The 57,671-nt window shown below is 59.6% G+C and carries 21 protein-coding genes, 2 tRNA genes and 6 rRNA genes (2 of these 29 cut by a window edge); 22 read left to right on the top strand and 7 right to left on the bottom strand.

Translation table 11 applies throughout. From position 1 onward, the window contains the following. The 8 genes from KW568_RS00600 to rrf (KW568_RS00635) all read left to right on the top strand — a co-directional run. Window positions 1-1,460, top strand: a 23S ribosomal RNA gene (locus tag KW568_RS00600); it begins 1,433 nt to the left of the window's first position. 130 nt (window positions 1,461-1,590) lie between these two features. Continuing rightward, window positions 1,591-1,706, top strand: a 5S ribosomal RNA gene (gene rrf, locus KW568_RS00605). 446 nt (window positions 1,707-2,152) lie between these two features. Next, a 16S ribosomal RNA gene (locus KW568_RS00610) occupies window positions 2,153-3,689 on the top strand. Window positions 3,690-3,774: 85 nt separating this feature from the next. Further along, window positions 3,775-3,851 (top strand) — tRNA-Ile (locus tag KW568_RS00615). A 24-nt stretch (window positions 3,852-3,875) separates the two neighbouring features. After that, window positions 3,876-3,951, top strand: a tRNA-Ala gene (locus KW568_RS00620). A 243-nt stretch (window positions 3,952-4,194) separates the two neighbouring features. Beyond that, window positions 4,195-7,087 (top strand): 23S ribosomal RNA (locus KW568_RS00625). Between the two features lie 131 nt (window positions 7,088-7,218). Next, window positions 7,219-7,334, top strand: a 5S ribosomal RNA gene (gene rrf / locus KW568_RS00630). 109 nt (window positions 7,335-7,443) lie between these two features. Continuing rightward, window positions 7,444-7,559: ribosomal RNA gene (gene rrf, locus KW568_RS00635) — 5S ribosomal RNA — on the top strand. The 16S, 23S and 5S rRNA genes sit together here with 2 tRNA genes alongside, the layout of an rRNA operon. Before the next feature lie 66 nt (window positions 7,560-7,625). Here the strand turns inward: rrf (KW568_RS00635) and KW568_RS00640 are convergent. The 4 genes from KW568_RS00640 to KW568_RS00655 all read right to left on the bottom strand — a co-directional run bounded on the left by KW568_RS00640 (window position 7,626) and on the right by KW568_RS00655 (window position 12,466). Further along, the gene (locus tag KW568_RS00640) at window positions 7,626-10,040 is read right to left on the bottom strand and encodes a TonB-dependent siderophore receptor (RefSeq protein WP_004577157.1); all 2,415 of its coding nucleotides are present in this window, start codon (window positions 10,038-10,040) and stop codon (window positions 7,626-7,628) included. A gap of 165 nt (window positions 10,041-10,205) precedes the next feature. Then, a complete protein-coding gene (locus KW568_RS00645; RefSeq protein WP_080635000.1) occupies window positions 10,206-11,162 on the bottom strand; it encodes a FecR family protein in 957 nt (318 codons plus the stop codon). Between the two features lie 4 nt (window positions 11,163-11,166). After that, complete coding sequence (locus KW568_RS00650; protein WP_003256011.1) at window positions 11,167-11,670, bottom strand: sigma-70 family RNA polymerase sigma factor; 504 nt, start codon at window positions 11,668-11,670, stop codon at window positions 11,167-11,169. A gap of 106 nt (window positions 11,671-11,776) precedes the next feature. Further along, entirely contained in the window at window positions 11,777-12,466 is a 690-nt protein-coding gene (locus tag KW568_RS00655) for a GntR family transcriptional regulator (protein ID WP_003256010.1), read from the bottom strand. A gap of 203 nt (window positions 12,467-12,669) precedes the next feature. Here KW568_RS00655 and lapG point away from each other — a divergent pair, with 203 nt between their 5' ends. Together lapG and lapD are read left to right on the top strand one after the other, a co-directional pair. Next, on the top strand, window positions 12,670-13,431 hold the full coding sequence (lapG, locus tag KW568_RS00660) for a cysteine protease LapG (protein ID WP_011953175.1): 762 nt from the start codon (window positions 12,670-12,672) through the stop codon (window positions 13,429-13,431). Between the two features lie 10 nt (window positions 13,432-13,441). Continuing rightward, window positions 13,442-15,388, top strand: coding sequence for a cyclic di-GMP receptor LapD (gene lapD, locus KW568_RS00665; protein WP_003256007.1), 1,947 nt, complete (start codon window positions 13,442-13,444; stop codon window positions 15,386-15,388). Window positions 15,389-15,543: 155 nt separating this feature from the next. Here lapD and KW568_RS00670 read toward each other — a convergent pair whose 3' ends face one another. Then, window positions 15,544-16,902, bottom strand: coding sequence for an HlyD family type I secretion periplasmic adaptor subunit (locus KW568_RS00670; protein ID WP_014859068.1), 1,359 nt, complete (start codon window positions 16,900-16,902; stop codon window positions 15,544-15,546). Window positions 16,903-16,909: 7 nt separating this feature from the next. Further along, a complete protein-coding gene (locus KW568_RS00675; protein WP_003256004.1) occupies window positions 16,910-19,066 on the bottom strand; it encodes a type I secretion system permease/ATPase in 2,157 nt (718 codons plus the stop codon). 996 nt (window positions 19,067-20,062) lie between these two features. Here KW568_RS00675 and KW568_RS00680 point away from each other — a divergent pair. From KW568_RS00680 to KW568_RS00705, 6 genes are all read left to right on the top strand, one after another. Then, entirely contained in the window at window positions 20,063-46,684 is a 26,622-nt protein-coding gene (locus KW568_RS00680; RefSeq protein WP_259537392.1) for an immunoglobulin-like domain-containing protein, read from the top strand. A 145-nt stretch (window positions 46,685-46,829) separates the two neighbouring features. Next, complete coding sequence (locus KW568_RS00685) at window positions 46,830-47,171, top strand: hypothetical protein (protein ID WP_003255921.1); 342 nt, start codon at window positions 46,830-46,832, stop codon at window positions 47,169-47,171. Window positions 47,172-47,369: 198 nt separating this feature from the next. Next, a complete protein-coding gene (locus KW568_RS00690; protein WP_003255919.1) occupies window positions 47,370-48,269 on the top strand; it encodes a TauD/TfdA family dioxygenase in 900 nt (299 codons plus the stop codon). A gap of 17 nt (window positions 48,270-48,286) precedes the next feature. After that, window positions 48,287-49,306: an ABC transporter substrate-binding protein gene (locus KW568_RS00695; RefSeq protein WP_004576406.1), complete on the top strand. Its 1,020-nt coding sequence runs from the start codon at window positions 48,287-48,289 to the stop codon at window positions 49,304-49,306. A gap of 6 nt (window positions 49,307-49,312) precedes the next feature. Next, complete coding sequence (locus KW568_RS00700) at window positions 49,313-50,176, top strand: ABC transporter ATP-binding protein (protein WP_003255915.1); 864 nt, start codon at window positions 49,313-49,315, stop codon at window positions 50,174-50,176. 14 nt (window positions 50,177-50,190) lie between these two features. Further along, on the top strand, window positions 50,191-51,054 hold the full coding sequence (locus tag KW568_RS00705) for an ABC transporter permease (RefSeq protein ID WP_003255914.1): 864 nt from the start codon (window positions 50,191-50,193) through the stop codon (window positions 51,052-51,054). A 117-nt stretch (window positions 51,055-51,171) separates the two neighbouring features. Here the strand turns inward: KW568_RS00705 and KW568_RS00710 are convergent, their stop codons facing one another. Then, complete coding sequence (locus KW568_RS00710; protein ID WP_003255912.1) at window positions 51,172-51,732, bottom strand: WYL domain-containing protein; 561 nt, start codon at window positions 51,730-51,732, stop codon at window positions 51,172-51,174. 207 nt (window positions 51,733-51,939) lie between these two features. Here KW568_RS00710 and KW568_RS00715 point away from each other — a divergent pair, with 207 nt between their 5' ends. The 6 genes from KW568_RS00715 to KW568_RS00740 form a co-directional block, all read left to right on the top strand. Further along, window positions 51,940-52,734, top strand: coding sequence for a tetratricopeptide repeat protein (locus tag KW568_RS00715; RefSeq protein WP_003255910.1), 795 nt, complete (start codon window positions 51,940-51,942; stop codon window positions 52,732-52,734). Window positions 52,735-52,941: 207 nt separating this feature from the next. Next, on the top strand, window positions 52,942-53,394 hold the full coding sequence (locus KW568_RS00720) for a MarR family winged helix-turn-helix transcriptional regulator (RefSeq protein ID WP_004576405.1): 453 nt from the start codon (window positions 52,942-52,944) through the stop codon (window positions 53,392-53,394). After that, window positions 53,391-55,478 (top strand): FUSC family protein, encoded by a 2,088-nt coding sequence (locus tag KW568_RS00725; RefSeq protein ID WP_004576404.1) that lies wholly within the window; start codon window positions 53,391-53,393, stop codon window positions 55,476-55,478. Before KW568_RS00720 ends, KW568_RS00725 begins: the two co-directional genes overlap by 4 nt. Further along, on the top strand, window positions 55,475-55,687 hold the full coding sequence (locus KW568_RS00730) for a DUF1656 domain-containing protein (protein ID WP_003255905.1): 213 nt from the start codon (window positions 55,475-55,477) through the stop codon (window positions 55,685-55,687). Before KW568_RS00725 ends, KW568_RS00730 begins: the two co-directional genes overlap by 4 nt. Then, complete coding sequence (locus KW568_RS00735; protein WP_003255903.1) at window positions 55,684-56,559, top strand: HlyD family secretion protein; 876 nt, start codon at window positions 55,684-55,686, stop codon at window positions 56,557-56,559. Before KW568_RS00730 ends, KW568_RS00735 begins: the two co-directional genes overlap by 4 nt. Next, window positions 56,556-57,671 carry the 5' portion of an efflux transporter outer membrane subunit gene (locus tag KW568_RS00740; RefSeq protein WP_004576403.1) on the top strand. Its footprint extends 303 nt past the window's final position, so only the first 1,116 of its 1,419 coding nucleotides appear in the window; it begins with the start codon at window positions 56,556-56,558; its stop codon lies off the right edge, out of view. The genes KW568_RS00735 and KW568_RS00740 overlap by 4 nt, the downstream gene beginning before the upstream one ends.

The raw sequence follows: 57,671 nt of genomic DNA on the forward strand, positions 1-57,671 counted from the left end.
AGCCTGGCGTTGGTTGTCCAGGTTTAAGGTGGTAGGCTGAAATCTTAGGCAAATCCGGGATTTCAAGGCCGAGAGCTGATGACGAGTTGCCTTTAGGCGACGAAGTGGTTGATACCATGCTTCCAAGAAAAGCTCCTAAGCTTCAGATAACTGGGAACCGTACCCCAAACCGACACAGGTGGTTAGGTAGAGAATACCAAGGCGCTTGAGAGAACTCGGGTGAAGGAACTAGGCAAAATGGCACCGTAACTTCGGGAGAAGGTGCGCCGGCGAGGGTGAAGGACTTGCTCCGTAAGCCCATGCCGGTCGAAGATACCAGGCCGCTGCGACTGTTTATTAAAAACACAGCACTCTGCAAACACGAAAGTGGACGTATAGGGTGTGACGCCTGCCCGGTGCCGGAAGGTTAATTGATGGGGTTAGCGCAAGCGAAGCTCTTGATCGAAGCCCCGGTAAACGGCGGCCGTAACTATAACGGTCCTAAGGTAGCGAAATTCCTTGTCGGGTAAGTTCCGACCTGCACGAATGGCGTAACGATGGCGGCGCTGTCTCCACCCGAGACTCAGTGAAATTGAAATCGCTGTGAAGATGCAGTGTATCCGCGGCTAGACGGAAAGACCCCGTGAACCTTTACTATAGCTTTGCACTGGACTTTGAATTTGCTTGTGTAGGATAGGTGGGAGGCTTTGAAGTGGGGACGCCAGTTCTCATGGAGCCATCCTTGAAATACCACCCTGGCAACTTTGAGGTTCTAACTCAGGTCCGTTATCCGGATCGAGGACAGTGTATGGTGGGTAGTTTGACTGGGGCGGTCTCCTCCCAAAGAGTAACGGAGGAGTACGAAGGTGCGCTCAGACCGGTCGGAAATCGGTCGTAGAGTATAAAGGCAAAAGCGCGCTTGACTGCGAGACAAACACGTCGAGCAGGTACGAAAGTAGGTCTTAGTGATCCGGTGGTTCTGTATGGAAGGGCCATCGCTCAACGGATAAAAGGTACTCCGGGGATAACAGGCTGATACCGCCCAAGAGTTCATATCGACGGCGGTGTTTGGCACCTCGATGTCGGCTCATCACATCCTGGGGCTGAAGCCGGTCCCAAGGGTATGGCTGTTCGCCATTTAAAGTGGTACGCGAGCTGGGTTTAGAACGTCGTGAGACAGTTCGGTCCCTATCTGCCGTGGACGTTTGAGATTTGAGAGGGGCTGCTCCTAGTACGAGAGGACCGGAGTGGACGAACCTCTGGTGTTCCGGTTGTCACGCCAGTGGCATTGCCGGGTAGCTATGTTCGGAAGAGATAACCGCTGAAAGCATCTAAGCGGGAAACTTGCCTCAAGATGAGATCTCACTGGGATCTTGAATCCCCTAAAGGGCCGTCGAAGACTACGACGTTGATAGGTTGGGTGTGTAAGCGCTGTGAGGCGTTGAGCTAACCAATACTAATTGCCCGTGAGGCTTGACCATATAACACCCAAGCAATCTGCTACGCAGATTGTGGTGGTGAAGACGAAAGACCCGAAAATTCGTAAGACCACAAATATCGCATATCCGAATTCGCTGGGCTGTCCATCTGGACATTCTGGCAACAGAATTTCTTGACGACCATAGAGCATTGGAACCACCTGATCCCATCCCGAACTCAGCAGTGAAACGATGCATCGCCGATGGTAGTGTGGGGTTTCCCCATGTGAGAGTAGGTCATCGTCAAGATTCATTTCGCAAAACCCCTATCTGCGCATGCAGGTAGGGGTTTTGTCTTTAAGTAGAAGCTATCGCTTCTCCTGGTAGGCTGAACAGCCAGCTGGTGGTGGTAAAAAGGTGGTTGACAGCGTTTTTGGATGCTGTATTATTCACCTCCCGCGACGAGAGATCGAAGCGAGCCAAGTGTCTGAAGTTAAACGAGTTTCTCGAAAAACTTCAAAATAAACACTTGACAGACTCTGAGGAAAGCGTAGAATGCGCGCCTCGGTTGAGACGAAAAGCTCTTAACCAAACGCTCTTTAACAAATTGAATCAAGCAATTCGTGTGGGTGCTTGTGAGTACGGACTGATAGTCAAAAAGATTATCAGCATCACAAGTGACCATGCGAGAAATCACATAGTCATTTGAGATTGCTGAGCCAAGTTTAGGGTTTCTTAAAAACCCAAGCAGTATTGAACTGAAGAGTTTGATCATGGCTCAGATTGAACGCTGGCGGCAGGCCTAACACATGCAAGTCGAGCGGATGACGGGAGCTTGCTCCTTGATTCAGCGGCGGACGGGTGAGTAATGCCTAGGAATCTGCCTGGTAGTGGGGGACAACGTTTCGAAAGGAACGCTAATACCGCATACGTCCTACGGGAGAAAGCAGGGGACCTTCGGGCCTTGCGCTATCAGATGAGCCTAGGTCGGATTAGCTAGTTGGTGGGGTAATGGCTCACCAAGGCGACGATCCGTAACTGGTCTGAGAGGATGATCAGTCACACTGGAACTGAGACACGGTCCAGACTCCTACGGGAGGCAGCAGTGGGGAATATTGGACAATGGGCGAAAGCCTGATCCAGCCATGCCGCGTGTGTGAAGAAGGTCTTCGGATTGTAAAGCACTTTAAGTTGGGAGGAAGGGCAGTAAGTTAATACCTTGCTGTTTTGACGTTACCGACAGAATAAGCACCGGCTAACTCTGTGCCAGCAGCCGCGGTAATACAGAGGGTGCAAGCGTTAATCGGAATTACTGGGCGTAAAGCGCGCGTAGGTGGTTTGTTAAGTTGGATGTGAAAGCCCCGGGCTCAACCTGGGAACTGCATCCAAAACTGGCAAGCTAGAGTACGGTAGAGGGTGGTGGAATTTCCTGTGTAGCGGTGAAATGCGTAGATATAGGAAGGAACACCAGTGGCGAAGGCGACCACCTGGACTGATACTGACACTGAGGTGCGAAAGCGTGGGGAGCAAACAGGATTAGATACCCTGGTAGTCCACGCCGTAAACGATGTCAACTAGCCGTTGGAATCCTTGAGATTTTAGTGGCGCAGCTAACGCATTAAGTTGACCGCCTGGGGAGTACGGCCGCAAGGTTAAAACTCAAATGAATTGACGGGGGCCCGCACAAGCGGTGGAGCATGTGGTTTAATTCGAAGCAACGCGAAGAACCTTACCAGGCCTTGACATGCAGAGAACTTTCCAGAGATGGATTGGTGCCTTCGGGAACTCTGACACAGGTGCTGCATGGCTGTCGTCAGCTCGTGTCGTGAGATGTTGGGTTAAGTCCCGTAACGAGCGCAACCCTTGTCCTTAGTTACCAGCACGTTATGGTGGGCACTCTAAGGAGACTGCCGGTGACAAACCGGAGGAAGGTGGGGATGACGTCAAGTCATCATGGCCCTTACGGCCTGGGCTACACACGTGCTACAATGGTCGGTACAGAGGGTTGCCAAGCCGCGAGGTGGAGCTAATCTCACAAAACCGATCGTAGTCCGGATCGCAGTCTGCAACTCGACTGCGTGAAGTCGGAATCGCTAGTAATCGCGAATCAGAATGTCGCGGTGAATACGTTCCCGGGCCTTGTACACACCGCCCGTCACACCATGGGAGTGGGTTGCACCAGAAGTAGCTAGTCTAACCTTCGGGGGGACGGTTACCACGGTGTGATTCATGACTGGGGTGAAGTCGTAACAAGGTAGCCGTAGGGGAACCTGCGGCTGGATCACCTCCTTAATCGACGACATCAGCCTGCTGATGAGCTCCCACACGAATTGCTTGATTCATTGTAAAAGACGATGCTGTAACGCGACCCTGTTATAGGTCTGTAGCTCAGTTGGTTAGAGCGCACCCCTGATAAGGGTGAGGTCGGCAGTTCAAATCTGCCCAGACCTACCATTACATGGTTCAGCCGTAGAATACGGGGCCATAGCTCAGCTGGGAGAGCGCCTGCCTTGCACGCAGGAGGTCAGCGGTTCGATCCCGCTTGGCTCCACCACTTTCGCCGTACACAGTAACTTGTCAGAACTTAGAAATGAACATTCATATTGAATGTTGATTTCTGACTTTTGTCAGATCGTTCTTTAAAAATTCGGATATGTGATAGATATAGACTGAACACCAGTTTCACTGCTGGTGGATCAGGCTAAGGTAAAATTTGTGAGTTCTGCTCGAAAGAGCAACGTACGAATTTTCGGCGAATGTCGTCTTCACAGTATAACCAGATTGCTTGGGGTTATATGGTCAAGTGAAGAAGCGCATACGGTGGATGCCTTGGCAGTCAGAGGCGATGAAAGACGTGGTAGCCTGCGATAAGCTTTGGGGAGTCGGCAAACAGACTGTGATCCAGAGATCTCTGAATGGGGGAACCCAGCCAGCATAAGCTGGTTATCTTGTACTGAATACATAGGTGCAAGAGGCGAACCAGGGGAACTGAAACATCTAAGTACCCTGAGGAAAAGAAATCAACCGAGATTCCCTTAGTAGTGGCGAGCGAACGGGGACCAGCCCTTAAGTTGGTTTGAGATTAGTGGAACGCTCTGGAAAGTGCGGCCATAGTGGGTGATAGCCCCGTACACGAAAATCTCTTGTCAATGAAATCGAGTAGGACGGAGCACGAGAAACTTTGTCTGAATATGGGGGGACCATCCTCCAAGGCTAAATACTACTGACTGACCGATAGTGAACCAGTACCGTGAGGGAAAGGCGAAAAGAACCCCGGAGAGGGGAGTGAAATAGAACCTGAAACCGTATGCGTACAAGCAGTGGGAGCCTACTTTGTTAGGTGACTGCGTACCTTTTGTATAATGGGTCAGCGACTTATATTCAGTGGCGAGCTTAACCGAATAGGGGAGGCGTAGCGAAAGCGAGTCTTAATAGGGCGTTTAGTCGCTGGGTATAGACCCGAAACCGGGCGATCTATCCATGGGCAGGTTGAAGGTTAGGTAACACTGACTGGAGGACCGAACCGACTACCGTTGAAAAGTTAGCGGATGACCTGTGGATCGGAGTGAAAGGCTAATCAAGCTCGGAGATAGCTGGTTCTCCTCGAAAGCTATTTAGGTAGCGCCTCATGTATCACTGTAGGGGGTAGAGCACTGTTTCGGCTAGGGGGTCATCCCGACTTACCAAACCGATGCAAACTCCGAATACCTACAAGTGCCGAGCATGGGAGACACACGGCGGGTGCTAACGTCCGTCGTGAAAAGGGAAACAACCCAGACCGTCAGCTAAGGTCCCAAAGTCATGGTTAAGTGGGAAACGATGTGGGAAGGCTTAGACAGCTAGGAGGTTGGCTTAGAAGCAGCCACCCTTTAAAGAAAGCGTAATAGCTCACTAGTCGAGTCGGCCTGCGCGGAAGATGTAACGGGGCTCAAACCATGCACCGAAGCTACGGGTATCATCTTACGATGATGCGGTAGAGGAGCGTTCTGTAAGCCTGTGAAGGTGAGTTGAGAAGCTTGCTGGAGGTATCAGAAGTGCGAATGCTGACATGAGTAACGACAATGCGAGTGAAAAACTCGCACGCCGAAAGACCAAGGTTTCCTGCGCAACGTTAATCGACGCAGGGTTAGTCGGTCCCTAAGGCGAGGCTGAAAAGCGTAGTCGATGGAAAACAGGTTAATATTCCTGTACTTCCAGTTATTGCGATGGAGGGACGGAGAAGGTTAGGCCAGCCTGGCGTTGGTTGTCCAGGTTTAAGGTGGTAGGCTGAAATCTTAGGCAAATCCGGGATTTCAAGGCCGAGAGCTGATGACGAGTTGCCTTTAGGCGACGAAGTGGTTGATACCATGCTTCCAAGAAAAGCTCCTAAGCTTCAGATAACTGGGAACCGTACCCCAAACCGACACAGGTGGTTAGGTAGAGAATACCAAGGCGCTTGAGAGAACTCGGGTGAAGGAACTAGGCAAAATGGCACCGTAACTTCGGGAGAAGGTGCGCCGGCGAGGGTGAAGGACTTGCTCCGTAAGCCCATGCCGGTCGAAGATACCAGGCCGCTGCGACTGTTTATTAAAAACACAGCACTCTGCAAACACGAAAGTGGACGTATAGGGTGTGACGCCTGCCCGGTGCCGGAAGGTTAATTGATGGGGTTAGCGCAAGCGAAGCTCTTGATCGAAGCCCCGGTAAACGGCGGCCGTAACTATAACGGTCCTAAGGTAGCGAAATTCCTTGTCGGGTAAGTTCCGACCTGCACGAATGGCGTAACGATGGCGGCGCTGTCTCCACCCGAGACTCAGTGAAATTGAAATCGCTGTGAAGATGCAGTGTATCCGCGGCTAGACGGAAAGACCCCGTGAACCTTTACTATAGCTTTGCACTGGACTTTGAATTTGCTTGTGTAGGATAGGTGGGAGGCTTTGAAGTGGGGACGCCAGTTCTCATGGAGCCATCCTTGAAATACCACCCTGGCAACTTTGAGGTTCTAACTCAGGTCCGTTATCCGGATCGAGGACAGTGTATGGTGGGTAGTTTGACTGGGGCGGTCTCCTCCCAAAGAGTAACGGAGGAGTACGAAGGTGCGCTCAGACCGGTCGGAAATCGGTCGTAGAGTATAAAGGCAAAAGCGCGCTTGACTGCGAGACAAACACGTCGAGCAGGTACGAAAGTAGGTCTTAGTGATCCGGTGGTTCTGTATGGAAGGGCCATCGCTCAACGGATAAAAGGTACTCCGGGGATAACAGGCTGATACCGCCCAAGAGTTCATATCGACGGCGGTGTTTGGCACCTCGATGTCGGCTCATCACATCCTGGGGCTGAAGCCGGTCCCAAGGGTATGGCTGTTCGCCATTTAAAGTGGTACGCGAGCTGGGTTTAGAACGTCGTGAGACAGTTCGGTCCCTATCTGCCGTGGACGTTTGAGATTTGAGAGGGGCTGCTCCTAGTACGAGAGGACCGGAGTGGACGAACCTCTGGTGTTCCGGTTGTCACGCCAGTGGCATTGCCGGGTAGCTATGTTCGGAAGAGATAACCGCTGAAAGCATCTAAGCGGGAAACTTGCCTCAAGATGAGATCTCACTGGGATCTTGAATCCCCTAAAGGGCCGTCGAAGACTACGACGTTGATAGGTTGGGTGTGTAAGCGCTGTGAGGCGTTGAGCTAACCAATACTAATTGCCCGTGAGGCTTGACCATATAACACCCAAGCAATTTGCTGACGCAGGTTGCGGTGGTGAAGACGAAAGACCCGAAAATTCGTAAGACCACAAATATCGCATATCCGAATTCGCTGGGCTGTCCATCTGGACATTCTGGCAACAGAATTTCTTGACGACCATAGAGCATTGGAACCACCTGATCCCATCCCGAACTCAGTAGTGAAACGATGCATCGCCGATGGTAGTGTGGGGTTTCCCCATGTGAGAGTAGGTCATCGTCAAGATTCATTTCGCAAAACCCCTATCTGCACATGCAGGTAGGGGTTTTGTCTTTAAGTAGGAACTACAGAGATTCGCAGGCACGTCCTAAGGACGGGCCAGCACACAGAATTTCTTGACGACCATAGAGCATTGGAACCACCTGATCCCATCCCGAACTCAGCAGTGAAACGATGCATCGCCGATGGTAGTGTGGGGTTTCCCCATGTGAGAGTAGGTCATCGTCAAGATTCAAACCCAAAGCCCCTGTCTGCGATGCAGACAGGGGCTTTGTCTTTTTCGGGTTTCAATATCGGTTAGAACTGATAGCTGACTGTGGCGCTCACATTGCGCTCTTCACCCATGTAGCAGTAGTTCAGGCTGGCACATGAGGTGATGTAGCTTTCATTGGTAAGGTTGTTGGCGTTCAAGCGCACATCCACACCCGTCAGGCCGACCTTGCCCAGGTCATAGCCGATAGAGGCGTCGAACAGGGTGTAGGAAGGCACCTTCATGCTGTTTTCCGCATCGACCCAGCTGTACCCCACATATCGCACCCCACCGCCCAGCCGCAGGCCATCCAGTGCCCCCTGGCGGAAGATATAGTCGGCCCACAGCGAGAGCATCTGTTTCGGCGCCTGAGTCGGCGAATTACCCTTGTTGTCCACGTTGCCTGAGACAAGGCTCGGCATTGACTTCGAATACTCGATATCGGTGAAGGTATAGCCACTCAGCAGTTTGAGGCTGTCGGTCAGCTGTACATGGGCCTCAAGCTCCAGCCCTTGCGAGCGGACTTCACCGACAGGGCGATAGAAGTCTTCGTCAGGCTGTTTAGACGCCAAATTCTCCTGCTCGATGCGGAACACCGATGCGGTGAACAGGTTGTCGCTCCCTGGTGGCTGATATTTGATGCCGGCTTCCCACTGAGTGCCCTCCGTCGGTGCCAGCGGCCGGCCTTGCTGGTCGGACACGGTGTTCGGGTTGAACGACTCCGAGTAGCTGATGTAGGGCGCAATGCCGTTCTCGAACAGGTAGAGCACCCCTGCCCGGGAGGTGAACCTGGAGCGTTGATCACTGACCTTGCTGTCGCTGTCACGGTTCTCTTCGGACACCTTCACCCAGTCCTGGCGCAGCCCCAATGAAAAGCGCCACTGGTCCAGCTCCACCAGATCCTGCAGGTACACACCCGTTTGTTGCAAGCGCCGCTGGTAGCGGTTCTCGCCCAGTACCTGAAGATTGCCATTGCCGTACTGTGGATTGCCGGCATCCAGTGGGCCGACGGTGCCATAGCGCCATGCCACGTCGGCTTTGCGCCGCTGGTAGTCAGCCCCCAGTAGCAAGGTGTGTTTGGCCGCCCCGGTAAAGAATTCTGCCTGCAGCATGTTATCAATGATGTACGAATGCAGACGCTCGTCGCCGCCGGTATAGGCGCGATTTAACATGTTGCTGTCAACATCTGCCCAGCCGGCGGAGTACACCTGGTCCATCGACACGTCGGAATCCTGATAACGGAAGTTCTGCCGCGCTGTGAACACATCATTGAAGCGATGCTCAAACTGGTAGCTGAAGGATTGCTGCGTGCGCTCGTAGTTGTCGATGCTCGGCTCGCCTTCGAAGAAATGGTCTGACAGGCGCAAACCGTTGCGCTTGTGCAGCATGCCATCAGCAGGGTTACCGCCGTGGTACCCACCGTCAGGGTCGTGCTGCAAATAGGCCTGCAGCGTGAGTGAGGTGTCTTCGGTGAAGTCGACACTGATAGCAGGGGCGATGGCGTAACGTTCTTCCTTGTTGTGGTCGAACTGAGTGTCGGAAGCATCCGCCAAACCCGTCAGGCGATACGCAATGCGTTTGTCGTCATCCACAGGACCACTGAAGTCGAAGCCCACGCCACGCTGGCCCTGAGTACCTACCGTGGCCTGAACCTGATGGTAAGGGGCAAAGAGTGGCTTCTTGGTGGTCAGGGCTACCAGGCCACCCGGCGAGCTTCGCCCGTACAGTACCGAAGACGGTCCCTTGAGAATGTCGATGCGCTCAAGAAAGTATGGGTCTACCTGCATCGTGCTGTAGGTGCCGTTGTCGCCCATTGACTTGAGCCCATCGACGTAGATGTTGTCCACCGAACCGTCGTTGAAGCCGCGCATGGCTACATAGTCATAGCGATGAGTGGCACCGTACGGGTTGGTCAGTACTCCAGGCGTGTAGCGCATGGCCTGGGCAACGGTCTGAGAGCCCTGATCGTCCATTTGTTGGCGAGTGACTACCGAGACCGATTGGGATGTCTCCACCAAGGGCATGCTGGTCTTGGTCGCCACCTGGCTGTGCGTGGCGTTGTAACCCTCCATGCTGCCCAGTGCGTTGCCGAGGGAGAAACTACGGATGTCGGTGTCTGGCAATGCCAGGGCGGCGTTCTGACGCTGTGCCTGCAGCACATAGTTACGTCCCCCCTGGCTGACGGCTTCCAGTCCGCTGCCATTTAGCAACTGGCGCAGCGCTTGATCGGTAGTGTACTGCCCCTGCAGTCCGTTGGAATGCAGGCCATCGGTCAGCTGAGGCGTGCTCGATAGGGTGATGCCGGCCTGACGAGCGATCTTGTTGAGCACATCGGTCAGTTGGCCAGCCGGTATTGCATAGTCATGGCTCACTTCGGCTGTGTCGGCCGCTACGGAAAGTTGCGGAGCAGTTGCCAGGCCCAGGGCGGTACCAAACAGAACAGCCCGGATGGCGTGGCGCAAGTGAGCTGATTGCAGGACTGGACGAATATCATTCGGGCTGAAAGTGTGGGTTAACACCGGGTTGGTAGGCATGAAGGGTCCGTTAAAGTGTCGAGGGCAGAAAGTGTTGCTTACTGTCCTAGCCGGACCTGGATTCAAAACCCGCCAGAAATCGATAACGCCTTATCAGGTCATGCTCTCTACATGCACCCACCAGCGTGTACGTCGACGAAGTCGTACGGGCAACGTCTGCGGTAGCAGCCGAAGCAGTTGTTCCGGGTCTTCGAGGCGGAACACCCCCGACAGGCGCAGGTCGGCAATCTCATTGCTGCAGCCCAGGTAACCATGGCGATAGCGGCTGACCTGCGCGAGGAAGTTGGAGAGGCGCATGTCCTGAGTGACGATCAACCCTTCAGTCCAGGCCATCGCATCCATCTCCATGTGCGCGAGCCGGTGCGCACCTTGAGCATCCAGGCGCCAGTTCTGGCCACCTTCGATCCACTGAAGTTGGCCAGTACCAGGCCGGTGTATCGCCACTTTGCCGTGGCTGACGCTGACACGTGTGCAGTCGCTATCCTGATAGGCCACAAAGCGTCCTTCGAAGCCTTCCAGCAGCGCGTCGCGGGTTTGTACCAGCAGGGGATGCCGGGGGTTGCAGTTGATCATCAATTCCCCATGCTTCAAGCGGACCAGACGCTGTTGATCATGGAAGGCCAGGTCCACGGCACTGCAGGTATTGAGTTGCATCAGTGAGCCATCGGGCAGGGTGAAGACGCGTCGCTCGCCCGTGGCGGTGGCATAGTCTGACGTCCAGGCACTCACAGTATCGAGGTCTTTGGCCAGCCAGCTCGCAGATCCTGCCATGACAACGCCGCCAAGCAGCTTCAGCGCCTGTCGGCGGCGCAGGCGCTGCTGGCTGGTTTCCAGTGTCTGCAATGCCAGCCCGGCACCGGGAATAGCGCGCAGGTCAAGGTCCTGATGAAGGTGAACCACACGCTGCCAGGCCTGTTCGTTTTCGTGGTGGCTGCTGCGCCAATGCGCGCACTGTTGTTGCAGAGCTGGATCGTGCCCGCTTTCACGCAGCCGCAGCATCCACTGAATGGCCTGCCTGACCGTTTTTGTATCAGGGCGTGCGACGGTCATGGATTCAGCAGTCGTCTTCATAGCGCAGCACGTAGCAGTGATAGAGCGCATCGGCGATGTAGCGCTCAACGGTGCGCACGGAGATCCCCATCTGTTCGGCGATGGCCTGATGCTTCAGCCCCTCGCATTGAGCCAGCAGGAATGCGCGACGGACCTTGGGTTTGAGGCCGTCGAGCATGCGTGCAATACGCTCAAGCAATTCCAGCAGCAGCTCGCGGGTCTCGACTGAGGGGGCCAGGGCTTCCGGCACATGGGCCAAAGCCTCCAGGTAGGCCCTGTGCAGTTCCTCGCGGCGCCAATGATCGATCACCAACCCACGCGCTACCGTGCGCAGGAAGGCCCTGGGAGCATTCAGCTGCAATTGCTCACGACGCTGTAGCAAGCGGACGAAGGTATCCTGGGCGAGGTCAGCCGCATCGGCTGCGTTGCCGAGCTTGCTACGCAGCCAGGTATGCAACCAGCCGTGGTGGTCACTGTAGAGCGTTTGCACGGAATCGTTGCTGGGCATGGAGGAGGGCGCCGGCATCAATGGACGTTAATGATAATTAGTCTCATTGTTGGCGGAGCAAGATTAATTTGCAACCCATCAATTACCGCGTAAAGCCGGTAATGGGCTAACGCCCCAATTGCGTATCCAGGTAATTGCGGATCACCCGCGCCCCGCCATTGAGGTGCCGTTCCAGCACCGCTACCGCTTCGTCCACCAGCTTGTCGCTGGCTGCGTCTACCAGTGCGTTGTGATCGTCCTGAGTGAGCTTGCCCAGGCCCATGGACGAAAGATGGAAACGCAGGAAGCGTTCTTCCTCGTTCAGTTCGTTCTCGATAAGGCGCAGTAGTTTCTTGTTCGGCGCCTTGCTGTACAGCGCCATGTGGAGCAGGCGGTTGAGGCGGCCAATTTCGGTGTGGCTGGTCTCGTTCTCCAGTTGCTGGATATACCCGCGGGCGCTGGCGATGTCGCTGGCATCAAGCAGCGGGATAGACTGGCGCAGCGCCTCGCTCTCGAGCAATACGCGAAGGGCATAGGTGTCCACTGCATCCTCGCCGATCAGCGGTGCAACGACGGCGCCCTTATGCATCTCCACCTTCAGCAGGGACTGCGCTTCGAGCTGGCGCAGGGCTTCGCGCACGGGCATGCGGCTAACGCCGTACAAGGTGGCGAGCTCTTGTTGGCGAACCGCAGTACCAGGGGGCAAGCGCCCATCGAGAATGGCGCTGCGCAGGCGTTCTTCGATCACGGCACGGGCCTGATGCGGCAACAACTGCTCGCTGGCCAGCACATTGCTCAATTTGATTTTCTTGGCCACGCGACGCCTGCCTCAACGATGACTATATTGGATCCAATGACACTAGTAACAGCTTGTGAGGGTGTCAAACCTGCACCCACACTGGTACGGGCGCCCCAAAAGCGCGGCTATGGTGGAGGAAGTCGCACGTCAAAGGAAGCTGCCTATAGAAAGATGTAAGCAGAAAGTATAGGCGGGCTGACAGCCGGGTGCGTGATTGCAGGGTGCCATTGTCTTTTGCGGTGGCAAGCCCCACCATCGCTGCTTTCGACTGGTCTGAACAGGGCTTCGCAGTGGCGATATCCTGGTTGCTCAAAACCGTAGTGCGATATGTCGGCTTTGCCGCGCTGCTGGGCAGTCTTCTGCTGGGCGGCTTGCACGCGGATTGGGATTTCTCCCAGATCAGCCGCAAGTCGCAGGCTCTGTACGGCCCACTAGGTGCCGGGCAGGGGCGCATCGATGCCTGGCAGAGCCTGATGGCCACGCAGAAGCAGGGTACCGAGCTTGAACGGTTGCAAGTGGTCAACCGCTTCTTCAACCAGCAATTGCGTTATGTCGAGGATATCGATCTGTGGCATGAGGTCGACTACTGGGCCACACCTGTGCAGGCACTGATCAAAGGTGCAGGGGACTGCGAGGATTACGCCATCGCCAAATATTTCAGTCTACGGCGCATGGGAATCCCCAGCGAAAAACTGCGCATCACCTACGTCAAGGCGCTGCGGCAGAACCGGGCACACATGGTCCTGACCTATTATTCAAGCCCACAGGCCCAGCCTTTGGTGCTGGACAGTCTGATGGATGCCATCAAGCCGGCAAGCCAGCGTACCGACCTGCTGCCGGTGTACGCCTTCAATGGCGAGGGGTTGTGGCTGACGGGCGCCGCAGGGAACAAGAAGGTTGGTGATACCAAGCGGCTGTCACGCTGGCAGGATTTGTTGAAGAAAATGCAGGCCGAAGGGTTCCCGGCCGAGCCGGTTTACTGAAGGAGCACAGATGTCACTGTTCAAACAATTGCTGTTGGCCATTTGCCTGTTCCTGGTGGTCGCCTTCAGTGGCAGTTTCATGGTCAGCCTGGAAAGCTCGCGCAGCCAATACGTCAACCAGCTGCGCTCGCACGCCCAGGATGCGGCCACCGCGCTGGCGCTTTCGCTGACGCCGAATATCGACGACCCAGCGATGGTCGAGCTGATGGTCAGCTCGATTTTCGACAGTGGTTACTATGCAAGCATCAAGGTCGTCGACCTGGGTTCCAATGCCGTGCTGGTGGAGCGACACGCCGAGCCAGACCCTGGCGGTGTGCCGCTTTGGTTCGTGCGCCTGATCGGCCTTGAGGCCGCCGGCGGCGATGCAATCGTCAGTCGTGGCTGGCAGCAGGCCGCGCGCGTTGAAGTGATCAGCCACCCGATGTTCGCCATTGCCAAGCTTTGGCAAAGTGCCTTGGGCAGCCTGGGTTGGTTGCTGTTGTGCGGTGCGGCCAGTGCCGTGCTCGGTGCTTTGCTGTTGCGCCGCCAGTTGAGGCCGCTGGACTACATGGTCGAGCAATCCCACGCTATTGCTCGCCGCGAATTCCTCAGCCTGCCAGAGTTGCCACGCACGCCGGAGCTACGCCGCGTAGTGCAAGCGATGAACCAGATGGTCGAGAAACTCAAAGCCCTGTTCACCGAGCAGGCCGAGCGCAGTGAGCGGCTGCGTGCGGAGTCCTACCAGGACAGCCTGACCGGGCTGTCGAACCGCCGCTATTTTGAAATGCAGCTGAACAATCGGGTAAGCAACCTGGAAGACGCGCGCGCCGGCTACCTGCTGTTGCTGCGGGTTCAGGGCCTGGCTGGCCTGAACGCCCGCCTTGGCGGCCAGCGTACCGACCAGTTGCTGCAAGCGGTAGGTGAACAGCTGCGTCGTACTTGTGCCAGCTACCCGGAAACCAACGACCTCATTTCCCGCAGCCGCGGCGGTGAATTTGCAGTGCTGGCACCGGGCATGGTGCATGAGGAGGCCGTACACCTTGCCCAGGCCCTGGAGGCAACGTTGCAGAGCCTGCACGAAACGGGGGCCAGTGATATAGACCCGGTGGCTTGTATAGGCCTGGCACCATTCAGCCCTGGTGATTCACCACAGGCATTGCTGAAGCTCGCCGACGAGGCTCTGGCCCGCGCTGAGAACCAGCCAACGCCGGGCTGGGTATGCCTTGAGCAAGGTGTTGCTGCGGTTGCCGCAGATAGCCAGCATGCCTGGCACGAACGGCTCGACCAGGCGTTTATCAATGGGCATTTCGAGTTGTTCTTCCAGCCAGTGATGGAGTGCGCTTCCTCGCAACGGGTACTGCACCACAAAGTTATTTCGCGTTTGCGCGATGGCCAGGGCGAGGCCTTGCCGGCGGGCCGCTTCCTGCCTTGGCTGGAGCGCTTCGGCTGGATGCCGCGGCTGGATGTGCTGGTGCTGGAGAAAGTGTTGGCGCACCTGCGAGGGCATGACCAGGTGCTGGCGTTGAACCTGTCCGCCGCCACCCTGGCCGACCCCAAGGCCCTTCAACGCATTTTCGAGCTGCTGGGCCAGAATGCGGCGCTCGGCCCGCGGCTGGTTTTTGAAATTGGCGAGGAGCAGTTGCCTGAGCAGGCAGCATTGGAGCAACTCACCCGGCGCCTGCATGGGCTAGGTTTCGGGTTGGCTTTGCAACGCTTCGGTGGGCGCTTCAGCATGATTGGCAACCTGGCGCACTTGGGCCTGGCGTACCTGAAGATTGACGGCAGTTACATCCGCAACATCGATCATGAGCAGCACAAGCGGCTGTTCATCGAAGCGATCCAGCGTGCGGCGCATAGCATCGACCTGCCGCTGATTGCTGAGCGAGTCGAGACGGAAGGGGAGCGGTTGGTGTTGCTGGAGATGGGAGTAGGCGGGATTCAGGGGCAACTGGTGGGTGAGCCTGCGCCTTGGCGCTGAATGGCCTCTCTCGCGCCGCTGTAGGAACAGCCTAGAGCCGCAAAAGGGCCGCATAGCGGCCCCAGGTTCACGTAGCGATGTGCAGGGCTGCTTGTACAGCCCTGTCGCGACACGAGGCCGCTCCTACAGCAATGGCGAAACCAGCAGGTCGGCTATCACCGCTCGCGCAGCGCTTCCGAGCGCGCCTTCATGATCGGCTTGAGCAGGTAGCTCATGATGGTTTTCTTGCCTGTCATGATGTCCACCGTCGCCACCATCCCCGGAATGATCAGCAGTGGCTTCTCATCAGTCCCCAGGTGGCTGCGATCAGTGCGCAGCTTGATCAGGTAATACGTAGTCTTCTTGTCTTCATCGGTAATGGTGTCGGCGCCAATCTGCTCTAGCTTGGCCTTGAGCCCACCGTAGATGGTGTAGTCATACGCGGTGAACTTGACCGTCGCTTCCTGGCCAGGGTGCAGGAAGGCGATGTCTTTGGGCAGGATCTTTGCCTCGATGACCAGCGTGTCGTCCAGTGGCACGACTTCGATGATATCGCTGCCTGGCTGGATTACCCCGCCAATGGTGTTCACCAGCAGTTGCTTGACGATACCGCGTACTGGCGAAGTGACAAGTGTGCGGTGCACCCGGTCGTCCAGCGCCTTGCTGGTGGCGGTAGCCTTGTTCAGTTCGGTGCGTGCCTCGTTCAGCTGGGTCAGCGCTTCACTTCGGAACTTGCCACGCGTCTCTTCGATCTTGCTTTGCACCTCGCGGATGGCCGCCTCTGCGCGCGGGATCGCCAGCGCAGTGGAGTCCAGCTGACCGCGATTTTCCACTTCAGCACGGCGCAGGCGCAGCACTTCAACCTGGGAAATCGCGCCGGTTGCCACCAGCGGTTCGGACATACTGATTTCCTTGCGCAGCAGCTCAAGGCTGTTGGCGTACTGGGTGCGCTTGGAGCTGTATTCGCGCAGTTCCTGCTGGCGTTGGACCAACTGCTGTTGCAGGCCGCCAATTTCGTCCTGCAGTTGCTGGCGCCGGCTCTGGTACAGCGACTCCTCACTGGCCGCCTGGTTTGGCGCGGCTTTACGCAGCTTTTCGTCGATTATCAGCGGGCTGTCCTGTACCTCGGCACTCAAACGTTCGACCCGCAGGGCCATGGCCAGGCGGTCAGCCTCGGTTTCACCAACGTTGGAGGCGAAGCGGGTTTCATCCAGGCGCAGCAATGGCTGGCCCACTTCGACGATCTGCCCCTCCTTGGCGAAGATTTCGGCGACGATGCCGCCCTCCAGGTTCTGGATCTTCTGTACCTTGGAAGAGGGAATGGCCTTGCCTTCACCCCGCGTAACTTCGTCGATGGGCGCAACGCTGGCCCATACAATCAAGAACACGAAGAACAGGATCACGCCCCAGATGGTCAGCCGCACCACCCGCGGTGCATCTTCGATCAGGGCTTTGTTTACCTCGGGCAGCGGCTGGCCGCCAAGCGAGTCGCTGCCTTTGAAATAGCGCCGCAGGCCGTCCTTGAACTGCCCCATATCCAGCTTATGCAACACTGATCTGCCCCTTCTTCAGTGCATCCATGACCGCGGCTTTCGGGCCGTCGGCGACAATCTGCCCGCGATCGATCACGATCAGCCGGTCTACCAGCGACAGCAACGAGGCACGGTGCGTGACCAGCAGTACCGTCTTGCCCTCCACCACCGCTTGCAGGCGCTGCTTGAGGCGTTCTTCACCGGTGTTGTCCATGGCGCTGGTCGGCTCGTCCAGCAGCAGGATCTGCGGGTTGAGCAGCAGCGCACGGCCCAAGGCGACGTTCTGCCGCTGGCCGCCGGACAGGTTCTGCCCGCGTTCACCCACTTGCAGCTCGTAGCCGTCGGGGTGCAGCCGGGCGAATTCATGTACGCCCGCCAGTTCAGCGGCCTGCAGGATCAATTCGTCCTCGATGTAGCGGGCGCCGCTGACCAGGTTGTCACGCAAGGTGCCGGCCAACAGCTGGATGTCCTGTGGGACGTAGCCGATGTTGTGGCGCAGTTCGCTGACATCGATCTGGCGAATGTCGACGCCATCGACCAGCAGCGAGCCACCATCGGCCTCGTACAGGCCGACAATGAGCTTGGCCAGCGAGCTCTTGCCCGAGCCGCTGCGACCGATGATGCCGACCTTCTCGCCAGGGCGGATGGTCAGGTTGATATTCTTCAGGGCCAGGTTCTGCTGGTTCGGATAAGTGAAGTCGACACCGCGGAACTCGACGCTGCCCTGTAGCACCTTGCGGCTCAGCGGGCGCTCTTCGAAGTTGCGCTCTTGGGGTAGATCCATCATGTGGTCGGTGGAGACCATGGTCACCTTGGCTTGCTGGTAGCGGGCGAGCAGGCCGTTGAGTTGGCCCAACGGGCCGAGGGCGCGGCCGCTGAGCATGTAGCAAGCCACCAGCCCGCCCATGCTCAGGTTGCCGTCGATGATCAGGTACACGCCGACGCAGATCATTGCCACGCCTGCCAGTTGCTGGATCAGCAGGGTGATGTTCATCGCCAGGCTCGACAGCACTTTCACGCGCAGTTCCAGCCGGCTCAGGGTGCCGAGGGTTTGCTCCCACATATACTGGCGTTCGCTTTCGGCGTTGTTGACCTTTACCGCATCCAGACCCGCCAGGGTTTCGATCAGGCTGGACTGGCGCTCTGATGCCAAAGCCATGGTCCGCTCCATGGTCGCCATCAGTGGCCGCTGCAGGGCGTAGCCGATGCCCAGAGCCAGCGGGAAAGCGATGATCGGTATCCACACCAGGTGCCCGCCAATGATGGCGATGACGATCAAAATCAGGATGGTAAAGGGCAGGTCGATCAGGCTGGTCAGGGTCAGCGAGGCGAGGAAGTCGCGCAGGCCCTGGAACTCGTGAATGTTCTGGGCAAAGCTGCCGACCCGCGCCGGCCGGTACTTCATCGACATGCCGACGATACGTTCAAACAGCGTTGCCGAGATGATCAGGTCGGTCTTCTTGCCTGCCAGGTCCAGGCACAGGCCGCGAAGGCCTTTGAGGATCAGGTCGAAGATGTACGCGCCGGCGATACCGATGGCCAGTACCCAGAGCGTCGAGGTGGCCTGGTTTGGCACCACCCGGTCATACACGTTCATCACGAACAGCGGCGCGGCCAAGGCGATCAGGTTGATCACCAGGCTGGCGGCGATAGCGTCGATATACAACCACTTGCTGCGCAGCAGGGTGTCGCGGAACCACGACTTCGCGCGTGGGATGAGGTTGCCGTGGTTGACATCGAACTTGTGCTGCGGCTGCGCGAAGAACACGCGGCCGCTGTAGTCGCTTAGCAGTGCTTCGCGGCTGACGTGCACCTCGCCACCGTCGCTCTCGCTGAGTAGCAGGCGCGCGGTGTCATCGTTCTCCCAGCCGAGCAGGACGGCGCTGCGGCCCTCCTTGAGCAGCAGCATGGCCGGCATGGCGATACTTGGGATCTGCTCCAGCTTTCGCTGAAGCAGGCGCCCCTGCAGGCCTGCCCGGGCTGCAGCGCGGGGCAGCAGTTCAGGGCTCAGGCGCTGGGCGGGTAGCGGTAGGCCTGTTGTCAGCATGACCCGGCTGGCGGGCTTCTGGTGCAGGACACACAGGCTCAGCAGACTATCCAGCAGGGGATCGTCATGCTGACTGCGTGGATCGTGGCTGAGTTGGACTCGACTGACTTCGGATTCCACGCGGCGCTCTCTTCATCCTTGTGGTGGGTGGGGTGGGTGTGCCGTCGTTAAGGTCGGGTCGGCTCACCCTGGCTCTCTATTGGTACGGCAAAGCTGTGCTGATTAGGGTTATCACGCCCCGGTGCTTGAGCAGCTGGCCAATGTTCGCCTTGAATCGGTGTTGAGTAAACAATTCTACGTGCTTCATTTTCACCAGACTTAGCGGGGCAATGATTGTTTCATTTTTGATCCAGCCATCATCCGGCTTGTTGCAGGATAGCCTGCCACTCAGCCAAGGGAAGCAAGGGCTGTGGGTTCCAGCTTAGTCATTGTCAGTAAACAGGCGCTGGTTTGTTGGCGCATATCCGTGGCTTGTTAGTCAAAATTCATCTATAGAAAGCAGATCCTTTGCTTTCTTGCATTCAATATTCGCAAGCGATTTCCCATGATAGGGAGGCCAGTATTTGCGCACTCGTACGCCATGTCTTTGATTTGCGACAAATCGCTGCTTGTGCTTGCGCAGCGTTGAAAGCCTGGTGTGCCTCGAGCGAGCAAGCGCTCCCGGGTCATGCTGGTTATCGACCTCTGCCTGGCCGCATTCCGGCAAGGTTTGTGCTTATTCGGCAATCAGTGTCCGGGCATTTGACAGTGATCTGGATATTGACGCCAGTAATGCTGACATTGCCGAAGGAGGACAGTCTCGCCGCATGATTTACGGGTGTTGAGGTGTATGAAAAAGTGCTGGAGCTGACGGCTTAACACCCTTTAGATGATGTAAGACATTTGTCCTAAGGAAACGCTTGGCTAAGGTACAAATATCAATGTGACATTACATTGCCGATTGTTTAGGATGGCATGTATAAGGTCAATAGTTTGGCAGTTAGGCAATTCCAAAAAGTTATAGACGGAATATTGACGTCAAAAATCGTCAAGAGATCATCGACATAGTTCCGCCTGAAGTGGCTAGCAAGCGCCGCTCTGGCAGGGAAGTACCCATCGGGTCACACGGAGAGTCCAATGAGCAGCGTTGTAGCCATCGTCAAAAGCATTGTCGGCCAGGTTATTGCGGTATCCCCAGAGGGCATCCGGCGTGTACTTATCGAAGGTGACCGCCTGTTGACCGGTGAGGAAGTGCTCACCGGTCCTGGTGGCGCAGTTACTCTGGAGCTGGCTGATGGCCGTACGCTCGATCTGGGCCGTGACAGCCAATGGAGCGCCGATGCGCCTGACAGCAGCACCGACCTGAGCCAGGCGGCAGCCCAGGCCGCGCCTTCGGTGGAAGAGCTGCAGCAGGCTATTGCTGCTGGTGTTGACCCGACTACTGAGCTTGAAGCTACCGCCGCTGGCCCGTCATCAGCGGGTGGTGGTGCGCTGGGCGGTGGCCACAGCTTCGTGATGCTCGAAGAAACGGCTGGCCGTGTTGACCCGACGGTTGGTTTCCCGACTGACGGGCTGGGCTTTGCGGGCGTACTCGATAACGAAGAAGTGGGCCTGCTGGACACTAACGGCAACAACCTGGTGACCACACCTACGGATACCAACGTTGCTACTGAGCTGACGCTTGGCGCAACCCCTTCTATCAGTGAAGCGGGTGGCGTAATCGTTTATACCGCCACCGTTGGTCAGGCGCCGACCACCAACCTGGTAATTACGCTGTCCAACGGTGCCGTGATCGTTATTCCGGCTGGGCAGACCAGTGGTAGTGTCAACGTCGTAGTTCCGGCAAACGACACGCCCTACATCGACGGGGGCCAGATTTCGGCGACCGTGACCGGCAGTTCCGGGGGTGGCGGGCTGACGGTGACATTGCCGCAAACGCCATCGGTTACCCAAGTGACCGATACAATCGACACCACCACTGCAACCCTGACGGCGAGCCCGTCGGTCACCGAAGGCGGCGTGATCACCTACACCGTGACCCTGAGCAACCCTGCCCAGACGCCGGTGACCGTGACCCTGTCTAACGGCCAAACCATTACCGTTGAAGCCGGCAAAACCCAGGGCAGCGTCGATTTCCAGACCCCGGCCAATGACGTCTATAACAACGGCTCGACCGTCAGCGTCACCATCGAGAACGCCACGGGCGGCAACTTCGAGCAACTGACCCCGAACCCGACGCCGGCTCAGACCACGATCAACGACTCGGTCGATACCACCACTGCAACCCTGACCGCCTCGCCAAGCGTGACCGAAGGCGGCGTGATCACCTACACCGTGACCCTGAGCAACCCTGCTCAGACGCCGGTAACCGTGACCCTGTCCAACGGTCAGACCATTACCGTTGAAGCCGGTAAAACCCAGGGCAGCATTGATTTCCAGACCCCGGCGAATGACGTCTACAACAACGGTTCGACCGTCAGCGTCACCATCGAGAACGCCACGGGCGGCAACTTCGAACAGCTGACCCCGAACCCGACGCCGGCTCAGACCACGATCAACGACTCAGTCGACACCACCACCGCGACCCTGACGGCGAGCCCGTCGGTCACCGAAGGCGGCGTGATCACCTACACCGTGACCCTGAGCAACCCTGCCCAGACGCCGGTAACCGTGACCCTGTCCAACGGCCAGGTCATCACCGTTGAAGCCGGCAAAACCCAGGGCAGCGTCGATTTCCAGACCCCGGCGAATGACGTCTACAACAACGGTTCGACCGTCAGCGTCACCATCGAGAACGCCACGGGCGGCAACTTCGAGCAGCTGACCCCGAACCCGACGCCAGCTCAGACCACGATCAACGACTCGGTCGATACCACCACTGCAACCCTGACCGCCTCGCCAAGCGTGACCGAAGGCGGCGTGATCACCTACACCGTGACCCTGAGCAACCCTGCCCAGACGCCGGTGACCGTGACCCTGTCCAACGGTCAGACCATTACCGTTGAAGCCGGTAAAACCCAGGGCAGCATTGATTTCCAGACCCCGGCGAATGACGTCTACAACAACGGTTCGACCGTCAGCGTCACCATCGAGAACGCCACGGGCGGCAACTTCGAGCAGCTGACCCCGAACCCGACGCCGGCTCAGACCACGATCAACGACTCGGTCGATACCACCACTGCAACCCTGACCGCCTCGCCAAGCGTGACCGAAGGCGGCGTGATCACCTACACCGTGACCCTGAGCAATCCTGCCCAGACGCCGGTGACCGTGACCCTGTCCAACGGCCAAACCATTACCGTTGAAGCCGGCAAAACCCAGGGCAGCGTCGATTTCCAGACCCCGGCCAATGACGTCTACAACAACGGTTCGACCGTCAGCGTCACCATCGAGAACGCCACGGGCGGCAACTTCGAGCAACTGACCCCGAACCCGACGCCGGCTCAGACCACGATCAACGACTCAGTCGACACCACCACCGCGACCCTGACGGCGAGCCCGTCGGTCACCGAAGGCGGCGTGATCACCTACACCGTGACCCTGAGCAACCCTGCCCAGACGCCGGTAACCGTGACCCTGTCCAACGGCCAGGTCATCACCGTTGAAGCCGGCAAAACCCAGGGCAGCGTCGATTTCCAGACCCCGGCGAATGACGTCTACAACAACGGTTCGACCGTCAGCGTCACCATCGAGAACGCCACGGGCGGCAACTTCGAGCAGCTGACCCCGAACCCGACGCCAGCTCAGACCACGATCAACGACTCGGTCGATACCACCACTGCAACCCTGACCGCCTCGCCAAGCGTGACCGAAGGCGGCGTGATCACCTACACCGTGACCCTGAGCAATCCTGCCCAGACGCCGGTGACCGTGACCCTGTCCAACGGTCAAACCATTACCGTTGAAGCCGGCAAAACCCAGGGCAGCGTCGATTTCCAGACTCCGGCCAATGACGTCTACAACAACGGTTCGACCGTCAGCGTCACCATCGAGAACGCCACGGGCGGCAACTTCGAGCAACTGACCCCGAACCCGACGCCGGCTCAGACCACGATCAACGACTCGGTCGATACCACCACTGCAACCCTGACCGCCTCGCCAAGCGTGACCGAAGGCGGCGTGATCACCTACACCGTGACCCTGAGCAATCCTGCCCAGACGCCGGTGACCGTGACCCTGTCCAACGGCCAAACCATTACCGTTGAAGCCGGCAAAACCCAGGGCAGCGTCGATTTCCAGACCCCGGCCAATGACGTCTATAACAACGGCTCGACCGTCAGCGTCACCATCGAGAACGCCACGGGCGGCAACTTCGAACAGCTGACCCCGAACCCGACGCCAGCTCAGACCACGATCAACGACTCGGTCGACACCACCACTGCAACCCTGACCGCCTCGCCAAGCGTGACCGAAGGCGGCGTGATCACTTACACCGTGACCCTGAGCAACCCTGCTCAGACGCCGGTAACCGTGACCCTGTCCAACGGTCAGACCATTACCGTTGAAGCCGGCAAAACCCAGGGCAGCGTTGATTTCCAGACCCCGGCCAATGACGTCTACAACAACGGTTCGACCGTCAGCGTCACCATCGAGAACGCCACGGGCGGTAATTTCGAGCAACTGACCCCGAACCCGACGCCAGCTCAGACCACGATCAACGACTCGGTCGACACCACCACCGCGACCCTGACGGCGAGCCCGTCGGTCACCGAAGGCGGCGTGATCACCTACACCGTGACCCTGAGCAACCCTGCCCAGACGCCGGTAACCGTGACCCTGTCTAACGGCCAAACCATTACCGTTGAAGCCGGCAAAACCCAGGGCAGCGTCGATTTCCAGACCCCGGCCAATGACGTCTACAACAACGGTTCGACCGTCAGCGTCACCATCGAGAACGCCACGGGCGGTAATTTCGAGCAACTGACCCCGAACCCGACGCCAGCTCAGACCACGATCAACGACTCGGTCGATACCACCACTGCAACCCTGACCGCCTCGCCAAGCGTGACCGAAGGCGGCGTGATCACCTACACCGTGACCCTGAGCAATCCTGCCCAGACGCCGGTGACCGTGACCCTGTCCAACGGCCAAACCATTACCGTTGAAGCCGGCAAAACCCAGGGCAGCGTCGATTTCCAGACCCCGGCCAATGACGTCTACAACAACGGTTCGACCGTCAGCGTCACCATCGAGAACGCCACGGGCGGCAACTTCGAGCAACTGACCCCGAACCCGACGCCAGCTCAGACCACGATCAACGACTCGGTCGACACCACCACTGCAACCCTGACCGCCTCGCCAAGCGTGACCGAAGGCGGCGTGATCACTTACACCGTGACCCTGAGCAACCCTGCTCAGACGCCGGTAACCGTGACCCTGTCCAACGGTCAGACCATTACCGTTGAAGCCGGCAAAACCCAGGGCAGTATTGATTTCCAGACCCCGGCGAATGACGTCTACAACAACGGTTCGACCGTCAGCGTCACCATCGAGAACGCCACGGGCGGCAACTTCGAGCAACTGACCCCGAACCCGACGCCGGCTCAGACCACGATCAACGACTCGGTCGATACCACCACTGCAACCCTGACCGCCTCGCCAAGCGTGACCGAAGGCGGCGTGATCACCTACACCGTGACCCTGAGCAATCCTGCCCAGACGCCGGTGACCGTGACCCTGTCCAACGGCCAAACCATTACCGTTGAAGCCGGCAAAACCCAGGGCAGCGTCGATTTCCAGACCCCGGCCAATGACGTCTACAACAACGGTTCGACCGTCAGCGTCACCATCGAGAACGCCACGGGCGGCAACTTCGAGCAACTGACCCCGAACCCGACCCCCGCCTCGACGGTCATCAATGACAGCATCGATACCGTCACCGTAAGCATTGTCAGCAATGGAAATGTGACCGAAGACCAGCAGCCTTCCTTTACTGTGAAAGTTAGCCAGGCGCTGGACCGTCCGTTGACCGTAACCCTGTCGAACGGCGACACCGTGACGATCGAAGCCGGTAAGACCGAAGTCGAGTACAAGACCTCGGTTCAGGGCGATGACGTCTATCTTGATGCAGGCTCCATCACGCTCAGTGTTACCGACGCTACAGTTCCGGGTGCCACCTTCGAGAAGCTGGCCTTGGGTGGCCCGGCTACCGTTGAGATCTCGGACACTATCAGTGAAGTAGTGGCCAAGCTGACCGCCACCCCGTCGGTCACCGAAGGCGGCGAGATCACCTACACCATCACGCTGACCAACAAAGACGGTCTGCCGATCAACAATCACTCGGAGCTGTACTTCAAGCTGACCGACGGCACCACTGTCGTTGTGGCAGCGAACAGCACTACGGGCTCGGCTACTGCAACCGCCCCGGACAACGTCTATGTCGGCACTAACGCGCCGGTGGTCAATGCCATCGACGCGGTCAGCGGTGCAGATGCGTGGAAGTTCGAAAACCTGAACCTGGACAAGACCCCGGTCAGCACCCAGGTCACCGACGAGCCAGGTACCCCAGGCAGCGAAGGCGACATCGTCAAGGTCACCATCACGGCCGACCAGACTTCGGTAGCCGAGAACGTCAAACCGACCTTCACCGTACATATCAACACCGCCTTGGCCCACGACCTGGTCGTGACCCTGAGCAACAATGCCCAGGTCACCATCAAGGCTGGCGAAACCAGCGCGCCGTACACCCACGCTGCGCAGGGCGATGACGTCTACAACGACGCTGGCCAGATCAGCCTGGGCATCAATTCTGCGGTAGACGCTACTGGTGCGACCTTCGAGAACCTCGAGCTGGGCGGTGCGGCTTCGGTCCAAGTGACCGACACCCTCGACGAAGTGGTGGCCAAGCTGACCGCCACCCCGTCGGTCACCGAAGGCGGTGAGATCACCTACACCATCACGCTGACCAACAAAGACGGTCTGCCGATCAACAACCACTCGGAGCTGTACTTCAAGCTGACCGACGGCACCACTGTCGTCGTGGCAGCCAACAGCACCACCGGTTCGGCCACTGCAACCGCCCCGGACAACGTCTATGTGGGCACTAACCAGCCGGTGGTCAATGCCATCGACGCGGTCAGCGGTGCAGATGCGTGGAAGTTCGAAAACCTGAACCTGGACAAGACCCCGGTCAGCACCCAGGTCACCGACGAGCCAGGTACCCCAGGCAACGAAGGCGACATCGTCAAGGTCACCATCACGGCCGACCAGACTTCGGTAGCCGAGAACGTCAAACCGACCTTCACCGTGCACGTCAACCAGCCGCTGGCTCACGACCTGGTCGTGACCCTGAGCAACAACGCCCAGGTCACCATCAAGGCCGGCGAAACCAGCGCGCCGTACACTCACGACGCGCAAGGCGATGACGTCTACCAGGACGCTGGCCAGATCAGCCTGGGCATCAACTCGGCGGTGGACGCCACTGGTGCTGCGTTCGAGAACCTGGAACTGGGCGGCAACGCTTCGGTTCAAGTGACTGACACCCTCGACGAAGTCGTGGCCAAGTTGACCGCCACCCCGTCGGTCACCGAAGGCGGCGAGATCACCTACACCATCACGCTGACCAACAAAGACGGTCTGCCGATCAACAACCACTCGGAGCTGTACTTCAAGCTGACCGACGGCACCACTGTCGTCGTGGCAGCCAACAGCACCACTGGTTCGGCTACTGCAACCGCCCCGGACAACGTCTATGTCGGCACTAACGCGCCGGTGGTCAATGCCATCGACGCGGTCAGCGGTGCAGATGCGTGGAAGTTCGAAAACCTGAACCTGGACAAGACCCCGGTCAGCACCCAGGTCACCGACGAGCCAGGTACCCCAGGCAGCGAAGGCGACATCGTCAAGGTCACCATCACGGCCGACCAGACTTCGGTGGCCGAGAACGTCAAGCCGACCTTCACCGTACACATCAACACCGCCTTGGCTCACGACCTGGTCGTGACCCTGAGCAACAATGCCCAGGTCACCATCAAGGCCGGCGAAACCAGCGCGCCGTACACTCACGACGCGCAAGGCGATGACGTCTACCAGGACGCTGGCCAGATCAGCCTGGGCATCAACTCGGCGGTGGACGCCACTGGTGCTGCGTTCGAGAACCTGGAACTGGGCGGCAACGCTTCGGTTCAAGTGACTGACACCCTCGACGAAGTCGTGGCCAAGCTGACCGCCACCCCGTCGGTCACCGAAGGCGGTGAGATCACCTACACCATCACGCTGACCAACAAAGACGGTCTGCCGATCAACAACCACTCGGAGCTGTACTTCAAGCTGACCGACGGCACCACTGTCGTTGTGGCAGCGAACAGCACTACGGGCTCGGCTACTGCAACCGCCCCGGACAACGTCTATGTCGGCACTAACGCGCCGGTGGTCAATGCCATCGACGCGGTCAGCGGTGCAGATGCGTGGAAGTTCGAAAACCTGAACCTGGACAAGACCCCGGTCAGCACCCAGGTCACCGACGAGCCAGGTACCCCAGGCAGCGAAGGCGACATCGTCAAGGTCACCATCACGGCCGACCAGACTTCGGTGGCCGAGAACGTCAAGCCGACCTTCACCGTACACATCAACACCGCCTTGGCTCACGACCTGGTCGTGACCCTGAGCAACAATGCCCAGGTCACCATCAAGGCCGGCGAAACCAGCGCGCCGTACACTCACGACGCGCAAGGCGATGACGTCTACCAGGACGCTGGCCAGATCAGCCTGGGCATCAACTCGGCGGTAGACGCCACTGGTGCGACCTTCGAGAACCTCGAGCTGGGCGGTGCGGCTTCGGTCCAAGTGACCGACACCCTCGACGAAGTGGTGGCCAAGCTGACCGCCACCCCGTCGGTCACCGAAGGCGGTGAGATCACCTACACCATCACGCTGACCAACAAAGACGGTCTGCCGATCAACAACCACTCGGAGCTGTACTTCAAGCTGACCGACGGCACCACTGTCGTTGTGGCAGCGAACAGCACTACGGGCTCGGCTACTGCAACCGCCCCGGACAACGTCTATGTCGGCACTAACGCGCCGGTGGTCAATGCCATCGACGCGGTCAGCGGTGCAGATGCGTGGAAGTTCGAAAACCTGAACCTGGACAAGACCCCGGTCAGCACCCAGGTCACCGACGAGCCAGGTACCCCAGGCAGCGAAGGCGACATCGTCAAGGTCACCATCACGGCCGACCAGACTTCGGTGGCCGAGAACGTCAAGCCGACCTTCACCGTACACATCAACACCGCCTTGGCTCACGACCTGGTCGTGACCCTGAGCAACAATGCCCAGGTCACCATCAAGGCCGGCGAAACCAGCGCGCCGTACACTCACGACGCGCAAGGCGATGACGTCTACCAGGACGCTGGCCAGATCAGCCTGGGCATCAACTCGGCGGTAGACGCCACTGGTGCGACCTTCGAGAACCTCGAGCTGGGCGGTGCGGCTTCGGTCCAAGTGACCGACACCCTCGACGAAGTGGTGGCCAAGCTGACCGCCACCCCGTCGGTCACCGAAGGCGGTGAGATCACCTACACCATCACGCTGACCAACAAAGACGGTCTGCCGATCAACAACCACTCGGAGCTGTACTTCAAGCTGACCGACGGCACCACTGTCGTTGTGGCAGCGAACAGCACTACGGGCTCGGCTACTGCAACCGCCCCGGACAACGTCTATGTCGGCACTAACGCGCCGGTGGTCAATGCCATCGACGCGGTCAGCGGCGCAGATGCGTGGAAGTTCGAAAACCTGAATCTGGACAAAACCCCGGTCAGCACGTCGGTCACCGACGAGCCAGGTACCCCAGGCAGCGAAGGCGACCTGGTCAAGGTCACCATCACGGCCGACCAGACTTCGGTAGCCGAGAACGTCAAGCCGACCTTCACCGTACACATCAACACCGCCCTGGCCCACGACCTGGTCGTGACCCTGAGCAACAACGCCCAGGTCACCATCAAGGCCGGTGAAACCAGCGCGCCGTACACCCACGACGCGCAAGGCGATGACGTCTACAACGACGCTGGCCAGATCAGCCTGGGCATCACGTCTGCTGTGGATGTAGACGGTCGCACCTTCGAGAACCTGCAACTGGGCGGCAACGCTTCGGTTCAAGTGACTGACACCACCGACGAAGTCGTGGCCAAGCTGACCGCGACCCCTTCGGTGACCGAAGGCGGCGAGATCACTTACACCATCACCCTGACCAACAAAGACGGCTTGCCGATCAACAACCACAGTGCATTGACCTTCACGCTGAGCGACGGCAAAACCGTCATCACCGTGCCGGCCAACGGCACCGTGGGTACTGCTACCGTGACTGCCCCGGACAACGTCTACGTCGGCACCAACGACCCTGTGATCAAATCGATCGCAACCGTTGAAGGTGCGGATGTCGGCAAGTTCGAGCAACTGACCCTCGACAAAACCCCGGTCAGCACGTCGGTTACCGACGAGCCAGGTACGCCGGGCAACGAAGGCGACCTGGTCAAGGTCACTATTACTGCTGACCAGACCTCGGTGGCTGAGAACGTCAAACCGACCTTCACCGTGCACGTCAACCAGCCGCTGGCCCACGACCTGGTCGTGACCCTGAGCAACAATGCCCAGGTCACCATCAAGGCCGGCGAGACCAGCGCGCCGTACACCCACGCTGCGCAGGGTGATGACGTCTACAACGATGCTGGCCAGATCAGCCTGGGTATCACGTCCGCTGTGGATGTAGACGGTCGCACCTTCGAAAACCTGGAGCTGGGCGGTGCCGCGAAGGTGGATGTCACCGACACCACCGACGAAGTGGTGGCCAAGCTGACCGCCACCCCTTCGGTCACCGAAGGCGGCGAGATCACCTACACCATCACCCTGACCAACAAAGACGGCCTGCCGATCAACAACCACAGTGCATTGACCTTCACGCTGAGCGACGGCAAAACCGTCATCACCGTGCCGGCCAACGGTACCGTGGGTACTGCTACCGTGACTGCCCCGGACAACGTCTACGTTGGCACCAACGACCCTGTCGTGAAGTCGATCGCAACCGTTGAAGGTGCGGATGTCGGCAAGTTCGAGCAACTGACCCTCGACAAAACCCCGGTCAGCACGTCGGTTACCGACGAGCCAGGTACCCCAGGCAGCGAAGGCGACCTGGTCAAGGTCACTATTACTGCTGACCAGACCTCGGTGGCTGAGAACGTCAAACCGACCTTCACCGTACACATCAACACCGCCCTGGCTCACGACCTGGTCGTGACCCTGAGCAACAATGCCCAGGTCACCATCAAGGCCGGCGAAACTAGCGCGCCATACACCCACGCTGCGCAAGGCGATGACGTCTACAACGACGCTGGCCAGATCAGCCTGGGCATCACGTCTGCTGTGGATGTAGACGGTCGCACCTTCGAGAACCTGCAACTGGGCGGCAACGCTTCGGTTCAAGTGACCGACACCACCGACGAAGTGGTGGCCAAGCTGACCGCGACGCCTTCGGTGACCGAAGGCGGCGAGATCACCTACACCATCACGCTGACCAACAAAGACGGCTTGCCGATCAACAACCACAGTGCATTGACCTTCACGCTGAGCGACGGCAAAACCGTCATCACCGTGCCGGCCAACGGCACCGTGGGTACTGCCACTGTCACTGCCCCGGACAACGTCTACGTCGGCGCTAACGACCCTGTCGTGAAGTCGATCGCAACCGTTGAAGGCGCGGATGTCGGCAAGTTCGAACAACTGACACTCGACAAGACGCCGGTCAGCACTACCGTCACCGACGAGCCTGGCACCCCAGGCAACGAAGGCGACATCGTCAAGGTCACCATCACGGCCGACCAGACTTCGGTGGCCGAGAACGTCAAGCCGACCTTCACCGTGCACATCAACACCGCCCTGGCTCACGACCTGGTCGTGACCCTGAGCAACAATGCTCAGGTCACCATCAAGGCCGGCGAAACCAGCGCGCCGTACACCCACGCTGCGCAAGGCGATGACGTCTACAACGACGCTGGCCAGATCAGCCTGGGCATCACCTCGGCGGTGGACGCCACTGGTGCGACCTTCGAGAACCTCGAGTTGGGCGGTGCGGCTTCGGTTCAAGTGACCGACACCACCGACGAAGTGGTGGCCAAGTTGACCGCCACCCCGTCGGTGACCGAAGGCGGTGAGATCACTTACACCATCACGCTGACCAACAAAGACGGCCTGCCGATCAACAACCACAGTGCATTGACCTTCACGCTGAGCGACGGCAAAACCGTCATCACCGTGCCGGCCAACGGCACCGTGGGCACTGCCACCGTCACTGCCCCGGACAACGTCTACGTCGGCACCAACGACCCTGTCGTGATGTCGATCGCAACCGTTGGAGGCGCGGATGTCGGTAAGTTCGAACAGCTGACGCTGGACAAGACCCCGGTCAGCACGTCGGTCACCGACGAGCCAGGCACCCCAGGCAACGAAGGCGATCTGGTTAAGGTCACCATCACCGCCGACCAGACCTCGGTAGCTGAGAACGTCAAACCGACCTTCACCGTACACATCAACACCGCCCTGGCTCACGACCTGGTCGTGACCCTGAGCAACAATGCCCAGGTCACCATCAAGGCCGGCGAAACCAGCGCGCCGTACACCCACGCTGCGCAGGGTGATGACGTTTACAACGACGCTGGCCAGATCAGCCTGGGCATCAACTCGGCGGTAGACGCCACTGGTGCGACCTTCGAGAACCTCGAGCTGGGCGGTGCGGCTTCGGTCCAAGTGACCGACACCACCGACGAAGTAGTGGCCAAGCTGACTGCCACCCCGTCGGTCACCGAAGGTGGTGAGATCACCTACACCATCACCCTGACCAACAAAGATGGTCTGCCGATCAACAACCACAGTGCATTGACCTTCACGCTGAGCGACGGCAAAACCGTCATCACCGTGCCGGCCAACGGTACTGTGGGTACTGCTACCGTGACTGCCCCGGACAACGTCTACGTTGGCACCAACGACCCTGTGATCAAATCGATCGCTACCGTTGAAGGCGCAGATGTCGGCAAGTTCGAACAACTGACACTCGACAAGACCCCGGTCAGCACTACCGTCACCGACGAGCCTGGTACCCCAGGCAACCCGGGCGGCAGCAACGAAGGCGACCTGGTCAAGGTCACTATCACGGCCGACCAGACTTCGGTGGCCGAGAACGTCAAGCCGACCTTCACCGTGCACATCAACACCGCTCTGGCTCACGACCTGGTCGTGACCCTGAGCAACAATGCCCAGGTCACCATCAAGGCCGGCGAAACCAGCGCGCCATACACCCACGCTGCTCAGGGTGATGACGTTTACAACGACGCTGGCCAGATCAGCCTGGGCATCACGTCTGCTGTGGATGTAGACGGTCGCACCTTCGAAAACCTGGAGCTGGGCGGTGCCGCGAAGGTGGATGTCACCGACACCACCGACGAAGTCGTGGCCAAGCTGACCGCGACCCCTTCGGTCACCGAAGGCGGCGAGATCACTTACACCATCACGCTGACCAACAAAGACGGCTTGCCGATCAACAACCACAGTGCATTGACCTTTACGCTGAGCGACGGCAAAACCGTCATCACCGTGCCGGCCAACGGCACCGTGGGTACTGCCACTGTCACTGCCCCGGACAACGTCTACGTTGGCACCAACGACCCTGTGATCAAATCGATCGCAACCGTTGAAGGCGCAGATGTCGGCAAGTTCGAGCAACTGACGCTGGACAAAACCCCGGTCAGCACGTCGGTTACCGACGAGCCAGGTACGCCGGGCAACGAAGGCGACCTGGTCAAAGTCACCATCACGGCTGACCAGACCTCGGTGGCCGAGAACGTCAAGCCGACCTTCACCGTGCACATCAACACCGCCCTGGCTCACGACCTGGTCGTGACCCTGAGCAACAATGCTCAGGTCACCATCAAGGCCGGCGAAACCAGCGCGCCGTACACCCACGCTGCGCAGGGCGATGACGTCTACAACGATGCTGGCCAGATCAGCCTGGGTATCACGTCTGCTGTGGATGTAGACGGTCGCACCTTCGAAAACCTGGAGCTGGGCGGTGCGGCTTCGGTTCAAGTGACCGACACCACCGACGAAGTGGTGGCCAAGCTGACTGCTACCCCGTCGGTGACCGAAGGCGGCGAGATCACCTACACCATTACCCTGACCAACAAAGACGGCCTGCCGATCAACAACCACAGTGCATTGACCTTCACGCTGAGCGACGGCAAAACCGTCATCACCGTGCCGGCCAACGGTACCGTGGGTACTGCTACCGTCACTGCACCGGACAACGTCTACGTTGGCACCAACGACCCGGTGATCAAATCGATCGCAACCGTTGAAGGTGCGGATGTCGGCAAGTTCGAACAACTGACACTCGACAAGACCCCGGTCAGCACGTCGGTTACCGACGAGCCGGGCACTCCAGGCAACGAAGGCGACCTGGTCAAGGTCACCATCACGGCCGACCAGACTTCGGTGGCCGAGAACGTCAAGCCGACCTTCACCGTGCACGTCAACCAGCCGCTGGCTCACGACCTGGTCGTGACCCTGAGCAACAATGCTCAGGTCACCATCAAGGCCGGCGAAACCAGCGCGCCGTACACCCACGCTGCACAAGGCGATGACGTCTACAACGACGCTGGCCAGATCAGCCTGGGCATCGCGTCTGCTGTGGATGTAGACGGTCGCACCTTCGAAAACCTGGAGCTGGGCGGTGCCGCGAAGGTGGATGTCACCGACACCACCGACGAAGTCGTGGCCAAGCTGACCGCGACCCCTTCGGTCACCGAAGGCGGCGAGATCACTTACACCATCACGCTGACCAACAAAGACGGCTTGCCGATCAACAACCACAGTGCATTGACCTTTACGCTGAGCGACGGCAAAACCGTCATCACCGTGCCGGCCAACGGCACCGTGGGTACTGCCACTGTCACTGCCCCGGACAACGTCTACGTTGGCACCAACGACCCTGTGATCAAATCGATCGCAACCGTTGAAGGCGCAGATGTCGGCAAGTTCGAGCAACTGACCCTCGACAAGACGCCGGTCAGCACTACCGTCACCGACGAGCCTGGTACCCCAGGCAACCCGGGCGGCAGCAACGAAGGCGACCTGGTCAAGGTCACCATCACGGCCGACCAGACTTCGGTGGCCGAGAACGTCAAGCCGACCTTCACCGTGCACGTTAACCAGCCGCTGGCCCACGACCTGGTCGTGACCCTGAGCAACAATGCCCAGGTCACCATCAAGGCTGGCGAAACCAGCGCGCCGTACACCCACGCTGCTCAGGGTGATGACGTCTACAACGACGCTGGCCAGATCAGCCTGGGCATCACGTCTGCTGTGGATGTAGACGGTCGCACCTTCGAGAACCTGCAACTGGGCGGCAACGCTTCGGTTCAAGTGACCGACACCACCGATGAAGTAGTGGCCAAGCTGACCGCGACGCCTTCGGTGACCGAAGGTGGTGAGATCACCTACACCATCACCCTGACCAACAAAGATGGTCTGCCGATCAACAACCACAGTGCATTGACCTTCACGCTGAGCGACGGCAAAACCGTCATCACCGTGCCGGCCAACGGCACCGTGGGCACTGCCACCGTCACTGCCCCGGACAACGTCTACGTCGGTACCAACGACCCGGTGATCAAATCGATCGCAACCGTTGAAGGTGCGGATGTCGGCAAGTTCGAGCAACTGACCCTCGACAAAACCCCGGTCAGCACGTCGGTTACCGACGAGCCGGGCACTCCAGGCAACGAAGGCGACCTGGTCAAGGTCACCATCACGGCCGACCAGACTTCGGTGGCCGAGAACGTCAAGCCGACCTTCACCGTGCACGTCAACCAGCCGCTGGCTCACGACCTGGTCGTGACCCTGAGCAACAATGCTCAGGTCACCATCAAGGCCGGCGAAACCAGCGCGCCGTACACCCACGCTGCACAAGGCGATGACGTCTACAACGACGCTGGCCAGATCAGCCTGGGCATCGCGTCTGCTGTGGATGTAGACGGTCGCACCTTCGAAAACCTGGAGCTGGGCGGTGCCGCGAAGGTGGATGTCACCGACACCACCGACGAAGTCGTGGCCAAGCTGACCGCGACCCCTTCGGTCACCGAAGGCGGCGAGATCACTTACACCATCACGCTGACCAACAAAGACGGCTTGCCGATCAACAACCACAGTGCATTGACCTTTACGCTGAGCGACGGCAAAACCGTCATCACCGTGCCGGCCAACGGCACCGTGGGTACTGCCACTGTCACTGCCCCGGACAACGTCTACGTTGGCACCAACGACCCTGTGATCAAATCGATCGCAACCGTTGAAGGCGCAGATGTCGGCAAGTTCGAGCAACTGACCCTCGACAAGACGCCGGTCAGCACTACCGTCACCGACGAGCCTGGTACCCCAGGCAACCCGGGCGGCAGCAACGAAGGCGACCTGGTCAAGGTCACCATCACGGCCGACCAGACTTCGGTGGCCGAGAACGTCAAGCCGACCTTCACCGTGCACGTTAACCAGCCGCTGGCCCACGACCTGGTCGTGACCCTGAGCAACAATGCCCAGGTCACCATCAAGGCTGGCGAAACCAGCGCGCCGTACACCCACGCTGCTCAGGGTGATGACGTCTACAACGACGCTGGCCAGATCAGCCTGGGCATCACGTCTGCTGTGGATGTAGACGGTCGCACCTTCGAGAACCTGCAACTGGGCGGCAACGCTTCGGTTCAAGTGACCGACACCACCGATGAAGTAGTGGCCAAGCTGACCGCGACGCCTTCGGTGACCGAAGGTGGTGAGATCACCTACACCATCACCCTGACCAACAAAGATGGTCTGCCGATCAACAACCACAGTGCATTGACCTTCACGCTGAGCGACGGCAAAACCGTCATCACCGTGCCGGCCAACGGCACCGTGGGCACTGCCACCGTCACTGCCCCGGACAACGTCTACGTCGGTACCAACGACCCGGTGATCAAATCGATCGCAACCGTTGAAGGTGCGGATGTCGGCAAGTTCGAGCAACTGACCCTCGACAAAACCCCGGTCAGCACGTCGGTTACCGACGAGCCAGGTACGCCGGGCAACGAAGGCGACCTGGTCAAAGTCACCATTACGGCTGACCAGACTTCGGTGGCCGAGAACGTCAAACCGACGTTCACCGTGCACGTCAACCAGCCGCTGGCTCACGACCTGGTCGTGACCCTGAGCAACAATGCCCAGGTCACCATCAAGGCTGGCGAAACCAGCGCACCGTACACCCACGACGCGCAGGGCGATGACGTCTATCAGGACGCTGGCCAGATCAGCCTGGGTATCAACTCGGCAGTAGACGCCACTGGCGCTGCGTTCGAGAACCTCGAGTTGGGCGGTGCTGCTTCGGTCCAAGTGACCGATACCACCGACGAAGTGGTGGCCAAGTTGACCGCGACCCCGTCGGTCACCGAAGGCGGCGAGATCACCTACACCATCACCCTGACCAACAAAGATGGTCTGCCGATCAACAACCACAGTGCATTGACCTTCACGCTGAGCGACGGCAAAACCGTCATCACCGTGCCGGCCAACGGCACCGTGGGTACTGCTACCGTCACTGCACCGGACAACGTCTACGTTGGCACCAACGACCCTGTGATCAAATCGATCGCTACCGTTGAAGGCGCAGATGTCGGCAAGTTCGAACAACTGACACTCGACAAGACCCCGGTCAGCACTACCGTCACCGACGAGCCTGGTACCCCAGGCAACCCGGGCGGCAGCAACGAAGGCGACCTGGTCAAGGTCACTATCACGGCCGACCAGACTTCGGTGGCCGAGAACGTCAAACCGACCTTCACCGTACACATCAACACCGCCCTGGCCCACGATTTGGTCGTGACCCTGAGCAACAATGCTCAGGTCACCATCAAGGCCGGCGAGACCAGCGCGCCATACACCCACGCTGCGCAGGGTGATGACGTCTACAACGACGCTGGCCAGATCAGCCTGGGCATCACGTCTGCTGTGGATGTAGACGGTCGCACCTTCGAAAACCTGGAGCTGGGCGGTGCCGCCAAGGTGGATGTCACCGACACCACCGACGAAGTGGTGGCCAAGCTGACCGCGACCCCTTCGGTCACCGAAGGCGGCGAGATCACTTACACCATCACGCTGACCAACAAAGACGGCTTGCCGATCAACAACCACAGTGCATTGACCTTCACGCTGAGCGACGGCAAAACCGTCATCACCGTGCCGGCCAACGGCACCGTGGGTACTGCCACTGTCACTGCCCCGGACAACGTCTACGTTGGCAACAACGACCCTGTGATCAAATCGATCGCAACCGTTGAAGGTGCGGATGTCGGCAAGTTCGAGCAACTGACACTGGACAAGACCCCGGTCAGCACGTCGGTCACCGACGAGCCGGGCACCCCAGGCAACGAAGGCGATCTGGTCAAGGTCACCATCACGGCCGACCAGACTTCGGTGGCCGAGAACGTCAAACCGACCTTCACCGTACACATCAACACCGCCCTGGCCCACGATCTGGTCGTGACCCTGAGCAACAATGCCCAGGTCACCATCAAGGCTGGCGAAACCAGCGCACCGTACACCCACGACGCGCAGGGCGATGACGTCTATCAGGACGCTGGCCAGATCAGCCTGGGTATCAACTCGGCAGTAGACGCCACTGGCGCTGCGTTCGAGAACCTCGAGTTGGGCGGTGCTGCTTCGGTCCAAGTGACCGATACCACCGACGAAGTGGTGGCCAAGTTGACCGCGACCCCGTCGGTCACCGAAGGCGGCGAGATCACCTACACCATCACCCTGACCAACAAAGATGGTCTGCCGATCAACAACCACAGTGCATTGACCTTCACGCTGAGCGACGGCAAAACCGTCATCACCGTGCCGGCCAACGGCACCGTGGGTACTGCTACCGTCACTGCACCGGACAACGTCTACGTTGGCACCAACGACCCTGTGATCAAATCGATCGCTACCGTTGAAGGCGCAGATGTCGGCAAGTTCGAGCAACTGACGCTGGACAAAACCCCGGTCAGCACGTCGGTTACCGACGAGCCAGGTACGCCGGGCAACGAAGGCGACCTGGTCAAAGTCACCATCACGGCCGACCAGACTTCGGTAGCCGAGAACGTCAAGCCGACCTTCACCGTACACATCAACACCGCCCTGGCCCACGACCTGGTCGTGACCCTGAGCAACAACGCCCAGGTCACCATCAAGGCCGGTGAAACCAGCGCGCCGTACACCCACGACGCGCAAGGCGATGACGTCTACAACGACGCTGGCCAGATCAGCCTGGGCATCACGTCTGCTGTGGATGTAGACGGTCGCACCTTCGAGAACCTGCAACTGGGCGGCAACGCTTCGGTTCAAGTGACTGACACCACCGACGAAGTAGTGGCCAAGTTGACCGCGACGCCTTCGGTGACCGAAGGCGGTGAGATCACTTACACCATCACGCTGACCAACAAAGACGGCTTGCCGATCAACAACCACAGTGCATTGACCTTCACGCTGAGCGACGGCAAAACCGTCATCACCGTGCCGGCCAACGGCACCGTGGGCACTGCCACCGTCACTGCCCCGGACAACGTCTACGTCGGCACCAACGACCCTGTGATCAAATCGATCGCTACCGTTGAAGGCGCAGATGTCGGCAAGTTCGAACAACTGACACTCGACAAGACCCCGGTCAGCACGTCGGTTACCGACGAGCCGGGTACCCCAGGCAGCGAAGGCGACCTGGTCAAGGTCACTATTACTGCTGACCAGACCTCGGTGGCTGAGAACGTCAAACCGACCTTCACCGTACACATCAACACCGCCCTGGCCCACGATTTGGTCGTGACCCTGAGCAACAACGCTCAGGTCACCATCAAGGCCGGCGAGACCAGCGCGCCATACACCCACGCTGCGCAGGGTGATGACGTCTACAACGACGCTGGCCAGATCAGCCTGGGCATCACGTCTGCTGTGGATGTAGACGGTCGCACCTTCGAAAACCTGGAGCTGGGCGGTGCCGCGAAGGTGGATGTCACCGACACCACCGACGAAGTGGTGGCCAAGCTGACCGCGACCCCTTCGGTCACCGAAGGCGGCGAGATCACCTACACCATCACGCTGACCAACAAAGACGGTCTGCCGATCAATAACCACAGTGCATTGACCTTCACGCTGAGCGACGGCAAAACCGTCATCACCGTGCCGGCTAATGGCACCGTGGGTACTGCCACCGTGACTGCCCCGGACAACGTCTACGTCGGCGCTAACGACCCTGTCGTGAAGTCGATCGCTACCGTTGAAGGCGCGGATGTCGGCAAGTTCGAGCAACTGACACTCGACAAGACCCCGGTCAGCACGTCGGTTACCGACGAGCCTGGTACCCCAGGCAACCCGGGCGGCAGCAACGAAGGCGACCTGGTCAAGGTCACTATTACTGCTGACCAGACCTCGGTGGCTGAGAACGTCAAACCGACCTTCACCGTACACATCAACACCGCCTTGGCTCACGACCTGGTCGTGACCCTGAGCAACAATGCCCAGGTCACCATCAAGGCTGGCGAGACCAGCGCGCCTTACACCCACGCTGCGCAAGGCGATGACGTCTACAATGACGCTGGCCAGATCAGCCTGGGCATCACGTCTGCTGTGGATGTAGACGGTCGCACCTTCGAAAACCTGGAGCTGGGCGGTGCCGCGAAGGTGGATGTCACCGACACCACCGACGAAGTCGTGGCCAAGCTGACCGCGACCCCTTCGGTGACCGAAGGTGGTGAGATCACCTACACCATCACGCTGACCAACAAAGACGGCTTGCCGATCAACAACCACAGTGCATTGACCTTTACGCTGAGCGACGGCAAAACCGTCATCACCGTGCCGGCTAATGGTACCGTGGGTACTGCCACTGTCACTGCCCCGGACAACGTCTACGTCGGCGCTAACGACCCTGTCGTGAAGTCGATCGCAACCGTTGAAGGCGCGGATGTCGGCAAGTTCGAGCAACTGACGCTGGACAAGACCCCGGTCAGCACTACCGTCACCGACGAGCCTGGTACCCCAGGCAACCCGGGCGGCAGCAACGAAGGCGACCTGGTCAAGGTCACCATCACGGCCGACCAGACTTCGGTGGCCGAGAACGTCAAACCGACCTTCACCGTGCACATCAACACTGCCCTGGCTCACGACCTGGTCGTGACCCTGAGCAACAATGCTCAGGTCACCATCAAGGCCGGCGAAACCAGCGCGCCGTACACCCACGCTGCGCAAGGCGATGACGTCTACAACGACGCTGGCCAGATCAGCCTGGGCATCACGTCTGCTGTGGATGTAGACGGTCGCACCTTCGAGAACCTGCAACTGGGCGGCAACGCTTCGGTTCAAGTGACCGACACCACCGATGAAGTAGTGGCCAAGCTGACCGCGACGCCTTCGGTGACCGAAGGTGGTGAGATCACCTACACCATCACCCTGACCAACAAAGATGGTCTGCCGATCAACAACCACAGTGCATTGACCTTCACGCTGAGCGACGGCAAAACCGTCATCACCGTGCCGGCTAATGGCACCGTGGGTACTGCCACCGTGACTGCCCCGGACAACGTCTACGTCGGCGCTAACGACCCTGTCGTGAAGTCGATCGCTACCGTTGAAGGCGCGGATGTCGGCAAGTTCGAGCAACTGACACTCGACAAGACCCCGGTCAGCACGTCGGTTACCGACGAGCCTGGTACCCCAGGCAACCCGGGCGGCAGCAACGAAGGCGACCTGGTCAAGGTCACTATTACTGCTGACCAGACCTCGGTGGCTGAGAACGTCAAACCGACCTTCACCGTACACATCAACACCGCCTTGGCTCACGACCTGGTCGTGACCCTGAGCAACAATGCCCAGGTCACCATCAAGGCTGGCGAGACCAGCGCGCCGTACACCCACGCTGCGCAGGGTGATGACGTCTACAACGATGCTGGCCAGATCAGTCTGGGTATCACGTCCGCTGTGGATGTAGACGGTCGCACCTTCGAAAACCTGGAGCTGGGCGGTGCCGCGAAGGTGGATGTCACCGACACCACCGACGAAGTGGTGGCCAAGCTGACCGCCACCCCTTCGGTCACCGAAGGCGGCGAGATCACCTACACCATCACCCTGACCAACAAAGACGGCCTGCCGATCAACAACCACAGTGCATTGACCTTCACGCTGAGCGACGGCAAAACCGTCATCACCGTGCCGGCTAATGGCACCGTGGGCACTGCCACCGTGACTGCCCCGGACAACGTCTACGTCGGTACCAACGACCCTGTCGTGATGTCGATCGCAACCGTTGAAGGTGCGGATGTCGGCAAGTTCGAGCAACTGACCCTCGACAAAACCCCGGTCAGCACGTCGGTTACCGACGAGCCAGGTACCCCAGGCAGCGAAGGCGACCTGGTCAAGGTCACTATTACTGCTGACCAGACCTCGGTGGCTGAGAACGTCAAACCGACCTTCACCGTACACATCAACACTGCCCTGGCTCACGACCTGGTCGTGACCCTGAGCAACAATGCCCAGGTCACCATCAAGGCCGGCGAAACTAGCGCGCCATACACCCACGCTGCGCAAGGCGATGACGTCTACAACGACGCTGGCCAGATCAGCCTGGGCATCACGTCTGCTGTGGATGTAGACGGTCGCACCTTCGAAAACCTGGAGCTGGGCGGTGCCGCGAAGGTGGATGTCACCGACACCACCGACGAAGTCGTGGCCAAGCTGACCGCGACCCCTTCGGTCACCGAAGGCGGCGAGATCACTTACACCATCACGCTGACCAACAAAGACGGCTTGCCGATCAACAACCACAGTGCATTGACCTTCACGCTGAGCGACGGCAAAACCGTCATCACCGTGCCGGCCAACGGCACCGTGGGTACTGCCACTGTCACTGCCCCGGACAACGTCTACGTTGGCACCAACGACCCTGTCGTGAAGTCGATCGCAACCGTTGAAGGCGCAGATGTCGGCAAGTTCGAACAACTGACACTCGACAAGACCCCGGTCAGCACGTCGGTCACCGACGAGCCGGGCACCCCAGGCAACGAAGGCGACCTGGTCAAGGTCACCATCACGGCCGACCAGACTTCGGTGGCCGAGAACGTCAAGCCGACCTTCACCGTGCACATCAACACCGCCCTGGCCCACGATCTGGTCGTGACCCTGAGCAACAATGCCCAGGTCACCATCAAGGCCGGCGAGACCAGCGCGCCATACACCCACGCTGCGCAAGGCGATGACGTCTACAACGATGCTGGCCAGATCAGCCTGGGTATCAATTCGGCGGTAGACGTCACTGGCGCTAAGTTCGAGAACCTGCAACTGGGCGGTGCGGCTACCGTTCAGGTTACCGACACCACCGACGAAGTGGTGGCCAAGCTGACCGCGACCCCTTCGGTCACCGAAGGTGGTGAGATCACCTACACCATCACCCTGACCAACAAAGATGGTCTGCCGATCAACAACCACAGTGCATTGACCTTCACGCTGAGCGACGGCAAAACCGTCATCACTGTGCCGGCCAACGGCACCGTGGGTACTGCTACCGTGACTGCCCCGGACAACGTCTACGTCGGTACCAACGACCCGGTGATCAAATCGATCGCAACCGTTGAAGGCGCAGATGTCGGCAAGTTCGAACAACTGACACTCGACAAGACCCCGGTCAGCACGTCGGTTACCGACGAGCCGGGCACCCCAGGCAACGAAGGCGACCTGGTCAAGGTCACCATCACGGCCGACCAGACTTCGGTGGCCGAGAACGTCAAGCCGACCTTCACCGTGCACATCAACACCGCCCTGGCCCACGATCTGGTCGTGACCCTGAGCAACAATGCCCAGGTCACCATCAAGGCCGGCGAGACCAGCGCGCCATACACCCACGCTGCGCAAGGCGATGACGTCTACAACGATGCTGGCCAGATCAGCCTGGGTATCAATTCGGCGGTAGACGTCACTGGCGCTAAGTTCGAGAACCTGCAACTGGGCGGTGCGGCTACCGTTCAGGTTACCGACACCACCGACGAAGTGGTGGCCAAGCTGACCGCGACCCCTTCTGTCACCGAAGGTGGTGAGATCACCTACACCATCACCCTGAGCAACAAAGATGGTCTGCCGATCAACAACCACAGTGCATTGACCTTCACGCTGAGCGACGGCAAAACCGTCATCACCGTGCCGGCCAACGGTACCGTGGGTACTGCTACCGTGACTGCCCCGGACAACGTCTACGTTGGCACCAACGACCCTGTGATCAAATCGATCGCAACCGTTGAAGGTGCGGATGTCGGCAAATTCGAGCAACTGACGCTGGACAAAACCCCGGTCAGCACCGCTGTGACCGACGAACCAGGTACGGGAACGCCGGGCACCGGCAACCAGGGTGACGTCACCACCGTTGGTATTACCGGCACGTCTTCTCTGACCGAAGGTGAAACCGGCCAGTACACGCTGATCCTGAGCAACGCGTCCAAGTCCGAAGTCACTATCACCCTTAGCTACAGCGGTACCGCCAAAAACGGTGATGACTTCACCGGTGTTGCGACCGTGAAGATTCCGGCCAACAGCACAGGCACGACGTTCAACATCGCTACCATCGATGACAAACTGGTCGAAGGTACCGAGAACTTCGTCGTGAAGATCGAAGCCGCCACGGGTGGTAACTTCGAGAACCTGCAGGTTGATAGCAGCAAATCGAGCGTGACGACCACCATTCTCGACAATGACCACCTGCCGGTTTCGCCTGGCGGCGCAGTATTTGGCGTGGAGGACACCGATTACGTGTTTGCCTGGAGTGATTTCAAAGTCACTGATGCCGACGGCAACACTAACCTGTCTGTGACCATTACCTCGCTCCCGGCCGCCGGCAACTTGCAGTTCTTCAACGGTACTGCATGGGTAAATGTGGCCGTTGGCCAGGTGGTCAGCCAGGCTGATATCACTGCCAAGAACCTGAAGTTCGTTCCGGCCCTCAACCAGTCGGGTGCGGACAACTACGGTGGTACTGGCGTGGGTAACCAGAAGGCTGACTACGCCCAGTTCAAGTTCAAGCCGAACGATGGCACCAACTTGGGCAGCGAAGTGACCATGAAGGTCGATATCAGCCCGGTTGCCGACAAACCGACCCTGAGCTTCGGCAGCGCCGATATCGAGTCCAAAGGGCTGACCAAGGAAGTCTGGACCAGCCTCAAAGGCCTGGGTACTGGCGGCAACGGCATTACCGGCGAGGATCTGAAGACGGTCTTTGCCAACTCCGGCAGCGCGAACTCCAGCAGCACCACGACCAACGTGCAGTCCGATGGCAGCGTCACCGCTGGCACCGGTTCGAAAACGTCGGGCCTGATCTACCTGGAAGCCGGCAAGGTCTATACCTTCAGTGGCTTGGCCGACGACAGCTTCGTGGTCACCATCGGTGGCAAGACTGTAGTCACGGCCACCTGGGGAGCCGGTGGCGGGGTGTCGGGTACCTTTACCCCAAATACCAGCGGCTACTACCCGATCGAGGTCTACCATGCCAACCAGTCCGGTCCAGGCAGCTATGACCTGAACATCCAGGTAGGCTCCGGTGCCGTTACCGACCTGAGCAGCTCGAACGTCAAGATGTACCAGAACGTGACCGAGATGGCGAACGCAGGCCTGGGCGTGTCCGACCTGCACACCGTGAATGGTCAGAGCTACTACGACGGCTACAAGCTCAACGAAGGGCCTGAGGGTGGCTCGGTGAAACTGGTCGGTATTTCCACCGCCCTGACCGACACTGACGGCTCCGAAAGCCTGAACGTGACACTCAGCGGTATCCCGAAAGGTACCGTATTGAGCGATGGTGCAGGCCACACGGTCACGGTTGGTACTGCCCCGGTCGATGTGACAGGCTGGAAACTCAGCAGCCTGACGCTGACCCCGCCGGCCTATTACAAAGGCTCGTTCGACATCACGGTTACCTCGACTGCCACCGAAAGCCTGGGCGGCTCGGCCATCACCACCGGCAATATCCCGGTGACGGTGTACGCTGCGACCTACAAGGCCAGTGTAGGTACCTCGGGCAATGACACGATGACCGGTAGTGAAGGCAACGACATCATCGTCGCTGACGTATCCGGGCTGAACGTGGTTCAGGGCAAGAACTACAACATCGCCTTCATGGTCGATAGCTCGGGCAGTATGAGCGACAAGTCGATTGCCGACGCCAAGACGCAGTTGGCCTCGGTGTTCAACACGCTCAAGGCCAGCCTGGGCTCGGACACCTCGGGTACCGTAAACATCTTCCTGGTCGACTTCGATACCCAGGTAAACAAGAACGTGGCAGTGAACCTTGCCGACCCGGATGCTTTGAGCAAGTTGCAGGCGGTATTGAACTCGATGGTGGGCGGCTACTACGGTGGCGGTACCAACTATGAAGACGCGTTCAAGACCACGTCCAACTTCTTCAACAGCACCATGGCCACCGGCAACAAAGGTGCGGAGAACCTGACTTACTTCATTACCGACGGTAAGCCAACCTATTATCAGAGCGGTGAGTCCACCAACCCTAGCCTGTGGAAGAATGGCAAAAGCCTGGATGATGTAGTCAACGTCAACAATTACAAGATGGGTGACACGTTCAGCGCCTGGGCCGATGCGACTCACAAGGTCGAGATCAGCAGCAATGGTGTGGTCAAAGTGCTGACCTATACCGAGAACCGCCGCGGTGAGTTGGTGCTTGACTCCACCAAGACGGTCGGCACCCTTCACGCACAAGGTGATGGTACCTATGAACTCTCCAGCCTGGACGGTACCGGCTACGCGGATTACTGGAACTACGTCTACTCGGCCGCAGGTTCTACTGAAAGTTTCGCAGTATTGGGCGGCACCAATGGCTTGAGCAAAGTCCAGGCTATCGGCCTGAACAGCGATGTCACGCTGAACGATCTGAAACCTTACGACAGTGCCGGCAAGCCACAGACCAATATCGACCCGTCCGATTTGGCCAAGGCGATTCTCGGTCACTCCGAAGCAACGGTGCCAGGTGCCGACACCATTGATAGTGGTAACGGCAACGACATCATCTTCGGTGACCTGATCACCCTCAACGGTGTCGTCAGCGAGGGTTACCAGGCCCTGCAGACGTACGTTGCACAGAAGAGCGGTGTTGAAGTCAGTGCTGTCACTACCAGCAATGTTCACCAGTACATCACCGAGCACTACACCGAGTTCGATATCTCCGGTGCCAAAGACGGCAATGACATCCTGTCGGGCGGCAATGGCAATGACATCCTCTTCGGCCAAGGTGGCAGCGACACGCTCGATGGTGGCAAAGGTAACGACATCCTGCTGGGCGGTACCGGCAATGACTCCCTGATCGGTGGCCAGGGCGACGATATCCTGATCGGTGGCAGCGGTGCCGACACCTTCGTATGGAAGGCTGGCGACATCGGTAACGACGTGATCAAGGACTTCAACAAGGCCGAGGGTGACCGTATCGACCTGAAGGACCTGCTGCAGGGCGAGAAGGGCAGCACCATCGACAACTACCTGAAGCTCACCACGGTGGAGGGTACGACCACGTTGCAAGTCAGCAGCGAAGGCAAGCTCAACGCCGAAGGTGGTATCGCCAACGCCGACGTGACTATCAAACTGGAAGGGGTGAACTGGTCCAACCAGACGATCAACTCGTTGATCAGCGGTGCCGATCCGACCATCATCATCCACAACAAGGACAGCTGACAGACCACCGGGGCCGCACAGCGGCCCCGGCTCTTTCCTGCTACCCGCCAACAGCGCATACTCTGGCGCCGGGCCTGCGCGCCCGGCGATCTTTGCCTATGCTGCTGTCTACCAACAAGGAACCAACGTGACGAGGGACATCGCCATGTTCTACGTGCAACGCAACGCCGCCGGCCAGTTGCTGCGGGTGGAAGCAGCCGCGTTTGATCAGTTCACCGAAATGCTCCCTTCAGACCATGCCGATATCCAGGAATGGTTTGCCGATGATGTCGTGGAAAACAGCCTCAACCAGCTCAAACAAAGCGACCTGGACATGATCCGCGTGCTTGAGGACCTGATCGACGTGTTGACCGCCAAGGGCGTGTTCAAGATCACCGACCTGCCCGCCGGCGCGCAGGCCAAGCTGCTCAACCGTTCCACGGCGCGCAAGGCGCTCAGCAGCCTCAATAACCTGATTGACGAAGAAGAGCAGGGCGGGCTGATCTGACTGCAGGACGCTCCCGCGAGAGTGATATTGTTATTCCTTAATGGTATTTAAAATATTGGCTTTATGACTTTATAGTCGCTTTCACTGCGTACCCGTCGACCAATCGATGCGCCGCACGACTTGAACCCACACGGGAAATCCCCGTGCGTTTCTGATCGTTGCGCGCCATTGAGGTCGCGCATTGCGTGGGAGTGAAAAATGTCAGCCGCCTTGAACGCCTTGTCGTCCATCGACAGCGCCCAGCCGCAAGTTTTTGAAGTTCGCCCCTTCTCGGGTGCCGTCGGCGCCGAGATCATAGGTCTGGACCTGGCCAAACCGGTCAGCGCCGAGGATTTCACCCGTATCCATCGCGCCCACCTCGACCACCATGTGCTGGTGTTCCGCGACCAGCGTATCAGCCCGGAACAGCAGATCGCCTTTAGCCGCCGCTTCGGTGAGTTACAGATCCATGTGCTCAAGCAGTTCTTGCTGACTGGCCACCCCGAGATCCTGATCGTTTCCAACATCATCGAAAATGGCCAGAACATCGGCCTGGGTGATGCCGGCAAGTTCTGGCATTCGGACCTGTCGTACAAAGAGCTGCCAAGCCTCGGTTCCATGCTGCATGCCCAGGAACTGCCCAGTGAAGGCGGTGACACCTTGTTCGCCGACATGCATAAAGCCTGGGACGCTGTACCTGACACCCTGCGCAAAGTGGTCGAGGGCCGCAGTGCCGCTCACTCCTATACCGCCCGTTACGCTGAAACCAAATTCGAAGGCAACTGGCGCCCGACCCTGACTGCCGAGCAACTGGCGCAGGTAAAGGAGGTCATTCACCCGGTAGTCCGCACCCACCCGGAAAACGGCCGCAAGGCCCTGTTCGTCAGTGAAGGCTTCACCACCCGCATTGTCGGCCTGCCTGATGATGAAAGCCGCGACGTGCTGCAGCAGCTGTATGCCCTTAGCGTGCTGGAGCAGAACATTTACCGCCATCAGTGGCAGCCCCATGACCTGGTGTTCTGGGACAACCGCTCGCTGATCCACTTGGCCACCGGCTGCCCCGCGCACCTGCGGCGCAAGCTGTACCGCACCACCATCCAGGGCGATGCCCCGTTCTGACGACTGAGGAAACCATCATGCGCAAATCCATCAGCCGCCTGGCGGCAAGCATCGGCCTGGGCGCAAGCCTGGTCGTCGGCAGCCTAGCCGCCCCCGCCGTGGCCCAGGCCGAAGGCAAGATCCGTATTGCCGAACAATTCGGCATCGTCTACCTGCTGCTGAACGTGGTGCGTGACCAGCACCTGATTGAGAAGCACGGCAAGGAGCAGGGCATCGACATCGAAGTCGATTGGGCGCAGCTGTCGGGTGGCTCGGCCATCAACGACGCATTGTTGTCCGGTTCGGTGGACATCGCCGGCGCCGGTGTCGGGCCGCTGTTGACCGTCTGGGACCGCACCAAGGGCCGGCAGAACGTGAAGGCCGTGGCATCGCTCGGCAACTTCCCGTACTACCTGGTCAGCAGCAACCCCAGTGTGAAGACCATCGCCGACATCTCCGACAAAGACCGTATCGCGGTTCCGGCGGTGGGTGTTTCGGTGCAGTCGCGCTTCCTGCAGTACGCCGCTGCCCAGCAGTGGGGCGACAAGGAATACAACCGCCTCGACAAATACACCTTGGCCGTGCCGCACCCGGACGCCACCGCCGCGCTGTTGGCGGGCGGCACCGAGCTGAACGGGCACTTCTCCAACCCGCCGTTCCAGGACCAGGTGCTGGCCAACAAGGACGTGCACGTGGTGCTCAACAGCTACGACCTGCTCGGCCCCAACTCGCCGACCTTGCTGTTTGCTACTGAGAAGTTCCGCAAGGACAACCCCAAGACCTACAAGGCCTTCGTCGATGCCCTGGCCGAAGCCGCAGACTTCGCCCAGAAAGACAAGGCCGCTGCCGCCGACACCTATATCCGCGTAACCAAGGCCAAGATCGACCGCGACGCGCTGATCAAGCTGATCGACAACCCGCAGTACGAATTTACCGTTACGCCCAAGAACACCTACAAGCTGGCCGATTTTCTCTATCGGGTAGGCGCCATCAAGCACAAGCCGCAATCGTGGAAGGATTACTTCTTCCAGGATGAACGCCCGCTGCAGGGGAGCTGACCGATCATGACCGCCCCATTGCCAGGCCACACGGCCAGCAACCTGAGCCGTGTTGCAGCGCCGCCTTTGCTCAAGGTGGATAACCTCAGCCTCGAATACCGTACCGCGCAACGCGTGGTGCGGGCCACCCATCAGGTCAGCTTCGAAGTCGACCGCACTGATCGTTTTGTACTGCTCGGCCCCTCCGGCTGTGGCAAGTCCACCCTGCTCAAAGCCGTGGCCGGTTTTATCCAGCCGCAAGAAGGCCAGATTCTGCTGCAGGGCCAGACAGTTCGTGGCCCAGGCCCCGACCGCATCGTGGTGTTCCAGGAGTTTGACCAGTTGCCGCCGTGGAAAACGGTGAAGCAGAACGTCATCTTTCCGCTGCTGGTGTCTGGCCAACTCAAGCGTGCGGAGGCGGAGGAGCGGGCGCTGCATTATCTGGAGAAGGTCGGTCTGGCCGCCTTTGCCGATGCTTATCCACACACGTTGTCCGGTGGTATGAAGGCACGTGTGGCAATTGCCCGGGCCTTGGCCACCCAGCCCAAGATCCTGTTGATGGATGAGCCGTTCGCCGCCCTGGATGCGCTGACCCGGCGCAAGATGCAGGAAGAGCTGTTGCTGCTGTGGGAGGAAGTGCGGTTCACCCTGTTGTTCGTCACCCACTCCATCGAAGAAGCGCTGGTAGTCGGCAACCGCATCCTGTTGTTGTCGCCCCACCCGGGGCGGGTGCGCGCCGAAGTGCACAGCCATCAATACGGCTTGGGCAGCCTGGGTGGCAGCGACTTCCAGGCCAGTGCCCGGCGTATCCACCGTTTGCTGTTCGATGAAGCCGATATCCCGGAACAGCCTGACAACCTTGGGTTCAACGATATTCGTATCGCCTACTGACAGGAGCCTCAGCCATGACCACTACACCTGTACGCCAGGAATACGAGGTGCAGCTGGAGCCCCTGCTCAGTGTGCCTGTAGAACGACAACTCCCCTTGGCCCAACGCCTGTGGCAACAAGGCTGGTTGAGAAAGGCGGTCATATTGCTGGTGATCGCTGTGCTATGGGAAGCCGTTGCCCGCTACCAGGACAATGACCTGCTACTGCCAGGTTTTCTGCAAACCGCCGCGGCGCTATGGGACGGCATGATCAGTGGCGAACTGCCCGCCAAGGTCGGTGTTTCGCTGGTAATACTGCTCAAAGGCTATGTGCTGGGTATCGTCTTGGCCTTTGGCCTGACCAGCCTGGCGGTGTCGACCCAATTGGGCCGAGACTTACTGGGCACGCTGACCTCGATGTTCAACCCGTTGCCGGCCATTGCCCTGCTGCCGCTGGCCTTGCTGTGGTTCGGGCTGGGTGACAACAGCCTGATCTTCGTGCTGGTGCATTCGGTGCTATGGGCGTTGGCGCTGAATACTTATGCCGGCTTCCTCGGTGTGTCGGAGACGCTTCGCATGGCGGGCCGCAACTATGGTCTGAAGGGCCTGCGGCTGGTATTGCACATCCTCGTGCCAGCAGCCCTGCCGTCGATCTTGTCGGGGTTGAAGATCGGCTGGGCGTTTGCCTGGCGTACCCTGATCGCCGCTGAATTGGTGTTTGGTGCCAGCAGTGGCAAAGGCGGGTTGGGTTGGTACATCTTCCAGAACCGCAACGAACTGTATACCGACAAGGTCTTTGCCGGGTTGGCGGTGGTGATCCTGATCGGTCTGCTGGTGGAAGGGCTGGTGTTCAATACGCTGGAGCGGTTGACGGTGCGGCGATGGGGGATGCAGCGCTAGCAGGTTAGCCAGTACCGGCCTTTTCGCGGCAGATTGACGCTACAATCCGCGTCTGCGGGATCTTCGTCCTTGAAAAAGGGGCGAGGCGCCGAACCGCCGCGAAAGACCCTGTACTGGCTACAAATTCTGATACTGAGCTGCCGCATTGCTCAGAATCCTGCCAATCTCCTCCCGCAAGCCGGCAGGCTGCTCTACCACCACCCTGTCCCCATGGCTCAACAGCCACCAGCGTAATGGCCAACCGTCACTTACCGTGCCGCGTAACCGATGCCCATGCTCCAGCGCCGTCAGTTGCATGTCGCTGCTCAATGGCGCATCCCGCAACTGCCGCGCCAGTGCATCGCTGATTCGCGCCACCAGCTCCACGCCCTCACCCTGCGATGGCTGCAACGCATCCCCTCGCAGATGTGTCAGCAAGTCGAAATTACCGCGCAATTCGCCCACGGCACTGGCCGACCAGTGCCAACCGAACGGAATGCTCTTGTCATTGCGCTCCAGCGGGAATATCAGCGAAAGCTCGTTGAGGTCACGCTCGACAGTGCGTTTGCTGACCGTGAACCCCACGTCACGCAGGCGCCAGACCAGCTCGGCGCTGGTTATGCCTGGGGAACGGCTGGGCAACTGGCGCAGCAGCGCCCACTGTCGGCTAAGGGTGGCGCGAGTGGTGGCGAACGGCAAAAGATAACGTCCTTGTCTAGGCTTGCCGCAATAGGATGGCGGCATGCGAGGGGCATGGCAATTGGCCACAGCCTGCTCAGATCAAGGAAGTCGCATTTGGTTGCCTCGTGCCGGTTCGTTCGCGACAGGTTTTGACGTGACATCACGCAGAATCACGCCTCATCACAGCCGAAGGTTGGGGTTGTGCGTCGTTCAATGAGGATGAACATGTCTGTTGCCAGCAATATCCATTCGCTACTTGCCCGCCTTCTGCCCGAGCGGGTCATCGCCCCTCCGGCTCCTGTAGGAAAGCGACAGCGGCTGTTCTCCGGTGTGGGCTTGCCCAGCCAGCGGTCGCTGCTGGTCAACCGCCTGGATGAGGCCAACGACCTGCAGGCGGTGTATGTCGACCTGCGCCGCCAGGCATTGCAAGGCAGTGTGCCAGCATTGAACGACCTCGGCTGGATCTGGCTCAACGGCAAGTACTGGCGGGCCGATACCGTGCTGGCCGGGCACCTGTTGCGCATGGCGGCCCTGCAGGGCAATGCTGCTGCCTGGTTCAACCTTGGCCAGCAGCACTACTTCGGCAAAGGCATCGACCCTTCCTATGTGCAGGCGGCGGAGTGTTACCGGCAGGCCTTCGACCGCGGCATGCTGCATGCCGCCGCCGCACTGGGTGACCTGTACGAGGAGGAGGTGTGCGACGGTGACCTGGAGTGGCAGGTTGACCTGGTGCAGGCCTACCAGTGGTTCATGCGTGGCGCCGAACAGGGCGAGGCGCGTTGTCGTTTTGAAGTGGGCTACCGGTTGATGCATGGGCTGCACGTAGAGGCCAACCTCAAGGCAGCGCTGTACTGGCTTGAGCTGGCAGCAGCGGCGGGGGTGGTGCAAGCGGCAGAGGAGCTGGCAGTGCATTTCAGCAGCCGTGATGCGGTGCGGTATCAGGAGTGGCGGGACCGGGCGGTGCAAATGGGCAGCACATTGGCCTTGACCATGAAGCTGGAAGACCAGATCCAGCCCTGAGTATTTCTCTCCAGTGCTGCACAGGGATTGCGTAGATCCCGAACCCGGTGCAGCCCCTGTGTGCGGGTTTACCCGCGAAGCGCGCCAGCACTGGCTGAAAAATGAACAACATTTCACCCCGGCTATCCGTCGCCCCCTGTTGACGACAGGGGGATGTCGGGGCGTATATTGATAGTTAGCAAACTATGAATATACTTGGTTCTCTTCATGTCCCTTGATTTCCTGCGCCTGCAAGTCAGCAGTGGTCTGGTAGTTGCTGCCCGCCACTGGCGGCGCATCTGTCATACCGCCTTGACCGGCTACGGCATTTCCGAGGCCTGCGCTGCGCCGTTGCTGATGATCGTGCGCCTGGGCGACGGCGTGCACCAGGTGGCTGTGGCCCAGGCCGCCGGCCTGGAAAGCCCGTCGCTGGTACGCCTGCTTGACCAACTGTGCAAAGCTGGCCTGGTGTGCCGCAGCGAGGACCCACTGGATCGCCGCGCCAAGGCACTGAGCCTGACTGCCGAAGGCCGTGCCCTGGCCGAAGCCATTGAAGCCGAACTGGTGCGCTTGCGCCGCGATGTGCTCGGCGGTATCGATCAGGCCGACCTGGAAGCTGCCTTGCGTGTGCTTCGTGCCTTCGAGGCTGCCGGCCTGGGCAGCGCAGGCGAGGTGGCATGAACGGTTTCTTCAGCTCTGTCCCTCCGGCCCGTGACTGGTTCTACGGCGTGCGCACCTTCGGCGCGTCCATGATTGCCCTGTACATTGCTCTGCTCATGCAACTGCCGCGTCCCTACTGGGCCATGGCGACGGTGTACATCGTCTCCAGCCCCTTCGTCGGCCCGACCAGCTCCAAGGCGTTGTACCGTGCCGTCGGCACGTTGCTCGGCGCTGGCGGGGCAATCTTCCTGGTGCCACCGCTGGTGCAGTCACCGTTGCTGCTGAGCATCGCCATTGCCCTGTGGACCGGCACCTTGCTGTTCCTTTCGCTGAACCTGCGCACGGCCAACAACTACGTGCTGATGCTGGCCGGTTATACCCTGCCGATGATTGCCTTGGCCGTGGTGGATAATCCGCTGGCAGTGTTCGATGTGGCCTCTTCTCGCGCGCAGGAAATCTGTTTGGGAATTGTCTGCGCGGCAGTCGTCGGGGCTATCTTCTGGCCACGACGGCTGGCGCCGGTGGTAGTCGGTGCCACCGGAAACTGGTTCACCGAGGCGATTCGCTACAGCGACACCTACCTGGCCCGCGATGCCAGCGCCGACAAGGTCGGCGGTATGCGCGGGGCAATGGTCACCACCTTCAACTCGCTGGAGCTGATGATCGGTCAGCTCGCCCACGAAGGTGCCGGCCCGCATACCCTGAAGAACGCCCGCGAATTGCGCGGGCGGATGATCCATCTGCTGCCGGTGATCGACGCCCTCGACGACGCACTGGTAGCCCTGGAAGGCCGCGCCCCGGCCCAGTTCGCCCAGCTTCAACCCGTGCTTGAAGCGGCTCGTGAATGGCTCAAAGGCACTGCCGACAGCGCTTCGGTAGCGCACTGGGCCACGTTGCACGAGCAGATCGGCCGCTTGCAGCCCGCTACAGCCGCCCTCGACCAGCGCGCCGAGCTGCTGTTGTCCAACGCCCTGTACCGCCTGACCGAATGGGCCGACCTGTGGCAGGACTGCTGCACCCTGCAGCACGCCCTGCGTACCGATGATGCCAAGCCTTGGCGTGCGGTGTATCGCCACTGGCGGCTGGGCCGTCTGACAGCGTTTTTTGATCGTGGCCTGATGCTGTACTCGGTAGCCTCCACGGTCCTGGCGATCGTGGTCGCCTGCGGCCTGTGGATCGGCCTGGGCTGGAACGACGGCGCCAGTGCGGTAATCCTCGCGGCAGTTGCGTGCAGCTTCTTCGCCGCCATGGACGACCCGGCACCGCAGATCTACCGGTTCTTTTTCTGGACGCTGATGTCGGTCATCTTCTCCAGTCTGTACCTGTTTTTGGTACTGCCCAACTTGCACGACTTCCCGATGCTGGTGCTGGCCTTTGCCGTGCCGTTCATCTGCATAGGCACCCTGACCGTACAGCCGCGCTTCTACCTGGGCACCTTGCTGACCATCGTCAACACGTCGACCTTCATCAGCATCCAGGGCGCCTACGACGCCGACTTCTTCACCTTCCTCAACTCCAACCTTGCCGGCCCCGCGGGCCTTCTGTTCGCCTTTATCTGGACCCTGGTGATGCGCCCGTTCGGCGTGGAGCTGGCGGCCAAGCGCATGACCCGCTTCGCCTGGCGCGACATCGTCGAAATGACCGAGCCTGCGACCTTGGCCGAGCACCGCCAGGTTGGCGTACAGATGCTCGACCGCCTGATGCAGCACCTGCCACGTCTGTCGCAAACCGGCCAGGACAGTGGTGTGGCACTGCGCGACCTGCGCGTAGGGTTGAACCTGCTCGACCTGCTGGCGTACATGCCGCGCGCCGGCCAGCAGGCTCGCGAGCGCCTGAACACTGTGGTCGAGGAAGTCGGTGCGCACTACGCCGCCTGCCTGCGTGCTGGCGAACGGCTGCATGCCCCGGCCGCACTGTTACGCAACATGGAACGCGCTCGCCTGGCGCTGAACCTGGACGAGCTGTACGAGCGCGGTGATGCCCGCACCCACCTGCTGCATGCCCTGAGCGGCCTGCGCCTGGCGCTGCTGCCGGGGGTGGAGGTGATGCTCGAGCCAGCTGAACAACCGCAACTGCCCCCCGGCCTCGACGGAGCACCCCTGTGATTGGTGAACTGGATATCAGCGGGGTGTTCCTGCCCACGCTGCTGGTGATGATGTTTGGCACCTACCTGCTGTTCCTTGGGGTGCACGCGGTGCTGGTGCGCCTGCATTTCTACCGCCTGGTCTGGCACCGGGCGTTGTTCAACGTTGCTCTGTATGCCGTGCTGCTTGGTGCGGTGGACCACTTTTGCCGAAACCTGATGCTGCCATGAAAAAACCTATGCTGACCTTGGGCCGTGTGGTCCTGACCTTGCTGGTAGTGACCTTCGCCGCCGTGCTCGTGTGGCAGATGGTGGTCTACTACATGTTTGCCCCCTGGACCCGTGACGGCCACATTCGCGCCGACGTGATCCAGATCGCCCCCGATGTGTCGGGATTGATCCAGAAGGTCGAGGTGCGCGACAACCAGACCGTCAAACGCGGCGACGTGCTGTTCACCATCGACCAGGACCGCTTCACGCTGGCCCTGCGTCAAGCCAAGGCAACCCTGGGCGAGCGCCAGGAGACCCTCGCCCAGGCTTCCCGCGAAGCGCAGCGCAACCGCAAGCTGGGCAACCTGGTGGCCGCCGAGCAACTGGAAGAAAGCCAGTCCCGCGAGGCCCGTGCCCGTTCAGCCGTCAGCGAGGCGCAAGTGGCTGTCGACACTGCCCAGCTCAACCTTGACCGCTCAGTGGTGCGCAGCCCGGTAGACGGCTACCTCAACGACCGCGCGCCGCGTAACCACGAGTTCGTCACCGCCGGCCGCCCGGTGCTGTCGGTGGTCGATAGCGCCTCGTACCATGTCGATGGCTACTTCGAGGAAACCAAGCTGGGGGGTATCCATATTGGTGACGCCGTGGATATCCGCGTGATGGGCGACAACACCCGCCTGCGTGGCCATGTGCAGAGCTTTGCCGCTGGCATCGAAGACCGCGACCGCAGCAGTGGCGCCAACCTGCTGCCTAACGTTAACCCGGCGTTCAGTTGGGTACGCCTGGCCCAGCGCATTCCGGTGCGCATCGCCTTTGACGAAGTGCCGCAAGACTTCCGCATGATCGCCGGGCGTACTGCCACGGTGTCGATCATCGAGGGCCAGCGCCCATGAAACAGCTGATCCTGGCTGGCCTGTGCCTGTCGCTGGGGGCCTGCATGATGGTGGGCCCCGACTATGAGGTGCCTGGGGATGCGGCCGTGCAACGCAATGACTTGAACGGCCCGCTGCGCCAGGATGCCGACAGCGTCGTGTCGGCGCCGGTCCCCGAGGACTGGTGGCAGCTGTATCAGGATCAACGGCTGAATGAACTGGTGCGCCAGGCGCTGAGTGCCAACACCGAACTGCGCGTGGCGGCGGCCAACATCGCCAAAGCTCGCGCCCAGGTGGAGGTGGCTGAATCGCAAGGCGGCTTCAACGGTGGCGTCAAACTCGGCGCTCAGCGGTTGCAGGAGTCGGGCGAAGCCTTCCTGCAGCCTGAGAAGGTGCCGGTAGCCAACATCGGTGAGGCCATCATTAGTGCCTCGTACCAGTTCGACCTGTGGGGCACCTTCAAGCGTGGTACCGAGGCTGCCAAGGCAAATGCCGACGCGGTGCAGGCGGCTGCCGACACTGCCCGCATCACGCTTGTGGCGGACGTGGTCAAGGCTTATACCCAGGTGTGCTCGGCCAACGAGGAATACCACATTGCCCGTGAGTCCCTCGATTTGCAGGAGCAAAGCGTGAAACTCAACCAGCGCCTGCGCGATGCTGGGCGTGGTGATGAAACCCAGGTCACCCGCTCGCAGACCCAGTTCAAATCGTTGCGTGCCGAACTGCCACGCTTCAAGGCCGAACGCGAGACGGGCATGTACACCCTGGCTGCGCTGCTGGCCAAGCCGGTCGACCAGTTGCCTGCCGGTACCGCCGATTGCGCCGAGCTGCCGCACCTGAACCAGCTGGTCCCGGTGGGCGATGGCGCGGCCTTGCTCAAGCGCCGCCCCGACGTGCGCCAGGCCGAACGCCAGCTGGCTGCCGCCACCGCCTATATTGGCGTGGCCACTGGCGCCTTGTACCCGGACATCAGCATTGGCGCCCAGGTTGGCACCATCGGTATCCTGGAGAAACTTGGTGAGCCTTCGACCAACCGCTGGGGTTTTGGCCCGCAGATCAGCTGGAGCATCCCCACCAACGGCACCCGTGCCCGCATTCGCATGGCCGAGGCCTCGACCCAGGCGGCACTGGCG

This window comes from Pseudomonas sp. HD6515 (genome assembly GCF_024971855.1).
Classification (GTDB): Bacteria; Pseudomonadota; Gammaproteobacteria; order Pseudomonadales; family Pseudomonadaceae; genus Aquipseudomonas; species Aquipseudomonas alloputida.

Excerpts from the sequence above, each read along its gene's own strand:
- KW568_RS00645 (WP_080635000.1), bottom strand. The coding sequence starts at position 11,162 with ATGACCGTCGCACGCCCTGATACAAAAACGGTCAGGCAGGCCATTCAG.
- KW568_RS00650 (WP_003256011.1), bottom strand. The coding sequence starts at position 11,670 with ATGCCCAGCAACGATTCCGTGCAAACGCTCTACAGTGACCACCACGGC.
- lapD (WP_003256007.1), top strand. The coding sequence starts at position 13,442 with ATGTCACTGTTCAAACAATTGCTGTTGGCCATTTGCCTGTTCCTGGTG.
- KW568_RS00670 (WP_014859068.1), bottom strand. The coding sequence starts at position 16,902 with ATGGGGCAGTTCAAGGACGGCCTGCGGCGCTATTTCAAAGGCAGCGAC.
- KW568_RS00680 (WP_259537392.1), top strand. The coding sequence starts at position 20,063 with ATGAGCAGCGTTGTAGCCATCGTCAAAAGCATTGTCGGCCAGGTTATT.
- KW568_RS00685 (WP_003255921.1), top strand. The coding sequence starts at position 46,830 with ATGTTCTACGTGCAACGCAACGCCGCCGGCCAGTTGCTGCGGGTGGAA.
- KW568_RS00690 (WP_003255919.1), top strand. The coding sequence starts at position 47,370 with ATGTCAGCCGCCTTGAACGCCTTGTCGTCCATCGACAGCGCCCAGCCG.
- KW568_RS00695 (WP_004576406.1), top strand. The coding sequence starts at position 48,287 with ATGCGCAAATCCATCAGCCGCCTGGCGGCAAGCATCGGCCTGGGCGCA.
- KW568_RS00700 (WP_003255915.1), top strand. The coding sequence starts at position 49,313 with ATGACCGCCCCATTGCCAGGCCACACGGCCAGCAACCTGAGCCGTGTT.
- KW568_RS00705 (WP_003255914.1), top strand. The coding sequence starts at position 50,191 with ATGACCACTACACCTGTACGCCAGGAATACGAGGTGCAGCTGGAGCCC.
- KW568_RS00715 (WP_003255910.1), top strand. The coding sequence starts at position 51,940 with ATGTCTGTTGCCAGCAATATCCATTCGCTACTTGCCCGCCTTCTGCCC.
- KW568_RS00720 (WP_004576405.1), top strand. The coding sequence starts at position 52,942 with ATGTCCCTTGATTTCCTGCGCCTGCAAGTCAGCAGTGGTCTGGTAGTT.
- KW568_RS00725 (WP_004576404.1), top strand. The coding sequence starts at position 53,391 with ATGAACGGTTTCTTCAGCTCTGTCCCTCCGGCCCGTGACTGGTTCTAC.
- KW568_RS00735 (WP_003255903.1), top strand. The coding sequence starts at position 55,684 with ATGAAAAAACCTATGCTGACCTTGGGCCGTGTGGTCCTGACCTTGCTG.